Source organism: Aliiglaciecola sp. CAU 1673, from assembly GCF_029223185.1.
Taxonomy (GTDB): domain Bacteria; phylum Pseudomonadota; class Gammaproteobacteria; order Enterobacterales; family Alteromonadaceae; genus Bowmanella.
The window spans coordinates 115,344-173,014 of the sequence record NZ_JARHUG010000002.1 but is presented as its reverse complement, the minus strand read 5'-3'; the positions used below and the strand labels follow the sequence as shown (position 1 = coordinate 173,014).

45 protein-coding genes, 7 tRNA genes and 2 pseudogenes (2 of these 54 cut by a window edge) are annotated in these 57,671 nt (G+C 49.8%); 20 read left to right on the top strand and 34 right to left on the bottom strand.

Going from position 1 to position 57,671, the window contains the following annotated elements; translation table 11 throughout:
• On the top strand, positions 1-3,203 hold the 3' portion of the coding sequence (locus P2G88_RS02565) for an EAL domain-containing protein (RefSeq protein WP_275794066.1). Its footprint begins 1,309 nt before the window's first position; only the last 3,203 of its 4,512 coding nucleotides appear in the window; its start codon lies off the left edge, out of view; it ends in the stop codon at positions 3,201-3,203.
• 409 nt (positions 3,204-3,612) lie between these two features.
• Here P2G88_RS02565 and P2G88_RS02560 read toward each other — a convergent pair whose 3' ends face one another.
• The 5 genes from P2G88_RS02560 to P2G88_RS02540 form a co-directional block, all read right to left on the bottom strand.
• Complete coding sequence (locus tag P2G88_RS02560; protein WP_275794065.1) at positions 3,613-3,810, bottom strand: hypothetical protein; 198 nt, start codon at positions 3,808-3,810, stop codon at positions 3,613-3,615.
• A gap of 195 nt (positions 3,811-4,005) precedes the next feature.
• Complete coding sequence (gene fadJ / locus P2G88_RS02555; RefSeq protein ID WP_275794064.1) at positions 4,006-6,126, bottom strand: fatty acid oxidation complex subunit alpha FadJ; 2,121 nt, start codon at positions 6,124-6,126, stop codon at positions 4,006-4,008.
• 12 nt (positions 6,127-6,138) lie between these two features.
• Positions 6,139-7,461: an acetyl-CoA C-acyltransferase FadI gene (fadI, locus tag P2G88_RS02550; RefSeq protein ID WP_275794063.1), complete on the bottom strand. Its 1,323-nt coding sequence runs from the start codon at positions 7,459-7,461 to the stop codon at positions 6,139-6,141.
• Positions 7,462-7,578: 117 nt separating this feature from the next.
• A complete protein-coding gene (locus tag P2G88_RS02545; protein ID WP_275794062.1) occupies positions 7,579-9,192 on the bottom strand; it encodes a choline dehydrogenase in 1,614 nt (537 codons plus the stop codon).
• Positions 9,193-9,456: 264 nt separating this feature from the next.
• Positions 9,457-11,001 (bottom strand): hydroxymethylglutaryl-CoA reductase, encoded by a 1,545-nt coding sequence (locus tag P2G88_RS02540; protein ID WP_345798867.1) that lies wholly within the window; start codon positions 10,999-11,001, stop codon positions 9,457-9,459.
• A 239-nt stretch (positions 11,002-11,240) separates the two neighbouring features.
• Between P2G88_RS02540 and P2G88_RS02535 the strand changes: the two genes are divergently transcribed.
• The gene (locus tag P2G88_RS02535) at positions 11,241-11,969 is read left to right on the top strand and encodes a hypothetical protein (protein ID WP_275794061.1); all 729 of its coding nucleotides are present in this window, start codon (positions 11,241-11,243) and stop codon (positions 11,967-11,969) included.
• 11 nt (positions 11,970-11,980) lie between these two features.
• Here P2G88_RS02535 and P2G88_RS02530 read toward each other — a convergent pair whose 3' ends face one another.
• Genes P2G88_RS02530 through P2G88_RS02520 form a run of 3 tightly spaced genes read right to left on the bottom strand, consistent with a single transcriptional unit; the run spans position 11,981 to position 14,445 of the window.
• On the bottom strand, positions 11,981-12,295 hold the full coding sequence (locus P2G88_RS02530) for a DUF4156 domain-containing protein (RefSeq protein ID WP_275794060.1): 315 nt from the start codon (positions 12,293-12,295) through the stop codon (positions 11,981-11,983).
• A 15-nt stretch (positions 12,296-12,310) separates the two neighbouring features.
• Positions 12,311-13,780 carry a wax ester/triacylglycerol synthase domain-containing protein gene (locus P2G88_RS02525; protein ID WP_275794059.1) on the bottom strand — a complete coding sequence of 490 codons (1,470 nt, stop codon included), beginning with the start codon at positions 13,778-13,780 and terminating at the stop codon, positions 12,311-12,313.
• Positions 13,777-14,445 carry a TetR/AcrR family transcriptional regulator gene (locus tag P2G88_RS02520; protein ID WP_275794058.1) on the bottom strand — a complete coding sequence of 223 codons (669 nt, stop codon included), beginning with the start codon at positions 14,443-14,445 and terminating at the stop codon, positions 13,777-13,779. Before P2G88_RS02520 ends, P2G88_RS02525 begins: the two co-directional genes overlap by 4 nt.
• A gap of 98 nt (positions 14,446-14,543) precedes the next feature.
• On the opposite strand from P2G88_RS02520, the gene P2G88_RS02515 reads away from it, so the two are divergent.
• Both P2G88_RS02515 and P2G88_RS02510 read left to right on the top strand, forming a co-directional pair.
• The gene (locus tag P2G88_RS02515) at positions 14,544-15,611 is read left to right on the top strand and encodes a glycerol-3-phosphate dehydrogenase/oxidase (RefSeq protein WP_275794057.1); all 1,068 of its coding nucleotides are present in this window, start codon (positions 14,544-14,546) and stop codon (positions 15,609-15,611) included.
• 55 nt (positions 15,612-15,666) lie between these two features.
• Positions 15,667-16,440 (top strand): ParA family protein, encoded by a 774-nt coding sequence (locus tag P2G88_RS02510; RefSeq protein ID WP_275794056.1) that lies wholly within the window; start codon positions 15,667-15,669, stop codon positions 16,438-16,440.
• Here P2G88_RS02510 and P2G88_RS02505 read toward each other — a convergent pair.
• Positions 16,427-17,329: a TraB/GumN family protein gene (locus P2G88_RS02505; RefSeq protein ID WP_275794055.1), complete on the bottom strand. Its 903-nt coding sequence runs from the start codon at positions 17,327-17,329 to the stop codon at positions 16,427-16,429. The two genes, P2G88_RS02510 and P2G88_RS02505, sit on opposite strands and share 14 nt — an antisense overlap.
• Positions 17,330-17,492: 163 nt before the next feature.
• On the opposite strand from P2G88_RS02505, the gene P2G88_RS02500 reads away from it, so the two are divergent.
• Positions 17,493-18,200, top strand: coding sequence for a hypothetical protein (locus tag P2G88_RS02500; protein WP_275794054.1), 708 nt, complete (start codon positions 17,493-17,495; stop codon positions 18,198-18,200).
• On the opposite strand, the gene P2G88_RS02495 is transcribed toward P2G88_RS02500, so the two are convergent.
• Complete coding sequence (locus P2G88_RS02495) at positions 18,193-19,401, bottom strand: DUF445 family protein (RefSeq protein WP_275794053.1); 1,209 nt, start codon at positions 19,399-19,401, stop codon at positions 18,193-18,195. The two genes, P2G88_RS02500 and P2G88_RS02495, sit on opposite strands and share 8 nt — an antisense overlap.
• 208 nt (positions 19,402-19,609) lie before the next feature.
• Between P2G88_RS02495 and P2G88_RS02490 the strand changes: the two genes are divergently transcribed.
• Positions 19,610-21,109: a DUF3336 domain-containing protein gene (locus P2G88_RS02490; protein ID WP_275794052.1), complete on the top strand. Its 1,500-nt coding sequence runs from the start codon at positions 19,610-19,612 to the stop codon at positions 21,107-21,109.
• Between the two features lie 64 nt (positions 21,110-21,173).
• Here P2G88_RS02490 and P2G88_RS02485 read toward each other — a convergent pair whose 3' ends face one another.
• Together P2G88_RS02485 and P2G88_RS02480 are read right to left on the bottom strand one after the other, a co-directional pair.
• Positions 21,174-21,767: a hypothetical protein gene (locus tag P2G88_RS02485; RefSeq protein ID WP_275794051.1), complete on the bottom strand. Its 594-nt coding sequence runs from the start codon at positions 21,765-21,767 to the stop codon at positions 21,174-21,176.
• 103 nt (positions 21,768-21,870) lie between these two features.
• Positions 21,871-22,227 carry a phasin family protein gene (locus P2G88_RS02480; RefSeq protein WP_275794050.1) on the bottom strand — a complete coding sequence of 119 codons (357 nt, stop codon included), beginning with the start codon at positions 22,225-22,227 and terminating at the stop codon, positions 21,871-21,873.
• Between the two features lie 410 nt (positions 22,228-22,637).
• On the opposite strand from P2G88_RS02480, the gene P2G88_RS02475 reads away from it, so the two are divergent.
• The 9 genes from P2G88_RS02475 to P2G88_RS02435 all read left to right on the top strand — a co-directional run bounded on the left by P2G88_RS02475 (position 22,638) and on the right by P2G88_RS02435 (position 32,864).
• Positions 22,638-23,594, top strand: a complete 957-nt coding sequence (locus P2G88_RS02475) for a MoxR family ATPase (protein WP_275794049.1) — start codon at positions 22,638-22,640, stop codon at positions 23,592-23,594.
• 11 nt (positions 23,595-23,605) lie between these two features.
• Positions 23,606-24,544 (top strand): DUF58 domain-containing protein, encoded by a 939-nt coding sequence (locus P2G88_RS02470; RefSeq protein ID WP_275794048.1) that lies wholly within the window; start codon positions 23,606-23,608, stop codon positions 24,542-24,544.
• Complete coding sequence (locus tag P2G88_RS02465; protein WP_275794047.1) at positions 24,541-25,029, top strand: DUF4381 domain-containing protein; 489 nt, start codon at positions 24,541-24,543, stop codon at positions 25,027-25,029. Before P2G88_RS02470 ends, P2G88_RS02465 begins: the two co-directional genes overlap by 4 nt.
• Positions 25,022-26,017 carry a VWA domain-containing protein gene (locus tag P2G88_RS02460; protein WP_275794046.1) on the top strand — a complete coding sequence of 332 codons (996 nt, stop codon included), beginning with the start codon at positions 25,022-25,024 and terminating at the stop codon, positions 26,015-26,017. The genes P2G88_RS02465 and P2G88_RS02460 overlap by 8 nt, the downstream gene beginning before the upstream one ends.
• Entirely contained in the window at positions 26,017-27,954 is a 1,938-nt protein-coding gene (locus P2G88_RS02455; protein WP_275794045.1) for a VWA domain-containing protein, read from the top strand. The genes P2G88_RS02460 and P2G88_RS02455 overlap by 1 nt, the downstream gene beginning before the upstream one ends.
• On the top strand, positions 27,954-29,633 hold the full coding sequence (locus tag P2G88_RS02450; RefSeq protein WP_275794044.1) for a BatD family protein: 1,680 nt from the start codon (positions 27,954-27,956) through the stop codon (positions 29,631-29,633). Before P2G88_RS02455 ends, P2G88_RS02450 begins: the two co-directional genes overlap by 1 nt.
• A gap of 25 nt (positions 29,634-29,658) precedes the next feature.
• The gene (locus P2G88_RS02445; protein ID WP_275794043.1) at positions 29,659-31,518 is read left to right on the top strand and encodes a DUF885 domain-containing protein; all 1,860 of its coding nucleotides are present in this window, start codon (positions 29,659-29,661) and stop codon (positions 31,516-31,518) included.
• A 97-nt stretch (positions 31,519-31,615) separates the two neighbouring features.
• Positions 31,616-32,173 carry a sigma-70 family RNA polymerase sigma factor gene (locus tag P2G88_RS02440; RefSeq protein ID WP_275794042.1) on the top strand — a complete coding sequence of 186 codons (558 nt, stop codon included), beginning with the start codon at positions 31,616-31,618 and terminating at the stop codon, positions 32,171-32,173.
• The gene (locus tag P2G88_RS02435) at positions 32,166-32,864 is read left to right on the top strand and encodes a DUF3379 family protein (protein ID WP_275794041.1); all 699 of its coding nucleotides are present in this window, start codon (positions 32,166-32,168) and stop codon (positions 32,862-32,864) included. The genes P2G88_RS02440 and P2G88_RS02435 overlap by 8 nt, the downstream gene beginning before the upstream one ends.
• Before the next feature lie 15 nt (positions 32,865-32,879).
• Here P2G88_RS02435 and P2G88_RS02430 read toward each other — a convergent pair whose 3' ends face one another.
• The 13 genes and pseudogenes from P2G88_RS02430 to P2G88_RS02370 form a co-directional block, all read right to left on the bottom strand.
• The gene (locus tag P2G88_RS02430; RefSeq protein WP_275794040.1) at positions 32,880-33,926 is read right to left on the bottom strand and encodes a chemotaxis response regulator protein-glutamate methylesterase; all 1,047 of its coding nucleotides are present in this window, start codon (positions 33,924-33,926) and stop codon (positions 32,880-32,882) included.
• Positions 33,927-33,935: 9 nt separating this feature from the next.
• The gene (gene cheD, locus P2G88_RS02425) at positions 33,936-34,520 is read right to left on the bottom strand and encodes a chemoreceptor glutamine deamidase CheD (RefSeq protein ID WP_275794039.1); all 585 of its coding nucleotides are present in this window, start codon (positions 34,518-34,520) and stop codon (positions 33,936-33,938) included.
• 31 nt (positions 34,521-34,551) lie between these two features.
• Positions 34,552-35,376, bottom strand: a complete 825-nt coding sequence (locus tag P2G88_RS02420) for a CheR family methyltransferase (RefSeq protein WP_275794038.1) — start codon at positions 35,374-35,376, stop codon at positions 34,552-34,554.
• Positions 35,377-35,556: 180 nt separating this feature from the next.
• Positions 35,557-37,356, bottom strand: a pseudogene (locus P2G88_RS02415) (methyl-accepting chemotaxis protein); the annotation flags it as partial.
• A gap of 9 nt (positions 37,357-37,365) precedes the next feature.
• A pseudogene (locus P2G88_RS02410) lies at positions 37,366-37,554 on the bottom strand (HAMP domain-containing protein); the annotation flags it as partial.
• 948 nt (positions 37,555-38,502) lie between these two features.
• Positions 38,503-39,015 (bottom strand): chemotaxis protein CheW, encoded by a 513-nt coding sequence (locus P2G88_RS02405; RefSeq protein WP_275794036.1) that lies wholly within the window; start codon positions 39,013-39,015, stop codon positions 38,503-38,505.
• Positions 39,012-40,979, bottom strand: a complete 1,968-nt coding sequence (locus tag P2G88_RS02400) for a chemotaxis protein CheW (RefSeq protein WP_275794035.1) — start codon at positions 40,977-40,979, stop codon at positions 39,012-39,014. The genes P2G88_RS02405 and P2G88_RS02400 overlap by 4 nt, the downstream gene beginning before the upstream one ends.
• 17 nt (positions 40,980-40,996) lie before the next feature.
• Entirely contained in the window at positions 40,997-41,362 is a 366-nt protein-coding gene (locus P2G88_RS02395; RefSeq protein WP_275794034.1) for a response regulator, read from the bottom strand.
• A 7-nt stretch (positions 41,363-41,369) separates the two neighbouring features.
• The gene (locus P2G88_RS02390; RefSeq protein WP_275794033.1) at positions 41,370-43,034 is read right to left on the bottom strand and encodes a fused response regulator/phosphatase; all 1,665 of its coding nucleotides are present in this window, start codon (positions 43,032-43,034) and stop codon (positions 41,370-41,372) included.
• Entirely contained in the window at positions 43,027-43,311 is a 285-nt protein-coding gene (locus P2G88_RS02385) for an STAS domain-containing protein (protein ID WP_275794031.1), read from the bottom strand. Before P2G88_RS02385 ends, P2G88_RS02390 begins: the two co-directional genes overlap by 8 nt.
• 14 nt (positions 43,312-43,325) lie before the next feature.
• Complete coding sequence (locus P2G88_RS02380) at positions 43,326-44,444, bottom strand: methyl-accepting chemotaxis protein (protein ID WP_275794030.1); 1,119 nt, start codon at positions 44,442-44,444, stop codon at positions 43,326-43,328.
• A 133-nt stretch (positions 44,445-44,577) separates the two neighbouring features.
• Complete coding sequence (locus P2G88_RS02375) at positions 44,578-45,726, bottom strand: response regulator (protein WP_275794029.1); 1,149 nt, start codon at positions 45,724-45,726, stop codon at positions 44,578-44,580.
• A 142-nt stretch (positions 45,727-45,868) separates the two neighbouring features.
• Positions 45,869-47,794, bottom strand: a complete 1,926-nt coding sequence (locus P2G88_RS02370; protein WP_275794028.1) for a PAS domain-containing sensor histidine kinase — start codon at positions 47,792-47,794, stop codon at positions 45,869-45,871.
• Positions 47,795-48,048: 254 nt separating this feature from the next.
• On the opposite strand from P2G88_RS02370, the gene tcdA reads away from it, so the two are divergent.
• Entirely contained in the window at positions 48,049-48,849 is an 801-nt protein-coding gene (tcdA, locus tag P2G88_RS02365; protein ID WP_275794027.1) for a tRNA cyclic N6-threonylcarbamoyladenosine(37) synthase TcdA, read from the top strand.
• Here tcdA and P2G88_RS02360 read toward each other — a convergent pair.
• Positions 48,832-49,242 carry a SufE family protein gene (locus tag P2G88_RS02360; RefSeq protein ID WP_275794026.1) on the bottom strand — a complete coding sequence of 137 codons (411 nt, stop codon included), beginning with the start codon at positions 49,240-49,242 and terminating at the stop codon, positions 48,832-48,834. The genes tcdA and P2G88_RS02360 overlap by 18 nt on opposite strands.
• Positions 49,243-49,404: 162 nt before the next feature.
• On the opposite strand from P2G88_RS02360, the gene P2G88_RS02355 reads away from it, so the two are divergent.
• Positions 49,405-50,670, top strand: a complete 1,266-nt coding sequence (locus P2G88_RS02355) for an MFS transporter (protein ID WP_275794025.1) — start codon at positions 49,405-49,407, stop codon at positions 50,668-50,670.
• On the opposite strand, the gene P2G88_RS02350 is transcribed toward P2G88_RS02355, so the two are convergent.
• From P2G88_RS02350 to gltX, 8 genes are all read right to left on the bottom strand, one after another.
• Positions 50,634-51,182, bottom strand: a complete 549-nt coding sequence (locus tag P2G88_RS02350; RefSeq protein ID WP_275794024.1) for a hypothetical protein — start codon at positions 51,180-51,182, stop codon at positions 50,634-50,636. The two genes, P2G88_RS02355 and P2G88_RS02350, sit on opposite strands and share 37 nt — an antisense overlap.
• The gene (locus P2G88_RS02345; protein ID WP_275794023.1) at positions 51,182-51,559 is read right to left on the bottom strand and encodes a DUF2750 domain-containing protein; all 378 of its coding nucleotides are present in this window, start codon (positions 51,557-51,559) and stop codon (positions 51,182-51,184) included. The genes P2G88_RS02350 and P2G88_RS02345 overlap by 1 nt, the downstream gene beginning before the upstream one ends.
• A 591-nt stretch (positions 51,560-52,150) precedes the next feature.
• Positions 52,151-52,226: transfer RNA gene (locus tag P2G88_RS02340), tRNA-Glu, on the bottom strand.
• A 274-nt stretch (positions 52,227-52,500) separates the two neighbouring features.
• Positions 52,501-52,576: transfer RNA gene (locus P2G88_RS02335), tRNA-Glu, on the bottom strand.
• 152 nt (positions 52,577-52,728) lie between these two features.
• Positions 52,729-52,804: transfer RNA gene (locus P2G88_RS02330), tRNA-Ala, on the bottom strand.
• Positions 52,805-52,976: 172 nt separating this feature from the next.
• Positions 52,977-53,052 (bottom strand) — tRNA-Glu (locus tag P2G88_RS02325).
• A gap of 154 nt (positions 53,053-53,206) precedes the next feature.
• Positions 53,207-53,282: transfer RNA gene (locus P2G88_RS02320), tRNA-Ala, on the bottom strand.
• 76 nt (positions 53,283-53,358) lie between these two features.
• Entirely contained in the window at positions 53,359-54,774 is a 1,416-nt protein-coding gene (gene gltX / locus P2G88_RS02315) for a glutamate--tRNA ligase (RefSeq protein WP_275794022.1), read from the bottom strand.
• A 253-nt stretch (positions 54,775-55,027) separates the two neighbouring features.
• Here gltX and P2G88_RS02310 point away from each other — a divergent pair.
• The 3 genes from P2G88_RS02310 to P2G88_RS02300 all read left to right on the top strand — a co-directional run.
• Positions 55,028-55,103 (top strand) — tRNA-Val (locus tag P2G88_RS02310).
• Positions 55,104-55,126: 23 nt separating this feature from the next.
• Positions 55,127-55,202: transfer RNA gene (locus P2G88_RS02305), tRNA-Val, on the top strand.
• Positions 55,203-56,052: 850 nt separating this feature from the next.
• Positions 56,053-57,671, top strand: the 5' portion of a protein-coding gene (locus tag P2G88_RS02300) for a tetratricopeptide repeat-containing response regulator (protein WP_275794021.1). The gene runs 4 nt beyond the window's last position; 1,619 of the gene's 1,623 nt are visible here — the first part of the coding sequence; the start codon lies at positions 56,053-56,055; its stop codon lies beyond the right edge, outside the window.

The following is a 57,671-nucleotide window of genomic DNA, read 5'->3' as shown; positions in this document are numbered from 1 at the left end:
AAGACGACACCCTTACCCAAATAAAGCAATTTATACCGGATCAGGTAGTTGACAGCATTTATATTTCGAATAACCGAGTATGGGTTTCTTCTACAGGAAGAATCTCTTGGATATCTATCGACAATTTGAAATATGAGAGTTTTCAAGTAGACGGCAAGGACAATCAGCATATCAGGCCAATCTTGTTCGACTCACATAAAAACTTATGGGTGCTGGCTGAAGATAGACTTCAAGTTTATCACCTCTTAGATAAGACATTTCAAACTGTCACATTCCCAAGCAATGGTGAACACAATGATTTAAAAAGTGCGATTGGGGTTGTAGAACACAAAGATTACTATTGGATTGCCAGCCAAGGAAGCGGCCTTTTTAAAGTTGACATGGAAACATTTGAAATCACAAAAAAAGTGAATACTGAAATCGGTTTGGCCAGTAACTCGATATTTACTCTATTAAAAAAAGATGACTATCTTTGGGTTGCCACATCTAGAGGCATTAATAAAGTCGATGCTGATAGTGGAGAAGTATTATATCACGTGTCACCAAAACAATTAGACTTCAATGAGTTCAACGAGTCGGCAGGATTAGTGCTACAAGATGGCAATATTCTTTTCGGTGGGACACAAGGGTTTCACTATATAAATCCAACACGATTGAGCAGTGTACGGGACAATAAAAATGAATCTCTCCCTTCCCCCAAGGTGACTAAGTTAAGTATATTTAATCGGGAAGTAAGTTTCAAAGATGCAAATTCACCATTGACTAAGCCGGTTTATCTGTCTAAGGAAATACATCTACCCAATAATGCATCTCCCTTTTCGCTAAATTTTGCTGTCATAAATCCGAGAAACCCCGATACCTTGGCATATCGATATCAACTGTTGGGTTTGTCTGAACAATGGCTAGAAGCAGATCCGAATCAGCGACAAGCAACATTTACTAACCTGGGTTTTGGCACCTATCAATTCAGGGTTCAAGCAAGGGAATCCAACGGCCCTTGGTCTGATGCGGGGGAAGTAACTCTTAAAATTGCACCTCCGAAATGGATGCATCAGTACGCCTTAGTAGCATATGGCATATTAGGCTTTCTGGTGCTGAGCTATTGGTTTAGACAATATGAACTGCGCAAGCTGACTCAACGGAAGGTTAAAGATAGTGAGGAGCGCTTAAAGCTTACACTCTGGGGGAGTGGCGATGAGCTTTGGGATTGGGACCTAAACCAAGCCGAAGTCTTCCGTTCCAATCTTTGGGGCATTATGGATTTCCCCCAGGATAACCTGCGTGTGTTTACGGAGTTGGAATCCAATATTCATCCTGTCGACCTTCAGCGTGTACGACAGGTTCTGGAAGAGCACCTTCAAGGGGATAGCGAGCACTTCGAGAGTACTTACAGAGTTAAGGATTTTCGCGGTAACTGGCTGTGGGTGTTGGACAGAGGCAAAGTGGTTGCCTGGAACCAACATAAGAAGCCTTCAAGGATGACCGGAACGTTAAAAAATATCAGCCACTTGAAGCAGGCAGAAGAACAGCTGAGGCTATTCCAACGCTCAATTGAGACCATTTCTGATGGTGTCTTTATCACAGACACTCAATTCAGGATCATTTCCGTCAATAATTCTTATTGTAAGTACACAGGCGACAGCAAAGAGCAGGCGCTGGCAAGTTATCTGACCTTCCATCAGTATCCCGCCGCTTTTACCGAAGAGGTCCGCAAGACTCTGGTACAAAAGGGTAATTGGAGCGGAGAAGTAGAGTCCATGCGGCGCACGGGTGAGCGCTATGAAATTGATTTGAATATCGATGCCATTCACGGAGAGGACGGTGCCACCACTCATTATGTGGGCGTTTTTTCTGATATCACTTCTCGTAAAAAAACCGAAAAAGACCTGCTGCAACTGGCCAACAGCGATACTCTGACCGGCTTGCCCAACCGTTCGTTTTTCCAGGCCAGCCATAAAAACCTGGTGCGCAAAGGCTCCCCCCATGCTTTGCTTTGTATGGACATGGACAACTTCAAGAAGATCAACGACTCAATGGGACACCAAACCGGTGACCAGTTGATCAAACAAATTGCCGCCAGGCTGCAGAAATTTGCCGATGCCAATGCCACTTGTTACCGCCTGGGCGGTGATGAATTCAGCTTATTGATTGAAGGTAAGATGGATATCCATAAGGTCACTCATCTGGCCCAACGCATTCTTGATGAAATGGCTCGCCCCTTCACCATCAATCATCAGGAATTTGTTCTCGGTGGCAGCTTGGGTATTACTTTCTTCCCAGAAGATGGCGCCAGTCCTCAGGAACTTCTGAAAAATGCCGATACCGCGATGTACTTCGCTAAAAATAGCGGTGGCAACCGTTATCAGTTCTTTAGCGGTGAGATGAACCAAAACGCCGTGCGCCAGTTGCAAATCGAAAACCTCATTCGCCATGGCATTAAAGAGGATTTGTTTACCGTCTACTATCAGCCCAAAGTGGATATTGCCTCTGGACAGCTGGTTTCCATGGAAGCGCTGGTGCGCTTCGAACATCCGGAAAAAGGTATCGTTAGTCCGGCACAATTTATTCCACTTGCCGAAGAAACCGGCCAAATTATCGACATTGGTGAAATCGTACTGCGCAAGGCCTGTGAAGATACTCAGCGCTGGGTCAAAGATGGCCTGTTTACCGGTCGGGTCGCTATCAATATCTCTGCGCGACAATTTGAACTACCAGATTTGGACCAGCGTATAGAGCGTGCTCTGCGCCGGGCGGGTCTATCACCACTGCATCTGGAATGTGAGATTACCGAAGGAACACTAATGCAAAATCCTGATCGGGCTCTGCAGATGATGCAGCGGCTACGAGATATGGGAATTCACTTGGCTCTGGATGACTTTGGTACAGGCTACTCTTCCCTCGCCTACCTTAAGCGCTTCCCGCTCAACACCTTAAAAATTGATAAAGCCTTTATCGATGATATCGCGACAAGCGCCGTCGACCGGCATATGACCAGCGCCATTATTACCATCGCCCACAATCTGGGGCTAAAAGTGGTAGCAGAGGGTGTGGAAGAAGAACAGCAGCTTAGTATTTTACGCCGCTATGAGTGTGAGATGCTTCAGGGTTATTTGTACAGTAAGCCTCTTAGCGCAGAGCGCTTTACCCGTCTGCTACATGAAAACCGTCACTTATCTAAGCTTATTAAACAAAGCAATCACTAACCTGGATTTTCAATAGTCTTTGTAGGTGGATAGTCAGACTATCTGCCCATGCAGATTTATTAAGGGGCTTGGTTTGATGTGTCAAAAAACCTTAGTAATTCAGAAAGATAAAGTTGGCACGGGCTTCGCATTAACCATTAGGCATAGTCAATTGACTGTCACTTTGACTTAACCCTAAAGGAGAATAACGAAAATGTTAAAAGCATACGCCATGGCTCTAGTACTAACCACTGCAGCTCCCGTTGCTGATAAAGCCGCTGATGGCGCCAAAACACCAGTGAAAGATAACACCCAGTCTACTCAGATGTGGAAGCCTAAGACTATAAAGATCCCCTAAACATACACCGTTTACGGAATTGAATATCTCGAAAAAAAGAGAGCCATGGCTCTCTTTTTTGTTGCCTGAGGATTAGGCCCTCAGAATAGCAGCCCCAAAGCCTCTTACCTTACGCAGCGCCATATGTTGTTGCACGCTGAAAAGGGGCAACACTAAAGGCCCGAAGACCAAGCCCGCCATTCCCCACTGCTTGGCACGAAGGCCTGTTCTGAAAGCTTCTACGTAGAAGAATATGGCACTGCACAAGGAAACAATCAGAGCAATAAACATTGGCGTCCTCACAACATCAGGGATACAACTGGCTGCGCATTATACATTTTGCATATAAAAGAACCAGTTTTTTATTCGTTAAAATTATGTTAACGACAATAATTTGGCACTGCCTCTGTTCGTGAAAAATATTCAAAATAAACGAAAGACATAAAAAAAGCCGGACAAGCCGGCTTTTTGACAATTATTCTGCTCTCAGTAGAAACGCTTACCTTCTTTTGCCATGTCCTTTAGGACTGGCGCCGGGGCAAACTTATCACCGTAAAGGCCCTGATAATGTTCCATTCTGGCCACCACATGGTCGATACCCAGGGTATCCATGTATTGGAAGGGACCGCCGAGGAATGGCGGGAAACCAATACCGAAGATGGCACCGATATCACCGTCTCTGGGACTGCGAACCACACCTTCGGCCAAACATAAGGCCGCTTCATTCAACATCAGCAGTACGCAACGTTCGGCAATTTGCTCATGGCTGAACTTCTGTGACGGTGTCACACCAAGCAAGGTATAAACCGCTTCATCCACTTCTTTACCAGGCTTTTTGCCTTCATATTTGAAGAAGCCGCGTCCATTCTTCTTGCCCTTGCGATCATCTGCCAGCAGCTTATCGAAAGCGTCTGGAGCACGGAAACGCTCACCCAATTCGTTTAACAGAATTGGAGAAATCTTAGCGCCAATATCGATACCTACTTCATCCAGAAGCTTGATCGGACCGACAGGGAAGCCAAAATTCAGCAAGGCTTTGTCGATTTGTTCAATCGGCTCGCCGCTTAGCAACACCGTTGCCGCCTCGTTCATATAAGGGGCCAGGATCCTGTTTACATAGAATCCCGCGCCATCTTTCACCACAATCGGTGTCTTACCCTGTTTGCGGGCAAATTCCACGGTGGTAGAGATAGTTTCATCGTTAGTGCCGGCATGGGGAATTACCTCAGCCAATGGCATTTTGTCTACCGGCGAGAAGTAATGCAGACCAATCACCTGCTCAGGGCGTTTGGCACCTTGAGCAATCTGATGAATAGGAATAGATGATGTATTAGTGGCAAAGATGGTTTTCTCATGGCAGTTGGCTTCTACGTCCGCCACCATTTGTTGCTTCAGCTTGAGATCCTCAAATACGGCCTCAATCACCATATCCACATTTTTGAAGCCAGAATAATCTGTTGCACCGGTCAGCAAGGATAATTGCTTTTGCATCTCTGATTTACGCATATGACGACGCTTAACCTTTTTGATCAGCAAGTCATAAGAGTACTTGATTGCATTGGCGATACCTTCACTGCGAATATCCTTGATTCGCACAGGCACACCGGCTTTGGTTGAGGTCACAAAGGCAATACCACCGCCCATCAGGCCACCGCCCAATACTGCGGCTTTATTGACCTTCGCCGGGGCTACCCCCTCCACACCGGTCTCTTTCTTCATCTCAGTAGTGGCGAAGAAAATGTTACGCAGTTGCTTGGACTCAGGCGTCATCACCAACTGGCCGAAATGGCGGGCTTCCAGGCGATAACCCCGGCTGCTGCCTACACCGGCTTCGATACAATCGATAATGCGCTCTGGTGCCGGATAGTTTCCGCGGGTCTTGGCTTTGGTTTGTTTGCGCGCCTGGTTAAACATTATGTTGCGGCCCATGGGCGTGCGCTCAAGGAACTTGCCGGCCATACTCAACTTGGGAGGCTGACGGTTAGGCTTGCCCTTCTTGGCAAACTTTACGGCCACATCCATCAAAACCGATAATGGCACCGCATCATCTACCAAACCGTCTTTTAATGCTTGCTTGGCGCGTAACTGCTTGCCGGTCAGCATCATGGTCATGGCTTTTTGAATACCGATAAGTTTGGGCAGACGCTGGGTACCACCGCTACCAGGCAACACGCCAAGCTGTACTTCCGGTAATCCCATCACCGTCTTGTTGTCGGTACTGCAAATACGATAATGACAGCACAGAGCCAATTCCAGCCCGCCACCAAGAGCAGGACCATGGATGGCTGCAACCACGGGAATTTTTAAATCTTCGATGCGCTGGAAAATTTCCTGGCCGCCCTGAGACAAAGCTTCTGCATCTTCTGCCGATTTACAGGCTGCCAACATACTGATATCGGCGCCCGCGACAAACGAACTGGGTTTGCCACTGGCAATTACCAAACCTTTAATGCTGCTGTCTCTTTCAATTTCATCCAGCATGACACCAATCTGTTCACCGAACTCGGCTTTTAGGGTGTTCATGCTCTCGCCAGGCACATCCATGGTCAGGATGGCGATGCCGTCTTCACGACGGCTCAGGTGAAAGGCGCTTTGTTTTTCGGTCATGTCATTCACCTCTTATTCCGTTTCTACAATCATAGCGGCGCCTAAACCACCCGCTGCACAGGCGGTCAAAAGGCCGGTACCGCCGCCGCGGCGATTAAGCTCATTAAGCATCTGCGTGATCATACGTGTGCCGGTCGCGGCGAAGGGGTGACCGTAAGCAATAGAGCTGCCCATCACGTTGAATTTGTCCATGTCAATTTCACCCGTAGCCTTATCACGGCCCAGCTTTTCCTTGGCAAACTTATCACTCGCAAACATCTTGACGTTAGCCAGGGTCTGCGCGGCAAAGGCTTCATGCATTTCAATCAGGGTAAGGTCGTTTAGGGTCATGCCGGCACGGTCCAGTGCGATTGGCGTGGCGTAAGATGGCCCCATCAACATATCTTCCCAAACATCGATGGCTGCAAAGGCGTAACTACGGATAAAGCCAAGCGGCTTGTAACCCAGTTCCTTGGCGCGACTTTCCGTCATCATCAGTACGGCAGAGGCACCGTCTGTCAATGGCGTAGCATTGGCGGCCGTAACGGTACCGTATTTACGGTCGAAAACCGGCTTCAGCTTGGCATAGCCTTCCAAGTTAGAATCGAAACGAATGTTGTTGTCACGCTCCAGGGCGCCTTTAAAAGGCTCGGCATAGGCCGTCATGACTTCACCGGCAAGCTTACCTTCATTCCAGCTTTGTGCAGCATTGGAATGCGAGCGATGGGCCAAGGCATCCTGGTCTTCGCGGCTGATACTATGAGACTTTGCCATCTGTTCGGCAGTATCGCCCATAGATAAACCGGTAGAATACTCGGCGACCGCAGGCGGTACCGGCATCAGGTCTTTTAGCCCAAGCTTTTTCAGCACGGCCCACTTTTGACCCAGGGTCTTGGTTTTTTGCAGATCAACCAGGGCTCTGGCCAGATTCTTGGATACACCAATAGGAGATACTGAGGTGGAATCGGCACCGCCGGCCACGCCCACTTCAATCACACCGGCCATCATCGACTCAGCAATATTGACGGCGGCCTGGAAACTGGTGGCACAGGCCCGCGATACGCTATATGCATCGGTATGCACATTCATGCCGGTGCCTAGCACAATTTCCCGGGCAATATTGGGTGCCTCAGGCATTTGCACTACCTGGCCGTAAACCAGTTGCTCCACTAATTTTGGATCCAGGTTTGCTCTGACCAGCATTTCGTTAACCACCATCTTGCCCAAATCCAAGGCAGGGACGCCATGGAAATAAGTGGCCATTTTGGCAAAGGGCGTTCGAAGCCCGGCCACAATGGCGATTCGATCGCCATTTCTCGTGGTGACCTGGCGGACAGCATTTTTACTGGCAGGCATTTTTAATCCTCTTTTTCTATAGTGGTCTGACCTGTTGTCGGTGACCGGATTGTACCCTCTGTGGCAGGAATTGCAAAATATCCTGCATCAAGCCACAAAGGGCAGCTAGATGGGAGCCTAGTGGCCGTTTTTGATCATATCTGCCGCTTTTTCGGCAATCATGATGCAGGGCGCGTTGGTGTTGCCGCCGATAAGTGTCGGCATCACAGAAGCATCGACGACGCGAAGCCCCTCGATCCCCTTTACCTTGAGGGTGGGATCAACCACCGTCATTTTGTCTTCTACCTTACCCATTGCACAGGTCCCAACAGGATGATAGATGGTTTCTGCCTTATTGCGGATAAAATCAAGCAGTTGCTCATCGGTTACCTTATCGTTGCCCGGTAAAAGTTCTTTGCCGGCATAAGGTTTAAATGCCGATGCATTCAGGATCTCACGCGCTTTTTTAACGCCTTCAATCATAATTTGCCGATCTTCCGGGTGACTGAGGTAATTGGGATCCATTAACGGTGCGTCATGGGCATTGGCAGATTTCAACCTTATCTGTCCGCGGCTTCTTGGGTACAAACAACAAACATGTAATCCAAAACCATAGCCTTTAACCAGTGTACGGCCATGGTCCTGCAACACTGCTGGCAGGAAATGGAATTGAATATCCGGCAAGCCATTGGCCAGCGAGCTCGACGCAAAACCACCGCCCTCAGCTATGTTGCTGCTAAATGGCCCTTTACGATGAAACAAATACTGCCATGCCGCTTTAATGTATTTTGGCAAGGCACTTAAGGCCAACCCATAGCCTTCACTGACTTCGCTTCTGAACTGTACAATCGCATCGAGGTGGTCCTGCAGATTTTGCCCAACACCGGGTAAGTCCGCTTTCACTTCAATACCATGCTCTTGGAGATGATCGGCAGGGCCAATACCTGAGAGCATCAGTAGCTGCGGGGAGTTTATCGCACCAGCACAAAGCAGTACTTCACGCTTGGCATAAAGAGTCTCAATTTTACCATTGCGCCTGATCACCACCCCTTTGGCTCTCCCCTCTTCCACCAATACTTTTTGCACCTGGGCTTGGGTATAAATATGCAGGTTGTCGCGCTCATCGGCATTGCTCAAAAAAGCCTTAGCGGCGGAGCAGCGTTGACCGTTTTTCTGGGTTACCTGGTATAAACCGGCACCTTCGCGCTGCGCGCGGTTGAAATCGCTCAACACCGGCATTCCAATCTCGGCGGCAGCTTTTACAAAGTTATGGGACAGGGGATTGGCGTAGCGAAGGTCATTGACCGACAGCGGCCCCCCGACGCCATGAAACTCATCGGCACCGTGCTGCTGATCCTCTGATTTTTTAAAATAAGGTAATACCGATTGCCAGTCCCATCCCTCGGCGCCAAGGGCATGCCAATGATCATAATCTTCTTTGGCACCACGGATATAACACATGGCATTAATGGAACTTGAGCCGCCTAAGGTTTTTCCCCTTGGCCAGTACATTTTCCTGTTATTCAAATGCGTTTGAGGGGCGGTTTCGTAGTGCCAGTTGATGCTGTTAAAGCGGATCAGCAGTGCCAGGCCAAAGGGAATATGGATCAACGGATTACGATCAGGGCCGCCCGCTTCAAGCAAGCACACCGAACGGTCTTTCTGTTCAGACAAACGGCTGGCCAGGGTCGCACCTGAGGAGCCCGCACCAACCACGATATAGTCAAATTCTGTATGGGAGCCTGATGTCATTGCTTCTCCACCTACTGGCGAGCCATGGGCCGCACTACATTGCCAAAAAGAGATCGTACCAGTGAGTGTATCAGGAACATTGCCTGGGACGTAGCCAAAAAAACAGTTGTTTAAAAGACCTGTTCTAATACAACGCCAGTTAAAAAGGCGATCACTTCAATGGGCAGGAAAAGTACTCTTGAAAAACAAAAAGTTATGGAATTTGTTCGCTTTGCATAGAACGAAAAAGGGGCGGATAACCGCCCCTATTTTCAAGGGTATACCCTATCGATTTCGCCCATATTGCTCGTGGGAAGATACCCAATCTGAGGAGGAAATGGCGGAAGCCAGAGAGATTTCTCCAGCCAGGGCCACCGCGCCGACAATCTCTGCAAATTTGTAGACCCGATCACGTCCATAGCAATCCATCAGTTGTAAACACTCTTTTTGCGTACCAATACCAGTACCGCCACCGTAAGTAGCCACAATCAGGGATGGAATGGTCAAAGACAGATACAAATCGCCTTCATCGGTCAATTCAGAATAGAGGATCCCGGCCGAGGATTCGGAGACGTTAGCCACATCCTGACCGGTGGCAATAAACATCGCGGTAATACCATTGGGTGAATGCAAACCGGTGTTATTGACGCCCGATAAAAACGAACCGACACCCGCCACCCGTCCATGGTAATCAATCTGTTTGGGATCCACACGCATCACCTCTAGCAGGTAATCACGCTTGATCGTGATTTCGGAAACCACGCGCTTGCCGCGAGTACGCATTATATTGATTTGTGAAGCTTTCTTATCGGTGGCGAAGTTGGATTCCAAATAGAAGTTCTTGATCCCCTTGTAATGATCCAAAATCCAACCACAGGCAGCAAAGGTGGCGCGCCCCACCATGTTCTGACCGGCCGCATCCCCTGTTTTAAAGTTAAAACGCAGGAAGGCAAACTTGTTAGACAGGAAATTATCAATATAGGTCAAATTGGCTACGGAGGATGTGGACTCTGCTTCGTGCTTAATCTGCTCGAAATTGGTCTTTACCCACTGCACGAAGTCTCTGGCTTCGCGAGCATCCTCAAAGACAAATACTGGTGCACGCTGCATGGCATCATCCACCACCGTACTCTTAACACCGCCACACATATTAAACAGCTTCATGCCACGGTTATAAGATGCTACCAAGGTGCCTTCCGTAGTGGCCATAGGGATCATAAATTCGCCTTTGGCATGCTCACCGTTAATCAAGAAGGGCCCTGCAATACCCATTGGTACTTGGGCTACACCAATGAAATGCTCTATGTTGCCGCGAAGATCATGGGGATCGATAGAATACTTGCCTACGTGCTCTATTTTGCCATTGCAGAACTTTTCAAAATAGCGCTGACGCTCTTTAATAATTTCTTCGCCGTAGTCGTCGACGTCGTCCCTTGGGACTTTATTCGCGGGCTGCTTATCGTCAGTCACCACATCTTCCACTTCAAACTTCAGGCTACCGAAGGGACTGGCACGAAAGTGGATCAAAATTCGATGCTTTTCTTTTGGTAGGGGTTTGCAATCGTCAATTTGGATCACAAGGGTGGTTCTTAGCGGAAAATCCTGATTGCCGGCAGCGTTGAACTCTGCCCAGGAGAGATGTTTACCGTCGGCCGTTCGCAACCAAATCTTGTCTGTGGGGACCGCTTTATCATCGATGCGAATCTCCACCAGTTCTTCGACCTTGGCATCTTTCAGGCGATTCTTTAGCGAAAATCTCACGCCATGCCCCAAATTGGTCAAACTACCGCGGTTGTAGAGTTGTTTTAGCAGGATGCTTGGAATAAACATGGTACAGACAGTCCCCTTTGCTTCTTTTGATTTTTTTCATCCAATGTTGATGGCCGTTTTGGCCGCCGAATTTCTTTCCGGCAATTTCATATTATGGTAAAGCGACCAAATTGCCACTGTAATTGCATAAAATGAAAGCAATTTATGGGTAAATTTGCTTCCTTCTTGCGCCAAATCATTTAAAGCAGCACACTCAGAAGCGATATCATTTTGGACGATCATCCGATAGGAAAAAAGGTTTGCACTACGACGATCCGTTAAGTTGGAAAACCCGTTTAAAATTCTGGTTTGCCGGATGGATGGTGCGTTTCGGTCAGCTTAAGCGGATTCAGATGACGGCCGCAGAACTCAATGAGATGCTGGCCACTAATCTGCCAATGCGCGTACCGCTTAACTTCACCGGCGGTGTAAAAGGTCTGCTTAAAGTTTTGCAAGCGACCTTACATATGCCCAAAGAAGGCTCCCATCTTCATATCGAGCTGCTCTGCGATTTCCATGTAGAGTTTATGGGAACCCGCCTTTATCAGGCTCATCTGCTGGCCGATATACAAGCACTGCCCCGCTACGATCCCCACAAACGCATCCTCTTGCCTGAACAAATCAGTTTATTGGGGCTGCATTTAGTCAATGATAACTATGCCCTTATTCAAAGCAGTACTGAACTCTTTCAGAAGCTGTTGCCGGGCGGTTTGGGAAGTCTGATGGGGGTTACTATTGGCGGCGCAATGGGACTGCTGGATACCATGCCCTATGCGGACTTGCGTCGATATTTGAGTTTATATTTATCCGGCAGCAAACAAAAAATACTCAACTATCACCGTGATGATATTGAACAGGAGTTGTTATCTCTGGCGCAAAGCGGTGAATTTCATTATCGCTTGGATGAGACCCTGCCGGACGAAGCCTTGTTCGCCCGGCTGGGCAAGGAAGTCAAAGTTGAGGATGGAAACCTGTGGTTTCTCTTTTAGCGGCTTAAGCCTCACTGAGGGCAGCGATAGACCATAAACTGACGGCTGCCGTAACGTACGTCGCCATCGATAGCCACCGCATTACCACCAGCACGCACCGCTTCGTTTCTGGCCAGCTGCAGAAGCTCATCTGCCACTTTTTCATCGTCGCGTTCCACAAATGCGACTTTTTCCATCACTTTGGTCCTGGCCTTGCCAACTTTTTCACAATGACCGGTTTCGGAAGGCTGCAATAGCCGCACATATTCAGAACCGGGCACACGCTCGACGCTGGTGCAGGCGCTGAGGCAAAGGATAACGGCCGATGTGCTCAAGAGGGTACGCAAGATTTGCTCCTAAAATTACTCGTGTATAACGGATTCGTGCTCTTGATGATGCTCATCAAGAATAATGGATTTGGGTGCCTCATCCACGTACTCGCCAATATCCTCAATCGTCAGGCTTGGATCATCGACACAACGTTCCAACAGCTCGAAAGCTTCCTGGAAGTAATGCGCCATATTGTCCAATGAGTCGATATTTCTATCGCTGCAGACTATGCCGATGTTTGCCGCATCACCATAGGTCAGAAGTGTCACATTGACACCGCCGCCGGGAGTGATGGTGGAGATAGGATAGGCAGCCAGTAGTTTGGCGTCCCTAAGATAGCGCATTTCCTTGGGGCCGGGAACATTGGAAATCAGAATATTTGCAATGGGCTTAAACCAATCAGACAGGCGCAACATCTCAAATATCAGGGCCACCGATTGGATCAGTATGGTGTAGTAACTAAACGCCCCCGGTTGCGACTTTCTGGCTGCCTTTTTAACGATACGATGGTTCTCGATAATCTGCCTTAGACGCAGATAAGGATCTGTCTCGCCATGGGCCAATTTGACCGGCACGATGGCAATCTTGTTACCCGCGACCTGCTCGCCGGGTTTACGCAGGTTAATAGGCATATTGGTGTAAAGGGCCTTGCCAAAGCTATGACCGTAACCTTTCAAGAATCGATGCACACCGATGTCGATACAGCACAGCAGGATCTCATTGGCAGATGCCCGTAAACGCTTGGACAGGGCATGCACACGGTTAAAGTCCAAATCCGTGGTCGATACCACCCTGCCCCGTTTTACCTGTCCTGTCAGTACAGTCTTGGTGCCTGTAAAGGGAATGGGCATGTAATGCGGGTTAATCAGCAGCAGCTTGACCAGCAGGCGGAACAGGATCCACACCAGATCAGTCACCGTCAGCACAAAGCCTACCAGGTTTTCCCACAGTCCTTTGTACCAGACCTTTTTCCGTTTCTTTCTGAAGGGCTGTGGCAATGCCCATACCGGTACAAAGCCTTCTTTTTTGGCTTCTTCAATGTAGCCGGCCTGGAACCAGCGAATCAGGGTGGCACCATCACCGTACATGTGGTGGATCTTCACATAAATAGCGAACAAACGACCCTGACGGCTTTTGATCACATGGTACTGCCACAAAGGCTTATCACGCTCCAGTCTCGGCTCATGTAACTTGGCCACTAACTTATGCAGTGCCGCTTTATCACTAACATCTTCTATCTCATGCAGCTTGACGTGATAGTTCATATCCATGCTATCCACCGTTTCAAGCGACCAGGGAAAGCCTAAAACAGTTTGCACCACGGTATTAAATGGGGACGTCGGCTTATCGAAGCGGCGCAGTTCGGCCACCAACTCATCGATGTAATTATCGTCAGCGTCATCTGGCAGCATCAGTATTTGCATACAAGCCACATGCTTGGGGTTGTCCACGCTTTCCGTGATCCAAAACGCCCTGTCAAGGAAGCTTATTTTGCGTTTCATGCCGTTGTCCTCCATGGCAAAGTCGAAACTTGGGTATGTGGCGCTTTGGCTATGGCCGCCTGCAGGCCATCAAGGGATATCTTGTCGGTATTGATATGGGGTTTTAACAGGAAATAGATATGGCTCAGGCCTTGGTGGATAAACTGCTCGTTATCCAAGGTCTGTCCCATCAGCAACGAGTAGTCTGGTCCCTGCGATAAAATCAGGCCCACTAACTCCACCAACTGTGGCAAATCATCGCTGTCCAAAGCCAACTGACCGCTTTGCTGAAAATCACCGAGCAACCTGCGAATATTATCCAGCTTGGCTTTATTTAGGGCGCGCAGACCTTTGGCCAGTTCAGGGTATTTTTCAACCAGATCGGAGGGATTCCTGTAGAAGAAACGAAACAAGGCGCTGCATTCGAGCATCAGATAGAGGAAATAGAAAAACTCCTCCAGATCAAGGGACTCGCCCGGGGCGGTGAGTATTCGGTTTAATTGCTGCCGGTACATGTCAAACAAAGCCGCCACTATCACATCTTTACCTTTGAAATGGTAATAGAGGTTGCCTGGACTGATGTCCAATTCCATCGCGATATCAACGCTGGTCACACCTGCTTCACCATGTCGGTTAAATAATTCCAGACTGGTGATGAGAATCCGCTCTGCCGTCTTGCCTGCCACAAGCCCACCTTATGGTGGTGAAATCCGTACTTCTCAGAGTATCCTGTATCTAAAAGATGCACAATGGCAGCGTCATCAATGAAAAGGCAGTGGAATCAATGAAGATAGCCGTTATCGGCGGAGGCATAAATGGACTCTGCAGCGCCTGGTTATTGGCCCAGGAAGGACATCAGGTTTCATTGTATGAAAAGGGCAAATTAATGAGCGCCACCAGCATGGCCTCATCCAAACTTTTGCATGGAGGACTGCGCTATCTTGAGCAATATCAGTTCTCCCTGGTCCATGAAGCCTTGCAGGAGCGAAAATGGTGGTTGGAACAGGTTCCCGGCCTGACCCGGCGCCTGCCGCTGCTTTATCCCTTATACCAAGGCTTAAGTCGTCCACGCTGGAAACTAAAACTCGGCCTTACACTTTATGATGTACTCGCCGCCAATCGCGGTATAGGTCGCCATCGCTGGCTTTCCCCACAACAAATGCTGCACTGCTCGCCAACCTTAAATCCAAAAGGACTTAAGGGAGGATATCTGTTTTTTGACGGCCAAATGGATGATCAGGCACTGGGACTGTGGGTGGCCGAACGCTGCAAAGAGTTGGGCGTTGGCATATTTGAACAAAGCCCGGTTAGCAAAGTGGATATAGAGGGGCATCTGGAGCTACAGGGTAAACAGGAGCGCTTTGACCTCATCGTTAACGCTGCCGGGCCATGGAGCAGCCAACTGCTGCAGCGCTCTGGATTACAAGCGCCACAGCAGCTGGATCTGGTCAGAGGCAGCCATCTTTTACTGCCGCCCATGGGGCGCTATGGCCATATGCTCGAAGTCCCAGGGGAAAAGCGCATCGTGTTTGTGCTGCCTTATCAAAACAAAACGTTGCTTGGTACCACCGAGGTACGCCAAAGTGCAGACGAGCCCATCCGCTGTAGCGACCAGGAACGCCGTTACTTACTCAATCTGTTTAATCATTACTTCAGCAATCACATGGGCGAAGATGACATCCTTCAGGAGTATGCCGGCGTGCGCCCGCTGTTAGGGGGTAGTGAAGATGCAAGCCATGCCAGCCGCGAATACCGCTTGGTGCGCCAGGGGCAGCTTTTGACGATTTTCGGAGGCAAGTGGACTACCGCCAGAGCGCTCGCCAGCGCTGTAGTCAAAAAACTCAACAAATAAGCGCTGGGCACAAGCGAACAGCAAGATATACTGGTAGCAAAAAAGGAGTCGCTCAATGATTAGGGTACTGTTCAACAAGAAAGGCGGTGTGGGCAAATCCAGCCTGACAGTGAATCTTGCAGCCATTGCTGCCAAGCAGGGACTCAAAACCCTGGTGCTGGATCTGGATACCCAATGTAACACCAGCGCCTATCTGTCGGCACAGCCAGGAACGGATATTGCCGAATTATTTGAGCAGACCATCACCTTTCATATCCGTCGCCGCCCAGCAGAGGAATTCTGTCAGCCCACCGCCTTTGAGAACCTGCATATTTTGCCGGGCTCTGCACGATTGGCGGAGCTTGAAAGTGAGCTACACAGCAGACACAAAATTTATAAGCTCAGGGAGGCATTATCGTCCCTTAGCGAGCATTATGACCGGATTTTTATCGATACAGCACCGGCACTTAATTTTTATAGTCTGTCCGCCTTAATTGGTGCTGACAGCTGCCTTATTCCTATTGATTGTGATGACTTCTCCCGTCAGGGTTTGTACAGCCTGTACCAGCAAATTGCCGAAATTCGGGAAGATCACAATGCCAACCTCAAGGTAGAGGGGATTATCGCCAATCAATTTATGCAGCAAGCCAAGTTACCCCGACAAATCATTGATGAGCTGTTGGAAGAGGGTTATCCGGTGTTACCAGTCCCTCTCGCCCAATCCGTCAAAATGCGCGAATCTCACCAGGCGAAAACGCCGCTGGTCAGTATGGCGCCCAAGCATAAATTGACTCAGTCATTGCTGGAGCTGCATCAACACCTGGAAGAACAGGCTGCTAAAAAGGCGTAACCGAATAGCCACGGCTCTTTAGCGCAGCCAACAGGCCATCCTCTCCCACTAAGTGCAAGGCACCGACCAGTACCAACTCGGTGCTGGGCTCTTGCAACATACTTTCAATTTGCGGTACCCACAGATGGTTGCGCTGCATGATCAGGCGTTCGTACACTGCCGGGTATTGGCTTTTCATGGGCACAAGATAGCGTGACTGCAATACATTCAGGTCACCGGTTTGCCAGGCCTGGAGCATCACGCGCATTTCCTCCGCCAGACCATCAATCTCATCCAGGGTATACAAGATAAACTTATCTTCCATGCCCTCACCCATCGACGCCAAATACGCCACCTGCTGTTCGGGACTTTCCAGGGCAAGCGAGGGTTTCCCATCTTTGGTCGCCCTCTCAAAGTAGTGCTGATCAACGCCGGGCGCGTTAAATCCCAGACGCTTGAGTTCAATCTGGGTTAGCTGCATCGACACCATCGCCGGCTTGAACTGCAACCACTGTGCCGGAGATAGTGATTTTGACTTCAGGCTTTGCGTTAGCCTGACCAGGGTATCTGGATGCAGTCGCGCCGCCAGTTTGCCTTCATCCTGATACAACAGATGACTAAGCATCACCTGCATAAAATCAGGGCTTTTAAAGGCCACCATATCAGTTTCAAAGACCACACGCGACGCTTGTTGATAGGCTTTCTCAAACTCTTCTGGCAATGGATATTGGGCGTCACTCAGAAGGTGAATAGTGCCGCCAATCAACAGTTCATGACCATCCTTGGAAATCCGCCAAAGGGTACTTTCAGCAACGCAGAGGAAAGAACAGCAGAGCAGAACAAGACAAGCAATACAGCGATGGATAAGCGGCCAAAATAGCGGTTCCCGAAGAAGAGGTGTCGTTGCCATGACCAGTGTTCCTTATTTGATGGGGGCGAGAGTGTAACAAAGTCACTAGCGGGCACAAGTGATTACCACAGCTGCAATTTGTGGCAGAACAGCAACCAATTAACACATCTTGTAACGATGCCCTTGGTTAGGATGCGGTACCTCAGTATTTTGGAGATTGACTATGTTCCCCCATCGTTTACTACCTTTTTGTGTTGCTATTGCCTTAAGTGGCTGTGAATTAGTGAGTGGCAATACCTGGCTTGATCAAAATGGAAATGTGCGACTAATCAGCAGCTTTGAGCAGACTTCTGATAACTGGTCAGCAGGCTTCTCAGACTACGATGCCGGCAGTGCAGATACCTACGATTTGGCTTTTGGGGTAAAAACCTTGCCAGATGAAAGCGGCCATAAAGGCTTTATGCTCTCAGGTAATAACCGTAGCGATGACCTGTTTATGTTTATTAAGCGACAACTAACAGGTCTCAGAGCCAATAGCCGTTACCTGGCAGAACTGGAAGTGAAATTTCTGTCTAATGCTGGCGAGGGCTGCATGGGCATTGGTGGTGCCCCTGGCGAATCGGTATTTGTTAAATTCGGTTTTGGGACTGTTGAGCCTAAGCAACAGGGCTACTATCTGAATTTGGATATCGGTAGTCAGGCACAAGGCGGTAACAACGCAATTGTACTGGGCAATGTGGCGGCTAAGGATAGCGATTGTTCAGGAACCACATTTGCCCCCAAGACAATCACTACTACGGCACAACATCGTCTTGAATTAACCACTGACAGCCAGGGTAGTGTTTGGCTCTTTGTGGGCACTGATTCCGGTTATGAAGGGCTCACGACGCTCTACTATGACCACATTGCGCTGAAACTTATACCTAAGTGAAAATAAAGCTCAACTGAGCAAAACCGGCAGCCATGCCTAATATCGCCCCGACTACAATCAATTTCCACTCGTCCTGCTTATAGGCAGGACGCAGTACCCCTTCGAACTCCTCGGGACTTAAGGCTTCCATCTTCTGACGCAGATCATCGCCAATTGCCAGCGCCTCGGCCGCATATTCACCGGCGTAGCGCAGAAACTTATCGGAGTCTTCAAAGAGTCTCTTTACTGCCATTTCCTTCATGCGGAAATAGTCTTTTGAGCCCACGCCCAAGGCGAAATAAGGCTGCGCCACAGACACATAACGCTCGATAGCATCGTTTACATGCAGTTCAATCAACTCCAACAGCTGCCCAGAGCCTGAGCCTTGCAATACTGCATGGGTAATGTTTTCCGGATTTAGCAGGCGCTTTTCGATTATCTCAGAATACACCCCAGACACCTCTTTTTGGCGCTTAAGAAACATCCCTTGAATGGTAAAAATTCCCACTTTTGTAGGACGTTTGGGTTCAAAGATGATCTTTATCGCGATCCAGTTAGTGAGGTAACCCACCAATAAGCCGCCAAGAGGCAGAATCCACCAATATTGCACGAAATACCAAAGCACCATGGTGGGTAAACCAAACAGGAAGCCAAAATACAGGCCAGAGCGTTCAATAAACGGAAATTCTTTGGCCCCGGCTTGCAGGAAGATCTCATTGATTAGTTCAGGATCGTTGGTCAGTTGTTCCACTACCAGTTCGCGGATGTTCAGGATTTCGCCTACATTTTGTTGGAAATCCCGGACCATTTTGCGCACCACATTGGGAATATCCATCTCAATGCGGTAATAAACCAGGTTTTTACCTTGTACCGGCATCGCCGCCCACAAAGTCGGCGCCGATTCCTGCATCACATCGTTTACGATACGACGTAAGACCTGTTTGAGGCGTCTTTCGATGGCCAGTGTCATTTGATCGGCATCGAGGCGCTGGGCGATCTCCTCTACACTGAGCAACTTACCAAGCACCAACTCCACTTCGATTTCGGCCATTTCGCGACGTTTGGCCGGGATTAACCCTTGCCAACCAAAAAACGGACGAATACCCACAAACTCGATGGGGTAAAACATCATCTTGACCGCAAGATAATTGGTAAACCACCCAACGATAGCGCTAATGATGGGGATTAGCAGCAGAGTCAGGGTTTGAACATTCCATTCCATATCAAACAACAAGCGGTCCAGTTGGCAAGGCCTGGCGGCAATAGAAGCCAGGCTAACGGGTCAATTTAGAATGGTCAATCTAATAACACCCCGAACCCGTATGGATCAATAAAATATTGAAAAACGCGGCACAAACCGATAATTAGGTTGCCCTTTCAAATGTTTTGGCATTTGATCATGATGAATAATTAGCAGTGTGAATGACGCAATGGCAAAGAAAGATGAGCTTCGAACATTGGATTTGGCAATCGCCAACGCCAATAGTTACCAGGAGTTTCTGGAGGCCAGCCTGGCTCACGACCGGCTGTCTGGCGCCGAAGAATGGAAGCAAATCGACAAGTCCAATGATTTTGATTATCGCCTGATCCAAAAACGCGTACAGCGGATGAAACTGGCCAAGGCCAATAAAGATGCCACCGGTCTGATGTTTATCCTGCATGAAGGGATCCACGGTAATCTGGGCAATATATCTAACCCTATACTGGGTAGTTACTCCAAAGTCGGTACCAAAAGACTTATTCAGGAGTTCTTGGATGAAGTCTGCTCGGCGCTGGATTTTATTTATCACGCCGATGAGCAGGATGTCGATTTCCACGAGAAGCTAGCCTTTTTTGAAGAAACGACACATGCCTACGGCAGAAGCTGTTTAATGCTAAGCGGCGGTGCCGGCCTGGGTTTCTTTCACTGTGGGGTAGTCAGCTCGTTGCTGGATCACAATCTGCTGCCCGATGTTATCTCCGGCGCCAGTGCCGGCTCTATTGTGGCCGCTCTCGCAGCCACCCGCCGGGAAGATGAGCTTAAACATATGCTCACCGCCGAAGTTATCTATGAAAAGTTTCGTAAGTGGAGCATTTGGCGCGGTCCTGGTAAAGGCAGCTGGTTGGACAGTACCAATCTGGAAAATGCGCTGATCGAGCTTTTCGATCTGATGACGTTTGAGGATGCTTATCACCTGACTGGTCGCCATGTCACTATTACGGTGTCTCCGGCCGATTTACACCAATACTCCAGGCTACTTAACGCCAAGACCTCTCCCAATGCCATCATTACTCAGGCTGTGCGGGCCTCTTGTGCAATTCCCTGGGTGTTTTCACCGGTGCAATTGCGAGCCAGAAACCAGGCCGGCGAGATTGTGCCTTATATCCCCAGTCGTAAGTTTGCCGATGGCTCACTGATGGCCGACATGCCATTTAGCAGATTGGCTCGTCTTTACGGGGTTAACCACAGCATTGTCAGTCAGACCAATCCCCTGGCAGTGCCCTTCTTGTCCAGACGCAAGCATCACTCCCGTGGGCTTATCGATATGACCACCCGCCATCTTGCCAATCTGGCCAAAACCAACAGCGTCTTTGCGTTCGATATACTGGAAAACATCATACCCGGTAAGGCTACCAAGCTGGGTATTCATAAGCTGCGCTCCATTATCGACCAGCAATACGTGGGCGACATCAATATCCTGCCTGAGCGTGGTCTGGGGAATTTGAAGTATCTGCTCAGCAACCCTACCGAAAAGGGTATTGGAGAATTGATTAAGAAAGCGGAAAAGGCCACCTGGCCGCAATTGGATCTGATCCGTCGTAATACCCAGATCAGTAAAACTTTCCGTTTCTATCTGAATAAGCTGAAAGCCAGAGAAACCAAGATCCTGGCCAATCGGGCTGCCAAGCGTAAAGCGGCTCAAGCCACTGCGGCAAGTGGTGGACAGTAAGAGCGGGGACTAGCCAATAAAAAATGCCGGGAATTTCCCGGCATTTTTTATTGGGCGATGTCGATTAAGACTGAGCAGGCTTGCTGCGTCTCGTCGCAGGGCGCTTGGCGGCAGTACTTGGCTTTGCCGCAGTGCCACTGGTACGCTTTTGCGTCGCAGGTTGTTTTACTGGCGCAGCCTTTGTGGTGCTGGTTGCCTTGGCAGCAGGAGCTGGCGCAGCTTTGGGTTTTTCGGACTCAGCCGACTTGGGCGCAGCGGTTTCCGCCTTCTTGCTTGCCTGCACTTTGGCTTCAGCCGCCTTCTTGGCAGCCGCCTTTTTACGCTGCAGCTCAACCACAACAGCGTCTAAATCGTTGAGGGTTTTTTCCAGCTTGTCCGTGGCACTGGCCAGTGCATCAGGCTCTGGATTCAGTCTGGCTTTGATAGCATCGATGCTCTTATTCACCCAAGCTGGCACCGCAAACTTGTCTTTCAGATTGGCTTGCAATTGCTCTTCTACCTTTGAGCCGCGGGCGATAAGGTCATTGAGACCGCTTTGCGTTTGCTCTACGAATTGGTCCAACTTATCCGCAGCCACTTCGCGACCCGCTTCATATGAACCCAATCCGGCAAGCCAAGTCTTACGACCGGTATTTTCAATCTTTTTGGTGTCTTTCATTGCTCTGCTCCAAAGTCCCTGTTGTGGGCCTGACCCGAGTGCGTTTGCACATGGGCGCTGGAAAAGAACAAAGCCTGACCAGGTCAGGCTTTGTCAGCTTGCCTTACTTAGCGTCGGCCAGCTTAGAGACCTGGGCGCTCAGAGCGTCGATCTTGGCAGACAGCTCGTCAACCTTTTGCTCCATGTCTGATTTGTCCAGACCCAGCTTCTTGCGTACTTCGGCAACGCGGGCTTCAACGTTAGTAGTTTCTTTGAACTTGTCTTTCGCATCGGCTTCGATTTTGCTACCTTTAGCAACCAGTTCTTCGAAGACTTTGGAAGCTTCGGCGTTCAGCTTCTCGTAGCGACCTTGTACTTCGTCTACGCTCTTGCCGTAAGCGCCAAGGCCGGCCAGCCAAATTTTACGGGCAAATTCTTCAGCGTCATTTACTTTTGATTTCAGGTTATCAATCTTGCTCATGGTGTAGCTCCTGTGGTTGGTTTACGGTTGAAATGATATGGAAGTAAATTAGAAACCGCATACTAAATAACCAACCACCTTAAAAAAAATCCCAGAAAATACCTAACCAATTGTTTTTAAACATTTTCTTTTTTATCGTCAGCTCAACTAAATGATATGGCTTTTTGTAACATTGTTTTTTCTGAGCTTGTCCCTATATATGGCAACATAGCGAAAACCGAATAACGGATACCGGACACGAAGAACCGGTTAGCGAATATCGGAGTCTTTAGCAACTGCGCCCGACTGGCGGCCAGTACTGGGGTAAGGCTCACTCTCTTAATGAGCTACTGAAATGAACCTTTCGCCCCACAGCCTGTCTGTTGGATTCGCTCCGGCTATTTTCTTTTTTACTTTATTGCGGAATCACCATGGCAGCCGACCAATTCAAAAAACTACAAACCTATCTCGACTCCCAGGTGCTGGGCCAATCCAGCTTGACCCGTAACATCTTGATTGCCCTACTGGCAGATGGACACCTTTTGGTGGAAGGCCCTCCCGGTCTGGCCAAAACACGAGCCGTCAATGCTCTGGCCAAGGGAGTAGAAGGAGATTTTCATCGTATTCAGTTTACCCCTGACTTATTGCCGGCGGATTTGACCGGTACCGATATCTATCGTCCTGAAGACGGTAGCTTCGTGTTTCAACAAGGTCCGCTGTTCCACAACTTGATTCTGGCCGACGAGATCAACCGGGCCCCGGCCAAAGTGCAATCAGCCTTGCTCGAAGCGATGGCAGAGCGCCAGATCACCGTGGGCAATAAAACCTACACCTTGCCTCAGCTATTTCTGGTGATGGCCACCCAAAACCCGATTGAGCAGGAAGGCACTTATCCATTGCCAGAAGCGCAGTTGGACCGTTTTCTGATGCATCTGGAGCTGGATTATCCCAGTGCGGAGACAGAGCTGGCTATCCTTCGTCTTAACCGTAACGAAGCGCTGGATATCAAGGCAGAGCCTGCGCCCAATATCAGTCAACAGGATATATTTGCCGCCCGTCAGGCATGCCTGAGTATTCATCTGGCCGAGTCCTTGGAGCACTATCTGGTACAAATTATTATGGCGACCCGTAAGCCCGGTGCCTTGGATCCTGATTTGGCCAAGTGGATCGAGTACGGCGCCAGCCCCCGCGCCACCATCGCTTTGGATCGTTGCGCCCGTGCCCATGCATGGCTTAGCGGCCGTGATTTCGTCGGCCCCGATGATATTCAGGCTGTGGTGCATAATGTGCTGCGCCACCGGGTACTGCTCAGTTACGACGCCGAAGCCGAAGGGGTTAGCACTAATCAGGTGCTGCATCGCATTTTGGAACTGGTTCCTGTGCCATAGGGAGCACTGCCATGCAGCAACAGGCAATGCTTTGGCTAGAGCAACATAAGGCCGACGGTGTCAATTTGTCGGCCGCAGAACTGCTTTACTATCAGAGTAAAACAGGCTTGATGGATCTTCGTCCCAGGCGCAGCATTCAGGCCAAATTGGCTGGCACCTACCTGGCGAAAACCAAAGGTCGGGGAATGGAATTTGATGAGGTCCGTCATTATCAACCCGGTGATGATATCCGCGCCATTGATTGGCGGGTAACCGCCCGTACCGGCAAAACCCACACCAAACTCTACCGTGAAGAAAAGGAGCGCCCGATCTTTATTCTCACTGATCTTGGCGCAGGTATGCACTTTGGCACCCAGTTTCTGTACAAATCTGTGCAGGCCGCCCATTTAACAGCACTTATTGCCTGGGCAGCTCGCCAACGCGGCGACCGCATCGGCGGCCTGATTTTTAATCAGGATCAGCATCTGGAATTTAAACCACTGACCAGGCAAAAGGCCGTACTGAGCCTGCTGCATGGTTTGCTGGAACTGCACAAACCGGTTGCACAAAGCAACAGTAACCTGAGTCTGGATGATGCCCTGTCACGTCTCAGAAGACTGGCGCGCCCCGGCAGTTTGATATTCCTTATCAGTGACTTTGCCAAGGTCACTGAGGTTACCCGCCAGCATCTGTCGGCCCTGAGCAGTCACTGTGAGCTGGTTGCCCATCCTATCAGCGATCCTTTTGAGCAGGCATTGCCCAAAGTTAACGCCCCGCAGCAGGTAAAACTGACAGATGGTGCGCAGATGACGCAGGTACTCTTGGGTGACAAGCAAACGGAAGAGCGCTATCAGGAGCGCTATTTAAGGCACAGCCATCAAGTTGAACATATGCTCAAGCAGTGCCGGGTACAGGTACTACCTATCAGTTGCGCCCTGCCCCTGGAGCTGCAATTAGGAGGGAAAAGATGAACCCACTTGAGCAACTCAAAGATATTCATCTGCCTGAACCCGTTAGCTGGTGGCCCCCTGCACCTGGCTGGTGGCTAGTGGCATTGCTGACCCTTGTCTTGATCACGGCCATGATAATGCTGTGGAGAAAAAGACAAGCCAGACGCCGCGCCATACGTCAGGCACTGCACGAGCTGCAAAACCTGGATGTGCAATCCACAGATGCGCTAGCTACCATCAATGGCCTGTTGAAACGACTGACACTGACCTATTTCCCCAGAGAGCAAAGTGCCCATTTACATGGCAAAGCCTGGCTGGACTTTTTGGCCAGCCAACTACCAGCAAAACAGCAGGACAGTTTTCGCCAGGCATTCGGCCCTTTGCTTGAACAATTATACCAAAAGCAGGTTAGCACAGCGGACCTCCCAAGCTATCAACGGTTAGCAACGCAATGGATCAACCAGGCTCTGCCCCCAAAAAAGATGAAGGAGGCCAAGCATGTTTGAATTTGCCTGGCTTTGGGCATTGACCTTGTTGCCCCTGCCTTTGCTTTTCAGACTTTTGCCGCCATTGCCTAAACAGGAATCGGCGGCCCTTCGGGTACCCAAACTGGACAAAGATCTCAGTAACACGCCCTCCCCGGTCATGTCTGGTTCGGCAAGGCTGTTTGTGCCCTTGCTGATTTGGCTGTGTCTGGTGCTGGCGGCAGCTAGGCCACAATGGCTGGGTGAGCCCATCAACATTCCGGCTAAGGGAAGAGAGCTGATGCTGGCCGTTGACTTGTCAGGAAGCATGGCGGTGGAAGACATGGTGCTCAATGGCCGCGCCGTGGACCGACTGACCATGATCAAAGCGGTGCTGGGGGATTTTATTGCCAGACGCATTGGTGATCGCCTGGGCCTTATCCTCTTTGCCGATACCGCCTATCAGCAAGCCCCGCTCACCTATGACAGACACACGGTTGAACAGCTCCTGGATGAAGCGGTGATCAATCTGGTCGGTAAACAAACCGCTATTGGCGATGCCATTGGTCTTGCCGTAAAGCGCTTTGAAGAGCAAGAGGATTCAAACAAGGTGCTGGTCCTGCTAACCGATGGCCAAAACACCGCTGGTAATCTGGATCCTATGCAGGCCCTGGAGCTTGCCAAGCACCATGGCGTTACCATCTATACCATTGGTGTGGGCGCTGATGAGATGCAGGAGCGAGGCTTACTCTTTAGCCGTACCGTCAACCCCTCGCGGGATCTGGATGAAAAGATGTTGACCGAGCTTGCCAGCCAAACCGGCGGACAGTATTTTCGTGCCAAAGACACCCAGGGACTGGAATCTATTTACGCGACCCTGGATATGCTTGAACCCATCGAGCGAGACGCGCGACAAATGCGTCCTCTGACGGCTTTATTCCATTATCCATTGGCTTTGGCCCTGCTGCTCTCCTGCATGATGTGCCTGCCAGCGATACTACGCTCCGTGCTGTCAAAAAGGAGCCTGTGATGCAGACCTTTATGGAACAGTTTCACCTGCTCAGACCCTATTGGCTGTTAGCCTTGATTCCGCTGGCCCTGTTATGGTTTTCAATTAAAAGGCTACAGCAACAGCAAAGTGGCTGGCGCCATCTGGTGGCCGGACACCTGTATCAACATTTGATAGTGACCAGTGGCAATGTGGGCAAACGTCCTCCGCTGTGGTTGCTGTGCCTGGCGTGGCTGCTCGCCGTCATAGCCCTGGCAGGACCAACCTGGGAGAAATTACCGCAACCGGTCTACCAATTGCATCAGGGCAATGTGGTGGTGATGGACATGTCGTTGTCCATGCGCGCTACCGATGTCAGTCCTGACCGCCTGACCAGAGCCAGGTTTAAGGCCATGGATTTAGTCAAAGCTATCGGTGAGGGAGAAACCGGCCTGGTTGCCTATGCTGGCGATGCCTATGTGATCAGTCCTTTAAGTAGCGATGGACAAACACTGAATAGCCTTATTCCCAGTCTTTCACCGGAAATTATGCCGGTACCTGGCAGTGAACCCGGGGCGGGGATCCGTCTGGCCATAGAGCTGTTAGGCAATGCCGGTTACCCTCAAGGGGAAATATATTGGATCACCGATGGTATTGAACCCAGCCAGGTAGCGGTCATCTCCGATCTTATTCTCTCCAGCCGCTACCGCCTCTCAATCCTGGGTGTGGGCAGCGAAGAAGGAGCCCCCATTCAATTGGAAAATGGCGAATTGATGAAGGACGGTAACGGCTCTATCGTCATCCCACGCCTGGATGAAAGCTCGCTGAAACTGCTGGCCCGCAAAGGTGATGGTCGCTTCGCACCAATGCAAGCCGATGACAGCGATATTCAATATCTGACCAATCAGTTGCAACTCGAGCGGCAAAACGAGCAACAACAAGAGCAAGAGGATAGTTTTGGTGATCAGTGGCAGGAAATGGGCCCCTACCTGTTACTGCTGTTGCTGCCGTTGGCCGCCTATGGCTTCAGGCGCGGCATTCTTAGCATACTACCGGCCCTGCTCTTAGGCTGCGGCTTAATCACACCGATGCTTTACAGTCCCCAAGCTCAGGCAAATTGGTGGGACGACCTGTGGCTAAATGCCGACCAGCAAGGCCAGCAAGCATTTAGTGCCCAAGAGTATGCCAAGGCAGCGGAGCAATTCAATGATCCGCTGTGGAAAGGCAGCGCCCACTATAAAAACGGCGAATATGAGCAGGCTCTCGAAGATTTTCAGGGCTTAGACAGCACCGACGCCTTGTACAACAAAGGCAACACCCTGGCGCAATTAGGCAAACTGGATGAAGCCATAGAAGCCTACAACCAGGTGCTTAAACAAGATCCTGAGCATGCAGATGCTGCCGCCAATAAAGCCTTGCTGGAAGAAATGCAAAAGCAGCAACAACAGCAGAATCAGGATCAACAGGACAAAAACGACCAGGGAGACCAGGGAGACCAGGGAGACCAGGGAGACCAGGGAGACCAGGGAGACCAGGGAGACCAGGGAGACCAGGGAGACCAGGGAGACCAGGGAGACCAGAAAAATAGCGAAAGTTCATCTTCCAAACAAGACAATCAACAGCAGTCATCGCAAGACCAACAAGGCGGCGATCAGCAGCAGCAGCAGCAGCAGCAGCAGCAAGACAATGCTGATGGCGAAGATCAGCAAGCACAAGATCAATCAGAAGAGAGTAAGGAGCAGGAGGCACAGCAAGCCAAGGCTAAACCTTCTGATGAAAAGCAATCTGCAAAGGAAAAGGGCTCATATGTCCAACAAAGCCAGATGAGTGAGCAAGAAAAAGAAGAGCAGCAACGTATGGAAAATTTACTAAGACGGGTGCCTGACGATCCGGCATATCTCCTTAAACGCAAAATGCAGTTGGAAAACCAACGTCGTCAGCGTGAAACCCTTCCCAATCGATTGCAGAGGAATTGGTAATGCGTAAAAGCATGAATTGGTTTTCCCTTCAGGCGTTTTGTGCCTTTTTGATATTGTTCTTTTATACTCTCTCCGCCTCCGCAGCGGTCACCGAGGTCAGAGCCTCGGTAGACAAAAATCCAGCGATGGTGGATGAGGCGATCAATCTGGAAATCACCGCCAATGACGCATTGGACGGCAATGCACTGGATACCTCGGCGTTACTCAAAGATTTTGTGGTGGGTCACACCTCCGTTAGTAGCCAGACCCGTATTGTTAATATGGACATGACGCGCACCACCACCTGGACCACACAACTAATCCCCAGACAGCCTGGGCGCTACGAAATCCCCAGTTTTGAGATTCAGGGAGTACGCAGCGAGCCCATCCAGCTGATGGTGCTACCCGTTTCAAGTGCGACCCGTGCCCAGGCCCGCGATGTGTTTGTCACGACCGAAGTGAACACCACCAGCATCTATTTGCAACAGCAACTGCAATATAAAGTACGGCTGCATTTAGCCCAGGATTTGCAACGAGGAAGCCTTTCCACACCAAGCCTGGATGGCGCCGATATCCGCCAGGTAGGCAAAGATGTGGAAAGCACCGAAATCATCGATGGCAGACGTATGCGCATTATTGAGCGTAACTTTGCCATTATTCCCCAGGCCAGCGGTCAATTCAGTATCCAGGGTCCGGTGTTTGAAGGGGAAGTCGTGGATGCAAACAGCCCTTCCTTTGGTTTGTTTAACCGAACCAAGCGACTCACCCGCATCGGCCCGGCCATCGACATTGAGGTCAAGCCAGTACCCGCCAATTATCAAGGCCACTGGTTACCCAGTGAAATGGTTACCCTGCACGAAGAATGGTTGCCGGCCAACGGTGAATATCGCGTTGGTGAACCCATTACCCGCACCGTGACCCTCACCGCACTGGGTGTCGTAGACCAATTGCTACCGCCGATTGAGGCCAGCTATCCCGATACCGTCAAAACCTACCCTGACCAGGCCAATAGCGCCACAGTAGATAAAGACGGCCGGCTGATTGCACAGCGCACAGAATCCATCGCTATTATTCCTTCTAAGCCGGGCGAAATCACCTTACCCGAAGTGCAACTGACTTGGTTTAATGTTAATACCGGAAAAAATGAGGTCGCCAAGCTGGCCCAAAAGACCTTACAAATTTTACCGGCCCTGTCTGATACGCAGCGACCGCTGCCACAACTGCCTCAAGTGCAACCTGATGCGCCAGTCGCTAATATTCCGGCGGCTTCTCCAACCCAAACTAACGGCTGGTGGTCACTGAGCAGTAGCTTTTTGCTGGCACTATGGTTACTGACCCTGCTAGGCTGGTGGTGGACCAACAGAAGCAAAAAAATTCAGCACCATGAAGTAAAAGATAACGCTCATTGGGCAATGCTGAGTCAAGCCTTGTCAGCGTCCGATTCATCGGCAGTCATTAGCCATTTAGGGCCATTTTTGGCCAACGAACTTGGCATCATGGCAGCACTGCCTGAGCTTTGTGAGAAACTTGATGACAAGGAATTAAAACAGGCGATTGATGAGCTAATGATTCATCGGTATGGCAGAGAAAGCCAAGCCTGGACAGGGGTAAGATTGCATAATGCGCTTAAGCAATGGCGCAAACACAATAAGATAACAACGGTGTCTGGCACGGAACTGGCGTCGCTGCGCCTTGAATAAAAACATAAAAAAGGGGGGAACGCCCATGAAACCACTATTTTACCGCTTTCCGATGACACTGATTGCGTTATCGTTGGTCGCCTGTTCACCGGCACAACAACAAAGCAATACATCGCCAACACCATCTCTGCAATCCGCCGACCAGATACAGACGGCAACCCAGACTGAATCCGAGCGGCTAAAGGCGTTTTTTGCTGAGAGTTTTGAGACCGACCTGAAGCGCTCTCCCATGACCCAAAGCTATCTGGGATATAAATGGGACCAAGATAAGTGGGATGACATTTCCCCCGCTTTCGAAGATGAAACTCTGGCCTTGCTACAAAAGCGAAAAGCCACGGCTGAAGCTTTCGACACCAGCAAATTAAGTGATGCGGAGCGCCTCAGCCTAACGCTGTATTTGGCCGATATTGCACGCCAGTTGGAAAACGATAAATTCCGCCACCATGACTACATCATGGATCAATTTCGCGCCTGGCACACCACCGTCCCCAGTTTCTTGATCAACATCCATCAGGTCAGCGACCTGTCAGAAGCACAAGCCTATATTGCCAGGCTTAACGGTGTTAAGCCGCTGTTTGACCAGCTGAGAGAGCAATTAAAACTACGTGAACAGTTAGGCGTGTTTCCGCCCCAATGGTCTTACGATCAAATGATTGCGGCGTCCGAAAATGTGATCTCCGGCAAGCCCTTCGAAGAACAGGGCGAAGATTCAACCCTGTGGGCAGATTTTAATGCCAAAGTAGCGGCATTATCGGTTACCGATGCGCAAAAGAATGAACTGTTGGAGCAGGCCAGAACCGCGCTCAATACGCAGGTAAAGCCAGCTTATGTGGCGCTGATTGAAGAGCTCAAACACCAGCAAACCTTAAGCCCGGAAGGTGATGGCGTATGGCGTTTACCCGATGGCGATAAGTGGTATCAAAACCGTCTGGCTTGGTTTACCACCACCGATATGAATGCTGATCAGGTACATCAAATTGGCCTTGAGAATGTCAGTCGCATCCATGAGCAAATGAAAGTCATCATGCAAAAGGTAAACTTTGAGGGCGATCTGCAGGCATTTTTCGAATTTATGCGCACCGACCCGCAGTTCTACTATGCCAATACAGAAGAAGGTCGGGACAAATACCTTGCCGAAGCCAAAGCCTTTATCGATGTGATGCGCAGCAAACTGCCTGATTATTTTGGTCTTACCCCTAAAGCAGACATGATGGTTAAACGGGTCGAAGCCTTCCGTGAGAAATCGGCCGGCAAAGCCTTCTACCAGAGTCCTGCCAAAGATGGCTCCAGACCCGGTATTTACTACGCCAATCTGTATGATATGAACAGCATGCCGACCTATCAGATGGAAGCATTGGCTTACCATGAAGGTATACCGGGACACCATATGCAATTGGCCATTGCCCAGGAGCTTGAGGGTGTCCCTGAATTCCAGAAATACCTGTCTTTTACCGCCTATACAGAAGGATGGGGGCTTTACACTGAGGAATTAGCAAAGGAAATGGGCTTTTATCAGGATCCCTATTCTGACTTTGGACGCCTTGCTATGGAGCTATGGCGTGCCTGCCGACTGGTGGTAGACACTGGTATTCATGCCAAGAAGTGGAGCCGCGAGAAAGCCATCGCCTACTTAGTGGAAAACACCCCTAATCCACAGGCTGACGCGACCAAGGCCATCGAGCGTTATATTGCTATGCCGGGACAGGCGACAGCTTATATGATTGGCAAGCTCAAAATTATAGAGCTGCGGGAATGGGCGAAAGCACAATTGGGCGATGCCTTTGACATTCGCCAGTTCCATGATCAGGTACTCAAAGATGGTCCGGTACCGCTGGATGTGTTGCAGGAAAAGATCGAAGCTTGGGTAGCGTCAAGCAAGGTCTGATACTATCGACAAAGAGGCGCATTGCGCCTCTTGTTCATTCTGGTGCATGATTTTTAGGCCGAAAAAGAGGCTTTGCCAAGGGAATTTCAGGAAAACCATGTTTTTACGAAAGCAAACATCCAAAGCCACGGTCTCTTCGGACATGCAAAATAAACAAAAACGCTATGAAGCCCTGGTCAGGGCACTGCACGGTGATCTTTACCGCTATGCCTACTGGCTGATTGGCGATAAAGCTATTGCTGAAGATGTGGTGCAGGAGACCTTCCTGCGTGCCTGGCGCTCCCTTGACTCGCTTAAAGACGAAAAGGCAGCCAAAGCCTGGTTAATTACCATTTTACGACGTGAAAATGCGCGGCGCTTCGAGCGCAAGCAGTTTGATCTGGTGGATATGGACGATTACCCGCTTAAAGACGAAGGACCCGATCAACAGGATGATTTGGAACATCGTGAGTTACATGGCTTGATCGCTAATCTCGCAGAGGAATATCGAGAGCCATTGGTGTTGCAGGTTATGTTTGGCTATAGCGGTGAAGAAATCGCTGAGCAACTGGGGCTTAACAAAAATACGGTGATGACGCGTCTTTTCCGTGCCCGCAATCAGATTAAAGAAGCGCTTGAACAAACAGACCTTTCCGGGGGACGTAAAAATGGATGATTTAGAATTTCGCCGTGCCATTTATGCTGACCCACAATCGGATGATCCGAAACTAAGGGAAGCCGCGGCAAAAGATCCAAGCAGGCAGCAGTTTTGCAAAGAAATGAAACAGCTGGATGAGAGATTAAAACAGGCCACCAAGGTAGCAGTGCCTGATGGTTTGGCTGAGCGCATCCTCCTGCGCCAATCCATGCAACATTACCGTCAGCAGCGAAAGCGCCGCTTTCAATGGGCGATGGCCGCCTCTGTGGTATTGTGCCTGGGCCTTGCCTTTAACCTATGGCAAAACCGGGATATTGATATGTCGGCCCATGCTTTGGCACATATCTATCACGATGAAGATGCACTGAGTGCCGATGAGCATGTGACCCTGGCTCAGGTGAATGCCAAATTAGCCAGCTTTGGTGGTAACTTTAGCGATGAGATTGGCAAAATCAGTTATGCTAATTTTTGCTTTATGGATGGCGTAAAAAGCCTGCATATGGTGCTGGAAACCGAACAGGGCAAAGTCACCGTCTTTATTCTGCCCAACAAAAACTCGGCCAGTGATCACCCTTACTTTGCCGATGACAAATACCAAGGTCATGTGGCTGAATTTTCACAAGCCAGCATGATAGTGGTTGGTGAAAAAGACAGTTCGCTGGCCACACTGGAAGCTAAGTTAAAAGAAAAGCTGCGCTTCTCTGCCTAGCCTAAACGAACGGACCTACAAACGGCTACCAGCACCGAGTTTGCGCAGTTGCTCGATGACCCTTGGGGCAATGCGGTCGATAGGTAACACTTCCGCGGCCGCGCCTAAGCGAATGGCCTCTTTGGGCATACCAAAGACCACACAACTTTGTTCATCCTGCGCCAGGGTAAAAGCGCCCTGGCGGTGAATTTCGGCTAACCCTTCAGCCCCGTCCTTGCCCATACCGGTTAAAAGCATGGCTACCAGGTTACGGCCGGCCACCTTTGCCAGTGATTGAAACATCACATCCACCGAGGGCTTATGCCCACTTACCCGCTCGGTATCCAGTAACTTGATACGATAGTCTGCCCCACTCTTTTCGATGACCATATGCAAACTACCCGGTGCCAGATAGGCGTGACCAGGCAACACCCGCTCTCCGTCCTTAGCCTCAGCAACACGCATGGCGCATAGGCCATCCAAACGCTTTGCATAGGTGGTGGTGAATCCTGGCGGCATGTGCTGTGTGATCAACACCGCAGGCGAGTTGGCAGGCAAGCGGATCAATACTTCCTTGATAGCCTCTGTACCGCCGGTAGACGCGCCGATGGCAATCAATTTCTCGGTAGACAGGGATAGATTGGAAGGTGGAGGCGCCGATACGGGCTTATCCACACGTTTAACCTTGGCTCTGGCACAGGTGCGGATCTTATCCAGGATAAGATTACGGTATTCTTCAATCCCCTGTGCCACACCGATTTTGGGCTTGGCAATATAATCCACTGCCCCTAATTCCAGCGCTCTTAAAGTGGCTTCGGCCCCGGCTTCGGTCAAGGTGGAAATCATCAATACTGGGGTCGGTCTGGCTTTCATCAGCCGGTCTAAAAAGGTCAAGCCATCCACCTTGGGCATTTCAATATCCAAGGTGATCACATCCGGAGCATGGGCGTTGACCATTTCCCTGGCTACATAAGCATCCTGTGCAGTCCCGACCAACTCCATCCCGGGCGCTTGCCGGATAATCTCACCGAGCAATTGACGAATTAACGCTGAGTCATCCACTACCAGTACTTTAATCGTCATTGCCAAGTCCTAAAAAAGATCCACATCGCCACTTTTGGGCACCTGGCGAAGACGCATACGGTATTCGCTTTCTCTGTCCATGATGGTGCTGTTATGCAGGGATTTAATCTTGCGCACCATCACCTTGCCAGTATCCGGGAAGAAATACACTTTACGTGGATATTGATCCAAGAGGTCACTGGCCAAAATCGGGATCTGTTCAGTTTTCAGATACTGCAGCACAAAATCCACATTGCGCTCACCGACAGTATTTTGGGTGAGTCCACGCAATACATTGCCCCCACCGAATATCTTCGCTTCCAGAGTATTACGCCTGGCCCCCAGCTTGACCATATGGTTGATCAGGATCTCCATGGCATGCACGCCATAGCGGGCCGATTCAGACCACACCGCATTCTCACTGCTGCCTTCATTGGGTAACAGGAAATGGTTCATTCCACCGACCATGCGCACAGGGTCACGCAAACACACCGACACGCAGGAGCCAAGCACTGTCACAATCATGGTCGGATCTTTAGTGACAAAATACTCACCCGGCAGAATCTTGACCGCATCGCGTTCGAAATGGCGATCAAAGTAACGATTAGGGGCCATATTCTGGTCGTCTATTTCGTATCCAGACACATCAGCCTCGCTTTACCGGTGCATAGGTGGTCTTGCCAAGGTGCTTGACCAAATTGGGAGCATGAGAGAAGTTTTCCGAATGACCAGCCACATACAATCCCCCTTCCGGCATCAGGGCGACCATCTTGGCCAATATTTCCAGTTGTGTTTCCTTATCGAAGTAAATCATCACATTGCGGCAGAAAATCACTTCAAAGGGGCCATGTATTGGCCATTTATCGTCCATTAAGTTGATGCGTTGATATTGCACCATCCTTGCCAACTCCGGCACTACCCTGACTTTACCGGCTTGCTTGCCCGTACCTTTTTGAAAAAACATTTTGCGCCGCTGTTCATCAATGTCCTTAATCCGATCAAGCGGATAAATACCTGCCGCCGCTGTTTGCAGAACACCACTGTCAATATCAGAAGCGATAATTTCTATGGGGCCGCCAAAGCGCCCCTGTGCTTCCACTACGGTCATGGCAATGGAATAAGGCTCCTCTCCGGTGCTGCTGGCGGCACACCAGATACGCTTCACCGGATGGGTTAGCAGGTAATCATGCAAAATCTTGAAGTGATGGGCCTCGCGGAAAAACGCTGTCAAATTGGTGGTCAAGGCATTGATAAAGAACTGAATTTCTTCCTCATGGTTTGCCACATACTGCAAATAGGGTTGAAAGCCTGGCAGTTTCAAGGTGCGCAACCGTCTGACCAGGCGGCTGTAAACCATGGAGTCTTTGCTGTCAGCCAGGCGGATGCCGGTCAGGTGGTACAACAACTCCCTGACCTTTTCAAAATCCACCCGGCTGTACGCAAACTCTTTGCCTTCACCTAATGTCGGCATTGCGCTTACCCCTTAGAAGCTCTCCCATTCATCTTCTTGGGGAGGAGCAGGTTTCACCAACTTGGTGGGTTTACCACCTTTGTCTGCGTTACTGCCCTGCATTTTGGGTGTTTGCGACAGCGCTTTGGGTAAAGCCTGACGGTGCGAGGGTGCTGGCGCACTCAACATCGCACCGCTGGTTTTAAAGGTGGCAACTTGATTGGCCAGTTGTGCTGCCTGCGATTGCAGGCTCTCGGAGGCTGCCGCCGCTTCCTCTACCAATGCCGCGTTTTGTTGGGTCATTTCATCCATCTGTGTGACCGCTTTACCGATTTCATCAATGCCCGACGCCTGTTCAGCAGAAGCTGCGGCAATTTCCGACATAATGTCATTCACACGTTTAATGGCATTGACGATTTCACGCATGGTATCGCCGGATTGATTAACCAAGGTGTTGCCGTTTTCAATCTTCTTCACCGAGTCCGAAATCAGTGCTTTGATGTCTTTGGCGGCATTCGCTGAACGCTGAGCCAAAGTGCGCACCTCTGATGCAACTACCGCGAATCCCCTACCTTGCTCACCGGCTCTGGCCGCCTCAACGGCAGCATTCAGGGCCAGTATATTGGTCTGGAAAGCGATTCCGTCAATCACACCGATAATGTCACTGATCTTCTGTGCCGATTCATTGATGGAGGCCATGGTGGTCACCACCTGCTGGATAAGGCTGCCGCCATCTACTGCCACATTAGAAGCCTGAGAGGCCAGGCCGTTGGCCTGTTTGGCGTTTTCGGCGTTAAGGCGCACTGTGCTGGTCAGCTCTTCCATACTGGAGGCAGTTTCTTCCAGACTGGCGGCCTGCTGCTCGGTACGGCTGGACAGATCCGAGTTGCCTTGGGCAATCTCACTGGAGGCACTACTGATGGTATCTGTCGCCTCACGAATATCGCCAATCATGGAGCCGAGTTTGTCGGCGGTATTGTTACAATAGTTTTTGAGATCTTCGAAGGTGCCTTCGTAATCACTGAGGATACGTTGGGTTAAATCCCCTTCGGACAGCGCCAACAGCACTTTGGCAATGTCTTTGAGACCGCTGTCGGTGGTGCTGATCAGGCTGTTAAGCCCTTCGGCAATGGTCAGCATAAAGCCGTCCTTGCCTTCGGTGGTGATTTTCTTGCTGAAGTCCCCTCTTGCAGCAGCAGAGACCAATCCTGACACTTCCTGCTCAGCCATGATCTCCTGCGTGCGATCCAGCCATTCCACCACCGAGCCTATACGCTCACCGGATTTGCCATAGATGGGGTTGGCAATCAGACGGAAATGCAGATTGCCAACCTTAATCTGGCTTTCATAACGTCCCTGCAAACGCTCCAGCAATGCAGCCTGGTGTGCTGGGTTTTTGTGGAAAACATCCATCTTATTGTTGATGATTTTATCCACAGAGAATTGCGGCAGACTCTTACGCAATTCTCCCTCCACATTTCTGAGCATGGCCTCAACGGATTTGTTCATATAGATAATGGTACGGTCCGCATCGGCAATCATTACGTTGGATGACGTGGCATTTAAGGCTTCGAGGATACGGGTCGTACGTCGCTCTTCCACCATAGCAGCAGTGATATCCTGCCATTCGACCACCGTCCCCATACGCTCACCTGAGTCAGAGAGTATGGGGTTAGCAATCAAACGAAACTGCAGGTTACCTACCTGAATTTTGGTTTCGTATTTGCTGGAAAGCTTATCCAGCAGGCTTGCCTGATGAGCCGGATTCTTATGGAAAATATCCATATTGGAACCGATTATTTTATCCACCGAGAATTGGGGTAAGACTTTACGCAGCTCCTCTTCAACCCCGCGCAACATATCTTCCACCGCGCTGTTCATATACACAATCTTGCGGCTTACATCGGCAATCATGACGTTGGAGGAAGTATTATCCAGGGCTTGTTTAACCCTGAGCGACTCCCGGCTCTCATTAGCGGCGCTACTGAGCTGCTGGTTCATCCCATCCAGCGCCAGATTCAGTTGGCCAATTTCATCCTTGCGCTCGGTGTCCAAATGGACATTAAAGTTGCCCGATGCAATAGACTTTGCAGCCACGATCGCCTGTTCGATACCACGACGAAGTGAAGAGGCTACCCAATAAGCTCCCACCCCTGCAACACCCAGGAAGATGACCAGTGCCAGCAAATTAAGGGTCATCGATGCACTATCATCACTGAGACGACGTGACAACTGTCCTTCCAGTTCGCGGCTTAGCCTGTTGCCTAAATCCACTGAAGAGGCCACTAAGGCAGATACATCGTTGAAGTATTGAGTGGATGAATAGGTCAGTATGTCTTTGTTTAACAACTCAGTTTGTAACAAGGTCTCCAGTGCTTGTACCTTGCCGCTGAGTTCTCTGACTTCACCCAAATAGTTTCGCAGGCTTTCATCATATTCGCTTGCCGTTTCAAGCTGATTAACGAAGGCAGTCAATGGATAGTCGAGTTCTCCAAACAGGCCACTTACCGCTTGTTTGTCTCTGTCCGAGGCAACCCCCGATAAAAAGGCGTTGGTTCCCGCACCGCGAATTTGTCCAATCAGGTTGTTCACATGGGGCGCGTGTTCAAAGAGCGCCATAGCCAGATGATAAGAGGAAGGTTTGGGATCGTAATTCATTCCTGACTTTTGCACGATATCGGATAATAACCCTTTGATATCCTTGACCAAGACATTGTGCTCAGCAAAAGACTGCTCAACCGTGTGACTACTGGTTGCAGCTGACAGGCTACGCCACATCCTGGAAGCATCTTCCTGCTCTCTTAGTAATTGTGGATCAGCCAATTGTTTTTGCAGGCTGTCACCCAGTTCTGCCAATCGGCTGCTTACCTCGGATGCTTTGCTATTCAACGAAGCCGCAATCTGTGTATCACCACTCAACAATCGCCCGGACATGCCACGATGTTCAGTTAACACCTTAAGTAGCTCAACGGCGGTCACTGCTGGTTTAATGCCACTTAGCTCCCGCTGTGTCAGAGACTGCTTGTCCAATGACATATCAAGGAGTGAATAGACAGGTAAGGTAATACCTACTACCAATAACAGCGCCACCATCAAAAACTTATGGGACAGCTTGAAATCATCTAACCACTTGCTCAGTTTCATGTCTCACTCCTGACCAGTCATTTGCTTGCTTTCGAACAGTCCCAGTTCCTCACTTGAAATCAGGGCTTCGATATTCACCAAAATCACCATTTGCTCGCCCACCTGAGCCAGCCCATATAAATACTTACTGTCGAAGGCAACACCAAACTCCGGCGGTGGCCGGATATCGTCTTCGGTAAGATTGATCACATCAGACACCCCATCCACAACAATGCCCACTATGCGGCCTTTCACCATCAGCATGATGACAATGGTAAATTCGTTGTAAGTAGCCTGGCCGACATTAAATTTCATGCGTAAATCGACAATAGGCACGATGTCGCCTCGAAGATTCAGCACTCCTTTGATAAAGGGCGGCGCGTTGGCAATCTTGGTGACCGGCTCATAACCGCGGATTTCTTTTACCGCCATAATGTCCAGGGCGTAATGCTCTTCCCCCAACACAAAGCTGAGAAACTCTCTGCTCTCGCCTTGCAGCACATCACTTATGGCTGAGGCTTTGACCACATTCTTCATGACGTTTGCGGCTCCTTCTTTTGAACCTTCACTTCGGATGCCAGAGATTCCACATCAAGAATCAGTGCCACGCTGCCATCCCCCATGATGGTGGCACCGGCCACCCCCATGATGCGTTTGTAATGTTGTTCCAGACTCTTGATCACCACCTGTTGTTGACCTACCAAGGAGTCCACCAGCAAGCCAAAACGCTTCTTGGCACTTTCAATCAGCACCACAATGCCTTTTGCCGGATCGGTCTGTGCACCATCAAGCCCCATATGTTGATAGAGATTGAGCATCGGCCAGTACTCCTCCCTGACCCACAGCAATTTGTCATTACCAAGACTGCGAATCTGGCTTTCATCGGGCTGAATGGATTCGATGATATTGACCAGCGGCACTACATAGACCTGATTGCCTACCGCCACCGACATGCCATCGACAATGGCCAGCGTCAGGGGCAGACGAATCACAAAGCTGGAGCCTTGCCCGGCGCTGGATTCAATTTCAATGCGCCCGCCAAGTGATTCAATGTTTCGGCGTACAACGTCCATGCCCACTCCACGACCGGAGACGTCGGTGACGGCGGCCGCAGTGGAAAAGCCGGCCGCAAAGATCAATTGCCAGACTTGCTGATCGGTTGGGTAATCCGGCACTGCAATGCCCTGCTCTTCTGCCTTGGCCAAGATGCGCTCGCGGTTGAGTCCGCCGCCATCGTCAGAGACAGTGATAATAATGCTGCCACCTTTTTGCTCGGCGCGAAGCAATATATTGCCTTGCGCCGGTTTGCCGTTTTCAACCCGCTTTTGCGGCATTTCCACGCCATGGTCGATGCTGTTGCGGATCAAATGGGTGAGTGGATCGACGATTTTCTCAATCAACCCTTTGTCCACTTCGGTGTTGCCCCCCTCAATGGTCAGTTCCACCTGCTTACCCAACTTGCCTGACAGATCCCTGACCAATCGGGGGAATCGGTTAAACACAAAAGAGATAGGTAACATACGCATGGACATCACCGCTTCCTGAATTTCACGGGTGTTACGTTCGAGCTCATTCAGGGCGGTCATCAATTTGTCACGACTGCCGCCCCCATCATCACTGCCAATCATATTGAGCATGGATTGGGTGATCACCAATTCACCCACCAGATTCACTAAAGCATCAATCTTGTGGGTGTCTACACGAATAGTGGTGGATTCCACAGATGCAGGAGAGGCTGCTTGCGGAGCTGCCTTTTTAACATCCGCTGTTTTAGGTGGAGATTTGGGCTCCTCGGGCAGAGGAGGCGCCGCAGCAGGAGGAGCTTGCATTGTTGCAGCAGCCGGTGCCACGGGTTCGAAGAAACCAAAGCCGTCCTCTTTTTCTGTTTTTGCAGGCGGCTCAAAAAATCCAAAACCCTCTTCTTTTTCTGTCTTAGGCAAAGGTTCAAAAAAGCCGAAGCCATCGTCCTTCTCTTCTTTGCCTATAGGCTCAAAAAAACCAAAGTCTTCGCTTTCTTTTACCTGTTGTGTTTTCTCATACAGGCCATAGGCCGGCCCTGGAGCTTTCACGGGGCTATCAAATAATGCGTAACCGGCTCCTTTTGCCGGTGTTTTTGCCCCCAGAATCGCTTCTAATGCCTGGGTACCTTGCTCAATGCTGGCCCAGTCTATTTCAGTATTACTGCTGTAGCTGGCGAGGATAGATTTCAGGATGTCTGTGGTGGATAGCAGCCTGTCAACAATGGCCACTGACATGGGCATTTCACCTTTACGCGCCTTATCCAGCAGGTTTTCCATCACATGGGTCAGGCCGGTCAGCGCATCGAAGCCAAAAATACCGCTGCCACCTTTGATGGAGTGCGCTGCACGGAAAATGCTGTTGAGCTGCTCAGGATCGGGCGCTTCTGGATCTAAATCCATCAGCAAGTGTTCCATCTCAGCAAGGTGCTCTTGGCTTTCCTCGAAGAAAACGCCGCGAAACTGCTCCATATCAATAGACATACCGGCTTCCTTTGCCCTTAGCCCATGACTTTGGCAGCAATTTCCAACAGCTTACGTGGGTCGAAAGGTTTAACCATCCACCCTGTGGCGCCAGCCGCACGGCCTTGCGCCTTCATTTCATCACTGGCTTCTGTGGTCAGTACCACAATAGGGGTCGTGGCAAAAGCCGACAAGGTCCGCAGAGACTTGATCAGGGTCAGGCCATCCATACGCGGCATATTCTGATCGGTGAGCACAAAATCGAAGCGCTTGGTTTTACATATATCAAAGGCTTCCTGTCCATCCTTGGCCACGGTCACCCCATAACTGGCAGACTTCAGAGTTGCCTCCACCATTTGGCGGATGGAGGGTGAATCATCAACAATTAACACTTGTTTTGTCATTTTATCCTCAACTTAACACCACTTTTGTGAAATTCCCCGGCGGTTGACAGTCCACCTCCCGGCATATTTTTTTCACTAAGGCCAATCCCCTGCCGCTAAGCGCCAGTTCATTCGCTTTAACCAGCTTGCTGGGGTCATAACCAGGCCCACTGTCTCGGATGGACAAGTGAATTTCCTGGGTTAACGGTTTCCATTCGAAGCGAATTTCCAAACGATCCTTTTCGCTTAAGGAGGCGGCGCGCTCTTGTCTTTTATCCAGGTACACCAGAAAGCCATCGGCATCGTTTTTTAAACTGGAAGGCACGCCTAAAATGCCATGATCCGTCGCATTGGTGACCAGCTCAGCACAGACCGTAAAGGCCTTATTACGAAGCTCAATGTCCATAGAGGTTTGATTCATGATCTTGTCCAGACTGGCCAGTGGATCCATGGCCAGAATTTGTGGCCCGCAGAGATTCAGCTCCATCACAAATTCGCCGGATACCCTGACGGCGTTTGGATCTGGTGGTTCCTGACTGAGTATGTCGCCGATATCCACAAAGCAATAGGAGATATCATCCTGCCAGTCCTTGGATGGCCGATGGGCCTCAAGTGCACTTTCAAGCTCTCTGACCAATGCCTCATTGCTATTCTGTGCCAACAGCTTCAATACATCCTCTCGGCCAAACCACTTGTCCTGGTCATCGGGACACTCAAGCAAGCCATCGCTGCAACAGAAAATGGCCGATACCCCATCAAGGCTAATAGATTGAACCGAGGCATCAAATTGATGGGCCTCTAAAGCCCCTAAGGGCATGTTAGATGAAGCGACGCTCTGTAATGGCTGACCATTGTCATCCAGCAGCAATACCTCAGGCATACCACCATTCCAGATATGCACCGCCCGGCGGTGTACATCAATCTCCAGCATCACAGCGGCCACAAATCGATCACCCGGCATATCGAGAAACAGCTTTCGGTTCATCTCGTAAGCCAACGACGAAAGGGAGCAGCCTTTACCCACCATTGCGCGAAAGATGGAAACCACAGGCAAAATGCACATGGCTGCGGCAAGACCATGACCGGTGGCGTCCACCAACATGATCAACAAATTACCCGAGGGAGACTGACGGCTCAGCAGCAAATCGCCACTAAAATAGCTGGATGATAAGAGATTGTGGTGTATGGCACTGTGATGACTGTTTTCGGCAAGATGCTCGTACACATGCCTAGCCAACCTTTCCTCACGGTGTTTTTCATCCAACAGTTTATCCAGCTCTAACTTTTGCGCCTGCACATGATGATGAAGCTTGTGCATATACAAAAAACGGCTGAGTTTAAGCCACAACAATTCAAGATTGATGGGCTTTTTCATAAAGTCGCTGACGCCGTGTTTAAAACATTCCTGCATCAACTCTCCAGCATCATCGCCGGTGACCATCAGCACGGGAATATTGAGGTTACGCTCCGCCATAAAGCCCAGAAGCGACTCACCCACACCATCAGGAAGATGATGATCCAACAGCATGCAATCCACTTTTTGCCGGCTAAGCAAATCACGGGCTTGCGCTAAAGACAGCGCCAGCAAACATCTGAGTCCCTTGCTTTGCAGGAACTCACTTAACATCATGCTGTACACCTTGCTGTCTTCAACGATCAGCACGGTGTTAGGCTGAGCGGCCGTTTCAGTCATACTGATAGAGTTTTTTCATATTGGCCATATTGAGGATATCCAACGCCGTTCCTCTTGCTCCCCTGAGGCTGGTTTTAATGTTCAGGGCCGAGGCTTTACGGTGTAAAAGCACCATCATGCCCAGCGCAGAGCTGTCTAGATAATTGACCCGGCTAAAATCCAGCTGAATGGTCTTGGCCGATTTCTCATCCAACACTTCCTGATATTCCTTGGTAAATTGCTGATGACAGCTGAAATCAAAACGCTCCGGCAAACTTATGCTGTGTATTTCTTTCATAGGGTTACTCCTTGCTAAAACAGCTCCACGTCGCCTGAGGACATGGAAGAGGAGGAGACAGGATTTCTGCGGCCATCTTGCCTTCGACGGATCTGCTCTAATAGTTGATGAAACTGGTCAGCCAGGGCCTGGGGTTCGGTTTGCCCCAATTCAGCCAAATGCTTATGTACCAGTGCCAGTGTATCTTTTATAAACAGCAGATTTTGGCCGTTGATATCGCCAAACTGCATGCCCCGAATGGCTTGATGTAAGGCTTCCTCCAAGGACTTGGCAATGCTTTCAACCTCCTTGTTGGTCTTGGCATCGGCCTCGGTCTTGTTGACGATGGCAGCCAACGCTCCCTGAATTTCCTTTTTTGAATCCATTACATAGCTGATGTCCTGCGAAGCCACCTTACCCACGTCCTCGGTGAGGGTTTCAATCTGCTCGCGGATGCTACTCAGCTGCTTCTGTATGCCTTCACTGAATTGTGCCGAACGACTGGACAAGGCCCTGACTTCATCAGCCACTACCGCAAAGCCACGCCCAGCTTCACCGGCACGAGCCGCCTCAATAGCCGCATTAAGGGCCAACAGATTGGTTTGCGAAGCTATGCCGTCAATATCTTTAAGGGCCTTCATCACCACCGGCATGGCTTCGTAAATTTTGTTGACCTTCTCCAACAGATCCATGGAGGAAGCCGACATATCCACAGTGGTCTTGATAAATCTATCCAGTTGCACTCCGGTATTGACGGCAAAATCCTGCATACTGATGCTATATTCGCCACTCCCCTCTTTTGCGGTCAACGCTTTGAGACAATCGCCTTGCCGGTTCATTAGAACTTGCAATCTCTCAAAGGCCTGACCAAGCGTGGTAATGGCGTCTTCCTGCGTAGAATGGATATCCTTGATGCTTTTCTCGCAGGCCTCCAAGGCTGGTACCACCTCATGAGCCAGTGATTGCAGATGACGATTATCAGGTCCTTTCTGACGCTCAAAATCTTCTCGTGCTGAATCTTCAGCGGCAGAAGCTTGCTCGGATAGGTCCCGGCTGAACCACCAACTGGCAATCGCCACCAGCGGTACTGCTATATACCCAAGGCCAAAGTAAACCAACAAGATACCGGCGATGGTTGCGAGGAGAATTGACACTAACGCCTTATTTTTTATCAACTTATGCAAACCGTTAACCCCGGAATTTATAAAGAAATTAAACTCTAGAAGAGTGCTCGCAGTTGCGCCAAATGGAATAAGCTCAAAGATCTGCTGTCAACTTTGCCAGTATCTACTCTCGCAAACGTTTAATCAGCTTAGTCATAATCGCCTTGTATTCCCTTTCCTTTTTCATACTGTCCTCGAAAAGGGCCGATGCTTCGGCCACAGCAGTTGCAATATGGTCGGTTAACGCCTTTTCCTCATGTTCGAGCAGATTAAACTGTACCAATTCCGTGCTGATATTGGCTTCCAGTGTCAGAAAGGTTTTCTCGAAGCGCTCAGCCTGAAGAGCATTGTTTTCTTCAATCTGTTGCACCATAGCAGCAATGGCCGCTGCCACTTCGCGGTTGCTTTTTTGCTTCGCTTCATTGCTGCGCTCGATCAGGATGGACTCGATGCGCGCATCGATACCGTTAAACAACAGGCAAAGCTGATCTTTGAGCACCCCATAACGTTCTTCGTTATGAATAGGCATATCGCGAATCAACACGGTGTAATATTGATAATTGAAGAATGAAAATTGCTTCCAGCTGTAGATACGGCCTTTATCTCTGGCCTCCTGCATGGATTGGCGCTCTAGATTCACCACCCGGCCATCATCGCGGTAATACTCTTCATCACCTGCAAAAAACAAGAATGCGCCTTGTACCTGCAGGCTTTGCAGGACCGAAAAAGCCAACGCCGCAATATCTGAAAACTGCTTTACACCGTGGATAGCCTCCTGGAAACGCAGTATGTCACCCAATTCGGAAGAGGCATTCATGGCATCAAACGCCATTTTCATGGCCATATCGGCCTGCTCTTTTATATCTCTACGCTGCTGCATCAACTTGCGCAGCTGTTCGATACGAAGAGGGAGTTCCTGCATACGCAAAGGCTTGGTCAGATAATCATCAGCACCAGCGGCATAAGCTTTGAGAATATCGTCTTGCTCAATTAATCCAGAGACAAAGATGACGGGCGTATTCTCATCCAAATAGTCATCCCGCAACTGGCGACAGACTTCGTAACCATCCATGCCAGGCATTTTGACATCCAGCAACACCACATCAGGAGCTTTGGGCAGCCTGTCCTTTATCGCTTGGATCCCGTCTTCGGGAAATTGTTGATAGTGGACAACTTCGTATTGGTTGGCCTTAAGCACCTTGATAATCAACTCGGACAGAGCTTGATCGTCTTCAAAGTACAATAGCAGGTTGTTTGGGGTGGACAATTCCATAGCAAGCTTTCCTGAGCCGTCCATAAGTGTCGACTAAATTATTGTCTAAATGGATAAAAAATCTACGACAATTCAGAGATTTATTTATTTAAGCAGCAGTATTGAATTTTGACTTGGCATCGGTAGTATTTGGTCCAGCTTTTTACTGTTCATCCAATAGCGCTCTGGTTTTTTCCAATAGCTGTTTTTGACTAAAGGGTTTAGTCAGCGCCGCCGCACGCCCCAATTCGGTTTGGTCCGATTCTTGTTCCAGTCCGCTCATCAGCATCACTTTTAACTGTGGATACAGGGCCATCGCTTGTTCGCTTAACTGTTTGCCACTTACGCCCGGCATAATAATATCGGCAATCAACAGGTCGATAGGGGTGGTCATCATCTGTGCCATCGCCTGACTGGCGCTTTGTGCGCGGTATACCAGATAACCCGATGCTTGCAGCAAAGTGCTCATCATCTCCAGCATGTCCTTTTCATCGTCTACCAGCAAAATGCGTTTTCCACGGCTTTGTTGCTTGTCCATAACCTTTATGTTTATTGGCTTGGGGCTGGGAATGATTGGCTGCCTGGCGCCGACACACAGGCAAGGGAAATACAGTTCAAAAACGGTGCCTTTGCCGACCTCCGAACACACTTGGATCCCACCGTGCGAACGTTTCACAAAACCATATACCTGCGCCAGCCCAAGCCCGGTACCAAGCTCTCCTTTGGTGGTAAAAAAAGGTTCGAATATCTTTTGTTGGGTTTCTGCATCCATCCCACAGCCGTTATCCTCAACTCGCAAGGCAATATAGCGTCCTGCAGCCACTCCAATCCCCCAGGCCTGTTCTTCACTTAATTGAACCACTTTAGTGCCGATACGACAGCATCCTTGTTCTCCCATGGCCTGTTTGGCATTTAGCACCAAATTCAGTAACGCATTTTCTAGGCCACTCAATTCCAGCTTTGCCAGACAGGGCTCATCACTCAGCTCATATTCAAATTGCGTGCTTCTGGATAGCGCTTCAAGCAGCATTTCTCTCGTATTCTCTAGCACTTGATTAAAGTCCACAGTTTGTTCCGGTCGCTGCCTATTGGAGGAAAACTCCAGTAATTTTTTGGACAGACTGTTGGCCCGCTCGCAAGCCGTTAAAATACGCTCCAAACTCTCCTCGGCGCTCTTATTATCAGCTAACTCCATTTTCAAAAGCTCAGCGTAACCGCTGATAATTCCTAAAATATTGTTAAAGTCATGGGCCACACCACTGGCCAGTCGCCCCACGGCTCCCAGCCTCTGACTTAAGGCCAACTGTTTCTCATGAAGCTTTAACTGTGTTAAATCCTCACAGCTGCCCATAAACCGGCGTTTTCCTTCTTTCCCTTCGGGCAATTCAGCAATGGACAATAGGATCGGAAAGGTGTGACCATCTTTATGCAAGGCCGTGAGCTCACGGGGTTTGCCAATGATCTTGGCGACACCGGTAGTAAGGTAAGCCTCTAAGTAACCATTGTGGTCGCTGTGATGCGGCTCTGGCATAAGCGCATTGACATTCTTGCCAATGACGGCTTCGGGAGGATAACCGAAGATCTTTTCGGTACTGGGGTTACAACTTTCCACAATACCCTTCTCGTCGATGATGATGACGGCGGTGGTCATGGAGTTAAGCACTTGTTGCAGCTTAAGTCGCTCCAGCCCCAATTCCTGAATTAATCCAAGGGCCGCCTGCTCTGCCTCAACTTTGGCGCTGACATCAGTCGCTACCAGTAGCAAAAGCCACTCTTGCTCATAGGGAACCCGGCTAACCTCAATCTGTACCATTTTTTGCCGACCATGAGCGTTAACTTCCCATATGCCCAACACCTCCCGTTCGATTGGCGAATTCGGCTGCGTTAAGGATCTAATCCGGCTTTTGAAACGCTGTAACTCATCAGCTGCCATCAGATCGTCCATGCCTTCCTTTTGCAGCACCTGTTTATCGGCGCCCAATAATTCGGCCGCAGCGAGATTAACGTCCAGGATAGTTTGTTGCTGTGGATCGACCAGCCACATAGGCACTGGGCTGTACTCGAATAAGGGGAAAAACTTAGTCAGCATAAAGGGCTAATTCCATAGCATACTGCAACAAAATCCATACGCTCCGATCCCCTTGGCATAATTACACGGACAACACCGTGAAATGACCTTATTAACCTTTTGAAAAGAGTAAATTTTCTTAGGCGTCCCTGGAGATGAAGTACAGCACATATGCTGACTTTTGCCAGTGAGACAAGATAATACACGGGGGAGCTTGCTGCCTCGTTATCAGGCCTATGCTATAGTGCGCGACTTTCAAAATAAGCACTAACCCTATGACCGATTCCCAACAACGATTTGGCGGCACCAGACGCCTATATGGTGAAATGCCCGCAAGATTTTTGCAGCAAGCCAGGTTCTGCGTAGTCGGTATCGGCGGGGTTGGCACATGGGTAGCAGAAGCCTTAGCCCGTACCGCCATTGGTCATATCACCCTGATTGATATGGACGATATCTGTGTCACCAACACCAACAGGCAAATTCATGCCCTGCAAAGTACCGTGGGGATGAGTAAAGTAGAGGTGATGGCCGAGCGCATACGCCAAATTAATCCGGATTGCCAGGTGCTTGCGGTGGAAGATTTTGCCGCCAAGGATAATCTGAGTAGCCTTCTGAGCGATTTCGATTATGTGATTGATGCCACCGACTCAGTGCAGGCCAAAGCGGCCATGGTGGCTCATTGCAAAAGGCGAAAGATCCCGATTTTGGTGGTCGGTGGTGCCGGCGGACAAACTGACCCAACGCAGGTTCAGGTGGCAGATCTCAGCAAAACCACGCAAGATCCACTGGCCGCCAAGGTACGTTCTATTCTTCGCCGCGAATATGGTTTTACCACCAACCCCAAGCGTCGCTTCGCCGTGGATTGTGTATTTTCCACTGAACAGCTGAAGTACCCGCAAGCAGACGGCACTGTCTGCGAAACTAAGAACCTGCCAGATGGCAGTGTAAAACTGGATTGTAACGCTGGTTTTGGTGCCAGTGTGGCAGTCACAGGAACTTTTGGCTTTGTGGCGGCCGCCCGGGCCATCGACAAATATTTAGAGCGCTGCGCCCGGCGCTTAAGCGCAAGTGAGTGATTTTTTGATGGCGGTCATCACCGCTTTTAAGCCATTTCCGCGCGACGGACTAAGGTGCCTGGCCAGACCTAACTGCTCCAGATAGTCCTCCATATCAAAACCGCATACCAGGGCAACTGGCTGTCCTTGTAAGGGCTCGAACATCACTGTCAACAAACCGCGTATTACCTTACTGGGTGAAAATGCCCTAAGCGTGACCCTATCATGACTGATGGTGACATCAAGCCACACCTGGCTTTCACAGCCTGCGAGTAACTTATCTTCGGTTCTTTCACTATCCGCTAATACTGCCAAAGAGAGGCTCGCCAGCATCAACTCCCTCATCACAGCATCCCAACCTTTGGCCTGTTGCAGAGCGGCTTTCAGTGGAAGGTTTTCTGGCTCAGTTTGCATTATTCTGATTCTCGGATGACTGGTATTTATGGCGGATTTTGCATTGGCCTTGCTGCCCTAGCAAGGCTCGGCAACATCACCCGGCTTTATATAAAGCTTTCACTTTATTTATTTGGCGAAGCGATATCAAAACATTACCATAGCCTTAATCAAGAGAAACGAATGCCGATTGCCATGACCAAATCCAGAGCTTACTTAATCCTTTTTAGCCTGATGCTGGTAAACCTGCTTGGTACCTCTGGTCTGGCTCTGCCCTTTCCCATTCTGGCCCCGCTTTTTCTCGGTGAATCCGGTTCAGCGCTTGCTGAATTTGGTGGTTGGCCAAAAGAGTTATTACTGGCTCTGGTGCTAGCCATTTATCCTCTTGGCATGTTGTTAGGCGGCTCTTTTATCGGCGCACTTTCGGATTTGCATGGTCGCAAACCGGTATTACTGATAAGTCTCGCCCTTAGCGTATTAGGATACCTGTTAAGTGGCTGGGCCATTGCCATCGAACACTATCCGCTGTTCCTGCTGGCCCGCTTTGCCACCGGTATTTGTGAAGGCAATATTGCCATCTCCCGCGCTATTGCCGCAGATTTGCACCCTGTTATAGACAAAACCCGCGCTTTCTCCTGGCTCTATGCCATGATGTACGGCGGATGGCTGTTGGGCCCCCTGGCAGGCGGTTATCTGATGCTAATAAGCGCTCAGACGGCCTTTTATGCTGCAGCTATTGCGCTTATGCTCACCGTGTTGTTGGTATGGATAGCCATAGAGGAGTCTCACGCCCAGGCCAGCGGCTACAACAAAGGGCTGCTGAAGGCCATTTCCGAGCACAACTCCTTTACCTTGCTCAAGCTTCCAGCCATTAAACCGCTATTTTTAGCCTATCTGCTGCTGACATTGGGTCTTAATGGCTTTTATGAGTTTTTTGCCCCGTACCTGGTAGTAGATCACGATTACGACAGTATTGGCATCGGCCATATGACCGCGGTGCAAACCCTGGCAATGGTATTGGTGAGCGCACTGGTGGTAGAGAGACTGGCAAAACGCTTTTCCAGCCTGAGCATCATTTCTGTGGCTTTGTTGGGACTCGCAGTATCCCTGCTACTGGCGCCATGGTTGTCGCCTGATGTTATCCCCAGCTACTTTTTTATTACCGGCGCGCTGATTGCCACATACAACGGTTTGTTGCCGGTTTACGTCAGTGATCGTTTTTCAGAATTAGGACAAGGAAAACTGATGGGCTTGTTAACCAGCACATTCTTCCTGGCCAATGTGCTCATCGCTTTGATCGGTGGCGCTGTCGCACTTTTTGGCCCGAGTTGGAGCATTTTTATCAGCGGTTTGATGGTGCTGTCTGGGCGGTTTCTGCTATTGCGCTATTTCAAACAAAGTTCTAAAGCGGCTCATGCGCCCCAGCCTGCCACCCTGTCTTCAGACTGAACCTGCAGTAATGAGATAATCAGTGTGCTGAGACGCTCTATTTTTTCATTGGTGAGTTGGCGATAGTCAAAAAAGGGACAAACCACTATCGCCTTTTGCTCGCATAAAGCAAATTCATGATCCAGCCAACGCAAATTAAGCGATAAGGCTTTGTCGAGCACTCTGGCATGCTGACGACCTGCGATGATTTTAATCTGGCCGCTTTGCAATTTATTGGCATCAAAGTACAAGGCCGTTGCAGAGCCCGGCTGCAATAACAATTTTGTCTTGTAGTCCTGCCAGTTAGGTTGATTTTGCCTCAAGTCCACACCTTTGGCAGCCAGGGAAAACACCAGTTTTGCGTAGATACTGAAGAGCTTTCGCCAACCATTACCGCATTGCTGGATAATACTCTCCAGCTCACCTGGCTGCGCACAGTGCAATCCACTTTTATTGGGCAGGGGCCACACCGGCGGAGGATTAGCTACATACACATTTAAGGTTGCATTGCTGCAACCAAGTCCCATCGGCATTACTTAGCCTGTTCCTCTGCAATGGCTTCTATTAGCTCCCGAATATGCGCGACCACGCCTTCCTCTTCATTGGCCAGAGGAAACAGCATGATCATCACCTCATCCTCCTGCCAAAGGGGAAACCAACGCTTCTGCAACTCATCCAAACTAACGGTTTTGGGTTTAGCTTCAGGGTACTGCTGCGCCGCCCAAGCCGTGGCAGATTCGGTATCGGGGAACAACGGCGTGCAGGCATCGCCTTGGGCACTTAACATTACCCAGCCCATCGGCCCCTCCAACGCCCAGCATTTCCCCTCTCTAAGAAGGAGCTCGAAAAGGTACTCAGCCCTGTCTTCCGGAGTTTTGGCTTGTAATTGTTCGGGGCTTAGATTGGACATGGGATCTTCCTGGGATTGTTATTAGGGGTATTGTGCCTGATGGGATTGGGGTTGGGGAAGTTTCTGTTTTGAATGCCCGCTCTTTCGTTTGCAATATGGAGCGGCCTTTTGCAGGGGATTATGAAATACATCCTTGTATTTCACCCTTCGGGTCGTCGCTAAGGCGACGTTCTGACAAATTGTTCAGGAAACAATTTGAACAGCTAAAAGCTGGCCGTTTACGGCGAATCTCAGGGATGAGATGAGTAAATGCTCCTGGCATTTTTGTCGAACCCGAAGGGCTATTCGGGCTCTCCATGCCCTCACCCTGCCGGGCCGCACTCTCGTGCGTTCCAATTCGCTCCAGGCGAATTGGTCTAACCCCATCAAGGAAACCGATAAATAAAAAGGCCCCGCTCTTTCGTTTGAAGTAGGGAACGGCCTTTTAGAGGGGATTGCAAAGTACTTCCTGTACTTTGCCGCTTCGCGGCCAGCTAAAAGCTGTCCCACAACGCTCCAGGCGTTGTGGTCGAACCCTGGGGGTTCTCACCCCATCAAGGAAAACAATAAATAAAAAGGCCCCGCTCTTTCGAGCGGGGCCTTTTTATTTATTGGCGTCCCCTAGGGGATTCGAACCCCTGTTACCGCCGTGAAAGGGCGGTGTCCTAGGCCTCTAGACGAAGGGGACAGAAAATCTTCTTTGCGAAGCACTGCTTCGCAGATTTTCTGTAAGGCGAACGTAGCCATGCGAAGTGAGCGGCATTATTCGTCTTACAGTTTCTGCCGTTACCCACTAGGCTGGGTAACTATTGTCAAAGGAATTACGAAATACTTCCTGTATTTCGCCCTTTGGGCCGTCGTGACCGACGTTCAAAAATGCTCCAGGCATTTTTGTCGAACCCGGGGATTCTTTCCCCGTTGGTGACGCCTGTTAACAATAGCGTGACCTTAAGTCCTAAATATGGCGTCCCCTAGGGGATTCGAACCCCTGTTACCGCCGTGAAAGGGCGGTGTCCTAGGCCTCTAGACGAAGGGGACAGAATTTTGCTTATCGAAGCACTGCTTCGATAAAATTCTGTGAGACGAGGTGAGCCGGCGAACCGAGCGACCTTGTCCTCCCAGAATCTTTTTTCTGTCGCTACCCACTAGGCTGGGTAACTGGTCAGTGCTTATCGCACTGACGTAAAATTTGGTGGAGCTAGGCGGGATCGAACCGCCGACCTCTTGCATGCCATGCAAGCGCTCTCCCAGCTGAGCTATAGCCCCAAATTTTGCCGTTATGACGCGACACCCCAGGGAATTATGAAATGCATTGCATTTCACCTCCTGACCATCATCAAGCACTATGCGCTTTCTGACGTTCAAAATGCCTTTGGCATTTTGTCGAACCGCAGGGCTTCTCACCCTAGGATTTCAGTACGGCGTACACTTCGAAAATTGGCGTCCCCTAGGGGATTCGAACCCCTGTTACCGCCGTGAAAGGGCGGTGTCCTAGGCCTCTAGACGAAGGGGACAGAATTCCTGCTTATCGAAACACTGTTTCGATACAATTCTGTGAGGCGAGGTGAGCCGGCGAACCGAGCGACCTTGTCCTCCCAGAATCTTTTTTTCTGTCGCTACCCACTAGGCTGGGTAACTGGTCAACACTTATCGCACTGACGTAAAATTTGGTGGAGCTAGGCGGGATCGAACCGCCGACCTCTTGCATGCCATGCAAGCGCTCTCCCAGCTGAGCTATAGCCCCGACTTTCTTAAAAGTGCCGTTCCGTTACAGCGGGGCGCATTCTAGGCACGCCCCCTATTTCTGTCAACGGTTTTTTTTAGGCCTCAGCTCTGTTTGCTATATATTTAAGCGCCTTGTCTATTCGACGCTCAACTTGCTGCTTGTTAAGCAAATTTAAGGTGATGTCCAAGGAGGGAGAATTACCACTGCCGGTAATAGCAACACGAAGCGGCATCCCTACTTTGCCCATGCCAACGCCTAGTTCTTCAGCCGCGGCATTGATCGCTTGGTGCAGGTTTCCCACGTTCCATTCTTGCACTGCCAGAAGCTTTTCTTTCGCTTTCTCAAGCGCTTCGGCGGCTACCGGACGCAGATGCTTTTTGGCAGCATCTTCATTGAACTCTTCATATTCTTCGTAGAAATAGCGACTGACCTCGGCCAGCTCCTTCAAGGTTTTCACCCTGTCCGCCTGAATAGCAATGACCGCTTCAAGGGCCGGCCCCTGGCTAACATCTATGCCTTGCTGCTCAAAGTGCCACTTGGCATGGGCCGCCACCTCAGTTCCAGGTAAAGTCTTAATGTAATGTTGGTTTAACCAAATCAGCTTATCGGTGTTAAACGCCGAGGCAGACTGACCGATAGCATCCAGACTAAACAACGAAATCATTTCTTCACGACTGAAGATTTCCTGGTCTCCATGGGACCAACCCAAACGCACCAGATAGTTAAGTAGCGCCTGTGGCAGGAAACCGTCGTCACGGTATTGCATTACAGAAACGGCGCCGTGACGTTTAGATAACTTCTTACCGTCATCGCCCAGGATCATCGACACATGGGCATATTCCGGCAATGGTGCATTCAGGGCTTTGAGGATATTGATTTGGCGCGGTGTATTGTTGATATGGTCTTCACCACGTACCACATGGGTAATGCCCATATCCCAGTCATCCACCACCACACAGAAGTTGTACGTCGGCGTGTTGTCGCTGCGCAGAATAATCAGGTCGTCCAGTTCGGCGTTGGCAATTTCAATACGTCCACGGATATGGTCATTGATAATCACTGAGCCGTCTTCAGGATTTTTAAAACGCACCACAAAAGACTGACCGGCATGGGCTTTCTCATCCACGCCATGACGGCACTTACCGTCATACTTGGGCTTTAAGCCTTTAGCCATTTGATCTTCACGCAGAGCTTCCAAACGCTCTCTGGAGCAATAGCATTTATAGGCTTTACCTTGCTCGACCAACTGACCAATGATTTCACGGTAACGATCGAAACGTTTGGTTTGGTAGTAAGGGCCATCATCCCAATCCAGTCCCAGCCAGTTCATGCCCTCTAAAATGGCGTCGATGGCTGCCTGGGTGGAACGTTCTACATCTGTGTCCTCAATTCGCAGTACAAATTTGCCGCCTTGCTTTTTGGCATATAACCAGGAATAAAGTGCGGTACGGGCGCCGCCTACGTGCAAATAGCCCGTGGGGCTGGGGGCGAATCGGGTCACAGTGCTCATTCATAGGGTCCTATTGAAAAAAGTGGCGGCATTTTAGCAGCCAAAGCCCCACTTGCCCATGCTCGCTATGTGCGGATCGTGGATAATGCCTTAGAGTTCGCCTGGAAAAACCACAATATGCAGATATTTTCACCCTATTGGTGATTATTCACCCACTTGAACAGACATTTTGAAAATACTGTTGACAGGGTTCGAAGCCTCCCTATAATACGCCTCCACTTACCGGGGCAAACGCGGTAAGGCGAAAGGATACGGATGGTTAGCTCAGCTGGGAGAGCACCGCCCTTACAAGGCGGGGGTCACTGGTTCGAACCCAGTACCATCCACCACTCCTTCTGCACTTCTCTCTCGTGGATGGTTAGCTCAGCTGGGAGAGCACCGCCCTTACAAGGCGGGGGTCACTGGTTCGAACCCAGTACCATCCACCATTTCTCTTTATTTCCTTTATAAAATAATGCGGTGCAAGCACCTCCCGTTGTCTTTACTCACACGGGCATCACTGCTTCGAACCCAGTACCATCCACCATTTCTCTTTTTTCCTTTATAAAATCATGCGGTGCAAGCACCTCCCGTTGTCTTTACTCACACGGGGGTCACTGGTTCGAACCCAGTACCATCCACCATTTCTCTTTTTTCCTTTATAAAATAATGCGGTGCAAGCACCTCCCGTTCTCATTACTCACACGGGGGTCACTGGTTCGAACCCAGTACCATCCACCATTTCTCTTTATTTCCTTTATAAAATAATGCGGTGCAGGCACCTCCCGTTCTCGTTACTCACACGGGCATCACTGCTTCGAACCCAGTACCATCCACCATTTCTCTTTATTTCCTTTATAAAATAATGCGGTGCAGGCACCTCCCGTTCTCGTTACTCACACGGGCATCATTGGTTCGAACCCAGTACCATCCACCATTTCTCTTTTTTCCTTTATAAAATAATGCGGTGCAAGCACCTCCCGTTGTCTTTACTCACACGGGCATCACTGCTTCGAACCCAGTACCATCCACCATTTCTCTTTTTTCCTTTATAAAATTATGCGGTGCAAGCACCTCCCGTTCTCTATACTCAAACCGGTACCACCGCTTCGGGCCCAGCGTTTTCTCCTTTAAGACATTCTTCAGTACCTACACCACACATGTAATTTCTCCTGAAAACTCGCTCTTCTTAGCATCAGCCACTTCATACTTTACTGGTCACTTGTAACGATTTACCTATTCACACTAAGGTCTATTCGGCCTAAAGTAGTGCTCTAGGAGTCTAAAAAGGTCGGTCCGATGGATGAGAAACTGGCAAAAGCCTGCAAAGTGCTGATTGTGGATGATCAGGTGCTGGCACAGGGCTATATGAAGTATTCCCTGGAAGAGCTTGGGTTTCGCGATGTCAGTTATGTGGACAGGGCAGCTTTTGCCCTGAAGAAAATTGAAGAAACACACTTCGATCTTATTGTTTGCTCCTACAACCTTAAAAAAGATCAAGACGGCTTTTATCTTTATGACCAGTTGAAAAGCAGTCATGCCCTGCCCCTTTCCACTGCCTTCATTTTTATCAGTGCCGATACCACCTCTGAACTGGTACACAGCATTATTGAACTGCAGCCGGATGACTTCCTGGCCAAACCTTTCAGCGTGCGCGAGTTGGATAAGCGACTAACCCGGGTATTAACCCGTAAGGCCGCCCTGCGTCCTATCTATAAGTTAATGGAGAAAGAAGACTATTTTGCTGCCTTGGAAGAAGTGGAGAATTTTCTGACCACCCCCAGTAATGCAGAGTTTTTTCCTTTGGCCTTAAAAACCAAAGGCGAACTGCTGACTGCCTGCGGGCAAATAAAGGAAGCCAAAAGCTTTTATGAAGCCATTATTAATGTGCAACCTTTTAGCTGGGCACAACTGGGCTTGGTCAATGCGCTGATAAAGTTGAACGAAGATGAAGAAGCCGAGCGGCTGATCCTAAGACTGGCGTTTAAGCCTGACTCACAGCTAATGGCTTATGATTTGCTATACGCCTTAAACGTTAAACAGGAAGATTTCGAAGCCGCTCTGGAAGCGGTATTGATGGCCGCAGAGATCTCCCCTCGCAATTTGCGCCGCCATCGCAACGCCATCGATCTTTCCCGGCTTACCCACGATTATCAGACCCAGTTTGAAGCGGCCAAGCGTATTGTTAAATACGCCAAGCATTCCATCCATGACAAGCCGCAAAATTACATCAATGTGGCCCGCGCTGGTATTGACTATGCGATGACCTCAGATGATTCGGAAACCGCAGGACTGGTAAAACAGGCCAACGAATATATCCGCCAATTCCACAGTACATTTCCCAAAGCCGAATTGGATGAACAGATAAAAGTAGTGAGTGCACGTTTGCTCTACCTGCAGGATGAAAAAGAAAAAGCGCAGGCGTTGATTGAGCAACTCAGCGGCGATACCCTGGAAACCGATGACTTTGAAGATTTACTGGATAAGTCCAAGCTGTTTCATGCACTGGGACTGCATGAGCGTTGCCAGCGTGTATTGGACGAAATAGAGCACCGCTGCACCCATGATCCTCGCCATGGCGAGATATTCCTGCGCTATATCCAGCAGGAGAAGCGGGAAATGGCGGTGATCAAACAGACCCCCAAAGATCTCAACAACTCTGCCGTGGACCTCTATCAGAAGGGTGCCGTGGATGAAGCACTGAAGATCTTCAGGCAGGCCTACACCGTGATGCCGAAAAACCCGTCCATTGCCCTTAACTTGTTGCAGGCGCTGGCCATGAAAGTACGTGAGCAGGGTATGGTCGACGGCACCAGGCAAATTGTTGAGCGCTGTATCCGCACCATTGAAAATGGCCACCTGAGCGACGAACAGGAAGAACGCTACAACAAGGTCAAAAACTTCCTGCAAGAAGTCCA

Coding starts and splice junctions, on each gene's coding strand:
- P2G88_RS02560 (WP_275794065.1), bottom strand. CDS start 3,810: ATGTTTATTGCTCTGATTGTTTCCTTGTGCAGTGCCATATTCTTCTAC.
- fadJ (WP_275794064.1), bottom strand. CDS start 6,126: ATGACCGAAAAACAAAGCGCCTTTCACCTGAGCCGTCGTGAAGACGGC.
- fadI (WP_275794063.1), bottom strand. CDS start 7,461: ATGCCTGCCAGTAAAAATGCTGTCCGCCAGGTCACCACGAGAAATGGC.
- P2G88_RS02545 (WP_275794062.1), bottom strand. CDS start 9,192: ATGACATCAGGCTCCCATACAGAATTTGACTATATCGTGGTTGGTGCG.
- P2G88_RS02540 (WP_345798867.1), bottom strand. CDS start 11,001: ATGTTTATTCCAAGCATCCTGCTAAAACAACTCTACAACCGCGGTAGT.
- P2G88_RS02525 (WP_275794059.1), bottom strand. CDS start 13,780: ATGAAACGCAAAATAAGCTTCCTTGACAGGGCGTTTTGGATCACGGAA.
- P2G88_RS02515 (WP_275794057.1), top strand. CDS start 14,544: ATGAAGATAGCCGTTATCGGCGGAGGCATAAATGGACTCTGCAGCGCC.
- P2G88_RS02510 (WP_275794056.1), top strand. CDS start 15,667: ATGATTAGGGTACTGTTCAACAAGAAAGGCGGTGTGGGCAAATCCAGC.
- P2G88_RS02505 (WP_275794055.1), bottom strand. CDS start 17,329: ATGGCAACGACACCTCTTCTTCGGGAACCGCTATTTTGGCCGCTTATC.
- P2G88_RS02500 (WP_275794054.1), top strand. CDS start 17,493: ATGTTCCCCCATCGTTTACTACCTTTTTGTGTTGCTATTGCCTTAAGT.
- P2G88_RS02495 (WP_275794053.1), bottom strand. CDS start 19,401: ATGGAATGGAATGTTCAAACCCTGACTCTGCTGCTAATCCCCATCATT.
- P2G88_RS02490 (WP_275794052.1), top strand. CDS start 19,610: ATGGCAAAGAAAGATGAGCTTCGAACATTGGATTTGGCAATCGCCAAC.
- P2G88_RS02485 (WP_275794051.1), bottom strand. CDS start 21,767: ATGAAAGACACCAAAAAGATTGAAAATACCGGTCGTAAGACTTGGCTT.
- P2G88_RS02480 (WP_275794050.1), bottom strand. CDS start 22,227: ATGAGCAAGATTGATAACCTGAAATCAAAAGTAAATGACGCTGAAGAA.
- P2G88_RS02475 (WP_275794049.1), top strand. CDS start 22,638: ATGGCAGCCGACCAATTCAAAAAACTACAAACCTATCTCGACTCCCAG.
- P2G88_RS02470 (WP_275794048.1), top strand. CDS start 23,606: ATGCAGCAACAGGCAATGCTTTGGCTAGAGCAACATAAGGCCGACGGT.
- P2G88_RS02465 (WP_275794047.1), top strand. CDS start 24,541: ATGAACCCACTTGAGCAACTCAAAGATATTCATCTGCCTGAACCCGTT.
- P2G88_RS02460 (WP_275794046.1), top strand. CDS start 25,022: ATGTTTGAATTTGCCTGGCTTTGGGCATTGACCTTGTTGCCCCTGCCT.
- P2G88_RS02455 (WP_275794045.1), top strand. CDS start 26,017: ATGCAGACCTTTATGGAACAGTTTCACCTGCTCAGACCCTATTGGCTG.
- P2G88_RS02450 (WP_275794044.1), top strand. CDS start 27,954: ATGCGTAAAAGCATGAATTGGTTTTCCCTTCAGGCGTTTTGTGCCTTT.
- P2G88_RS02445 (WP_275794043.1), top strand. CDS start 29,659: ATGAAACCACTATTTTACCGCTTTCCGATGACACTGATTGCGTTATCG.
- P2G88_RS02440 (WP_275794042.1), top strand. CDS start 31,616: ATGTTTTTACGAAAGCAAACATCCAAAGCCACGGTCTCTTCGGACATG.
- P2G88_RS02435 (WP_275794041.1), top strand. CDS start 32,166: ATGGATGATTTAGAATTTCGCCGTGCCATTTATGCTGACCCACAATCG.
- P2G88_RS02430 (WP_275794040.1), bottom strand. CDS start 33,926: ATGACGATTAAAGTACTGGTAGTGGATGACTCAGCGTTAATTCGTCAA.
- cheD (WP_275794039.1), bottom strand. CDS start 34,520: ATGGCCCCTAATCGTTACTTTGATCGCCATTTCGAACGCGATGCGGTC.
- P2G88_RS02420 (WP_275794038.1), bottom strand. CDS start 35,376: ATGCCGACATTAGGTGAAGGCAAAGAGTTTGCGTACAGCCGGGTGGAT.
- P2G88_RS02405 (WP_275794036.1), bottom strand. CDS start 39,015: ATGAAGAATGTGGTCAAAGCCTCAGCCATAAGTGATGTGCTGCAAGGC.
- P2G88_RS02400 (WP_275794035.1), bottom strand. CDS start 40,979: ATGTCTATTGATATGGAGCAGTTTCGCGGCGTTTTCTTCGAGGAAAGC.
- P2G88_RS02395 (WP_275794034.1), bottom strand. CDS start 41,362: ATGACAAAACAAGTGTTAATTGTTGATGATTCACCCTCCATCCGCCAA.
- P2G88_RS02390 (WP_275794033.1), bottom strand. CDS start 43,034: ATGACTGAAACGGCCGCTCAGCCTAACACCGTGCTGATCGTTGAAGAC.
- P2G88_RS02385 (WP_275794031.1), bottom strand. CDS start 43,311: ATGAAAGAAATACACAGCATAAGTTTGCCGGAGCGTTTTGATTTCAGC.
- P2G88_RS02375 (WP_275794029.1), bottom strand. CDS start 45,726: ATGGAATTGTCCACCCCAAACAACCTGCTATTGTACTTTGAAGACGAT.
- P2G88_RS02370 (WP_275794028.1), bottom strand. CDS start 47,794: ATGCTGACTAAGTTTTTCCCCTTATTCGAGTACAGCCCAGTGCCTATG.
- tcdA (WP_275794027.1), top strand. CDS start 48,049: ATGACCGATTCCCAACAACGATTTGGCGGCACCAGACGCCTATATGGT.
- P2G88_RS02360 (WP_275794026.1), bottom strand. CDS start 49,242: ATGCAAACTGAGCCAGAAAACCTTCCACTGAAAGCCGCTCTGCAACAG.
- P2G88_RS02355 (WP_275794025.1), top strand. CDS start 49,405: ATGCCGATTGCCATGACCAAATCCAGAGCTTACTTAATCCTTTTTAGC.
- P2G88_RS02350 (WP_275794024.1), bottom strand. CDS start 51,182: ATGCCGATGGGACTTGGTTGCAGCAATGCAACCTTAAATGTGTATGTA.
- P2G88_RS02345 (WP_275794023.1), bottom strand. CDS start 51,559: ATGTCCAATCTAAGCCCCGAACAATTACAAGCCAAAACTCCGGAAGAC.
- gltX (WP_275794022.1), bottom strand. CDS start 54,774: ATGAGCACTGTGACCCGATTCGCCCCCAGCCCCACGGGCTATTTGCAC.